This is a genomic window from Acidimicrobiales bacterium (genome assembly GCA_041394265.1).
Classification (GTDB): Bacteria; Actinomycetota; Acidimicrobiia; order Acidimicrobiales; family SZUA-35; genus JBBQUN01.
Genome location: JAWKIO010000005.1, coordinates 2005361 through 2061512, shown reverse-complemented (window position 1 = coordinate 2061512; position 56152 = coordinate 2005361). Strand labels below are relative to the sequence as shown.

60 protein-coding genes (2 of these 60 cut by a window edge) are annotated in these 56152 nt (G+C 66.2%); 22 read left to right on the top strand and 38 right to left on the bottom strand.

What is annotated here, in order from left to right; translation table 11 throughout:
• The 4 genes from R2733_10110 to R2733_10095 all read right to left on the bottom strand — a co-directional run.
• Positions 1-888, bottom strand: partial view of a glycoside hydrolase family 13 protein gene (locus R2733_10110; GenBank protein ID MEZ5376852.1) — the 5' portion only. Its footprint begins 771 nt before the window's first position; the window shows 888 of its 1659 coding nt (coding positions 1-888); its start codon is at positions 886-888; its stop codon lies beyond the left edge, outside the window.
• 5 nt (positions 889-893) lie between these two features.
• Entirely contained in the window at positions 894-1772 is an 879-nt protein-coding gene (locus R2733_10105; GenBank protein ID MEZ5376851.1) for a carbohydrate ABC transporter permease, read from the bottom strand.
• Positions 1769-2635, bottom strand: a complete 867-nt coding sequence (locus tag R2733_10100; GenBank protein ID MEZ5376850.1) for a sugar ABC transporter permease — start codon at positions 2633-2635, stop codon at positions 1769-1771. The genes R2733_10105 and R2733_10100 overlap by 4 nt, the downstream gene beginning before the upstream one ends.
• 104 nt (positions 2636-2739) lie before the next feature.
• Entirely contained in the window at positions 2740-4155 is a 1416-nt protein-coding gene (locus R2733_10095) for a hypothetical protein (GenBank protein ID MEZ5376849.1), read from the bottom strand.
• A 192-nt stretch (positions 4156-4347) separates the two neighbouring features.
• Here R2733_10095 and R2733_10090 point away from each other — a divergent pair, with 192 nt between their 5' ends.
• Positions 4348-5751, top strand: coding sequence for an IS1380 family transposase (locus R2733_10090; protein MEZ5376848.1), 1404 nt, complete (start codon positions 4348-4350; stop codon positions 5749-5751).
• Between the two features lie 43 nt (positions 5752-5794).
• Here R2733_10090 and R2733_10085 read toward each other — a convergent pair whose 3' ends face one another.
• The gene (locus R2733_10085; protein ID MEZ5376847.1) at positions 5795-6826 is read right to left on the bottom strand and encodes a LacI family DNA-binding transcriptional regulator; all 1032 of its coding nucleotides are present in this window, start codon (positions 6824-6826) and stop codon (positions 5795-5797) included.
• Between the two features lie 195 nt (positions 6827-7021).
• Here R2733_10085 and R2733_10080 point away from each other — a divergent pair, with 195 nt between their 5' ends.
• Positions 7022-7459, top strand: coding sequence for a VOC family protein (locus R2733_10080; protein ID MEZ5376846.1), 438 nt, complete (start codon positions 7022-7024; stop codon positions 7457-7459).
• A 51-nt stretch (positions 7460-7510) separates the two neighbouring features.
• Here the strand turns inward: R2733_10080 and R2733_10075 are convergent, their stop codons facing one another.
• The 5 genes from R2733_10075 to R2733_10055 form a co-directional block, all read right to left on the bottom strand.
• Entirely contained in the window at positions 7511-8032 is a 522-nt protein-coding gene (locus R2733_10075; protein ID MEZ5376845.1) for a TrmH family RNA methyltransferase, read from the bottom strand.
• A gap of 108 nt (positions 8033-8140) precedes the next feature.
• On the bottom strand, positions 8141-8368 hold the full coding sequence (locus R2733_10070; protein ID MEZ5376844.1) for a helix-turn-helix transcriptional regulator: 228 nt from the start codon (positions 8366-8368) through the stop codon (positions 8141-8143).
• Positions 8368-8802 carry a hypothetical protein gene (locus R2733_10065; protein ID MEZ5376843.1) on the bottom strand — a complete coding sequence of 145 codons (435 nt, stop codon included), beginning with the start codon at positions 8800-8802 and terminating at the stop codon, positions 8368-8370. Before R2733_10065 ends, R2733_10070 begins: the two co-directional genes overlap by 1 nt.
• Before the next feature lie 75 nt (positions 8803-8877).
• The gene (locus R2733_10060; GenBank protein MEZ5376842.1) at positions 8878-9414 is read right to left on the bottom strand and encodes an aromatic-ring-hydroxylating dioxygenase subunit beta; all 537 of its coding nucleotides are present in this window, start codon (positions 9412-9414) and stop codon (positions 8878-8880) included.
• Entirely contained in the window at positions 9411-10724 is a 1314-nt protein-coding gene (locus R2733_10055) for an aromatic ring-hydroxylating dioxygenase subunit alpha (protein ID MEZ5376841.1), read from the bottom strand. The genes R2733_10060 and R2733_10055 overlap by 4 nt, the downstream gene beginning before the upstream one ends.
• 122 nt (positions 10725-10846) lie before the next feature.
• Between R2733_10055 and R2733_10050 the strand changes: the two genes are divergently transcribed.
• The gene (locus tag R2733_10050; protein ID MEZ5376840.1) at positions 10847-11485 is read left to right on the top strand and encodes a TetR/AcrR family transcriptional regulator; all 639 of its coding nucleotides are present in this window, start codon (positions 10847-10849) and stop codon (positions 11483-11485) included.
• A gap of 19 nt (positions 11486-11504) precedes the next feature.
• Here R2733_10050 and R2733_10045 read toward each other — a convergent pair whose 3' ends face one another.
• The 3 genes from R2733_10045 to R2733_10035 form a co-directional block, all read right to left on the bottom strand.
• Complete coding sequence (locus R2733_10045; protein MEZ5376839.1) at positions 11505-12821, bottom strand: hemolysin family protein; 1317 nt, start codon at positions 12819-12821, stop codon at positions 11505-11507.
• Positions 12818-14176 (bottom strand): hemolysin family protein, encoded by a 1359-nt coding sequence (locus R2733_10040; protein ID MEZ5376838.1) that lies wholly within the window; start codon positions 14174-14176, stop codon positions 12818-12820. The genes R2733_10045 and R2733_10040 overlap by 4 nt, the downstream gene beginning before the upstream one ends.
• A gap of 69 nt (positions 14177-14245) precedes the next feature.
• Positions 14246-15709, bottom strand: a complete 1464-nt coding sequence (locus tag R2733_10035) for a catalase (protein MEZ5376837.1) — start codon at positions 15707-15709, stop codon at positions 14246-14248.
• Between the two features lie 119 nt (positions 15710-15828).
• Here R2733_10035 and R2733_10030 point away from each other — a divergent pair, with 119 nt between their 5' ends.
• Positions 15829-16479, top strand: coding sequence for an HAD-IA family hydrolase (locus R2733_10030; GenBank protein MEZ5376836.1), 651 nt, complete (start codon positions 15829-15831; stop codon positions 16477-16479).
• 48 nt (positions 16480-16527) lie between these two features.
• Here the strand turns inward: R2733_10030 and R2733_10025 are convergent, their stop codons facing one another.
• Positions 16528-16872, bottom strand: coding sequence for a thioesterase family protein (locus R2733_10025; GenBank protein MEZ5376835.1), 345 nt, complete (start codon positions 16870-16872; stop codon positions 16528-16530).
• Positions 16873-16966: 94 nt separating this feature from the next.
• Between R2733_10025 and R2733_10020 the strand changes: the two genes are divergently transcribed.
• Positions 16967-17212, top strand: coding sequence for a hypothetical protein (locus R2733_10020; protein ID MEZ5376834.1), 246 nt, complete (start codon positions 16967-16969; stop codon positions 17210-17212).
• On the top strand, positions 17209-17562 hold the full coding sequence (locus R2733_10015) for a hypothetical protein (GenBank protein MEZ5376833.1): 354 nt from the start codon (positions 17209-17211) through the stop codon (positions 17560-17562). Before R2733_10020 ends, R2733_10015 begins: the two co-directional genes overlap by 4 nt.
• A gap of 19 nt (positions 17563-17581) precedes the next feature.
• Here R2733_10015 and R2733_10010 read toward each other — a convergent pair whose 3' ends face one another.
• From R2733_10010 to R2733_09985, 6 genes are all read right to left on the bottom strand, one after another.
• The gene (locus R2733_10010) at positions 17582-18241 is read right to left on the bottom strand and encodes a hypothetical protein (GenBank protein MEZ5376832.1); all 660 of its coding nucleotides are present in this window, start codon (positions 18239-18241) and stop codon (positions 17582-17584) included.
• A complete protein-coding gene (locus R2733_10005) occupies positions 18238-18774 on the bottom strand; it encodes an SRPBCC family protein (GenBank protein MEZ5376831.1) in 537 nt (178 codons plus the stop codon). The genes R2733_10010 and R2733_10005 overlap by 4 nt, the downstream gene beginning before the upstream one ends.
• The gene (locus R2733_10000) at positions 18771-19115 is read right to left on the bottom strand and encodes a metalloregulator ArsR/SmtB family transcription factor (GenBank protein MEZ5376830.1); all 345 of its coding nucleotides are present in this window, start codon (positions 19113-19115) and stop codon (positions 18771-18773) included. The genes R2733_10005 and R2733_10000 overlap by 4 nt, the downstream gene beginning before the upstream one ends.
• A gap of 87 nt (positions 19116-19202) precedes the next feature.
• Positions 19203-20165 (bottom strand): sigma-70 family RNA polymerase sigma factor, encoded by a 963-nt coding sequence (locus tag R2733_09995; GenBank protein MEZ5376829.1) that lies wholly within the window; start codon positions 20163-20165, stop codon positions 19203-19205.
• A 5-nt stretch (positions 20166-20170) separates the two neighbouring features.
• On the bottom strand, positions 20171-20380 hold the full coding sequence (locus R2733_09990; GenBank protein MEZ5376828.1) for a hypothetical protein: 210 nt from the start codon (positions 20378-20380) through the stop codon (positions 20171-20173).
• A 20-nt stretch (positions 20381-20400) separates the two neighbouring features.
• On the bottom strand, positions 20401-20820 hold the full coding sequence (locus R2733_09985; protein ID MEZ5376827.1) for a VOC family protein: 420 nt from the start codon (positions 20818-20820) through the stop codon (positions 20401-20403).
• A 223-nt stretch (positions 20821-21043) separates the two neighbouring features.
• Between R2733_09985 and R2733_09980 the strand changes: the two genes are divergently transcribed.
• On the top strand, positions 21044-21379 hold the full coding sequence (locus tag R2733_09980; GenBank protein MEZ5376826.1) for a metalloregulator ArsR/SmtB family transcription factor: 336 nt from the start codon (positions 21044-21046) through the stop codon (positions 21377-21379).
• Between the two features lie 76 nt (positions 21380-21455).
• The gene (locus R2733_09975; protein MEZ5376825.1) at positions 21456-22001 is read left to right on the top strand and encodes a maleylpyruvate isomerase N-terminal domain-containing protein; all 546 of its coding nucleotides are present in this window, start codon (positions 21456-21458) and stop codon (positions 21999-22001) included.
• Positions 22002-22039: 38 nt separating this feature from the next.
• On the opposite strand, the gene R2733_09970 is transcribed toward R2733_09975, so the two are convergent.
• Positions 22040-23185: a glycoside hydrolase family 172 protein gene (locus R2733_09970; GenBank protein ID MEZ5376824.1), complete on the bottom strand. Its 1146-nt coding sequence runs from the start codon at positions 23183-23185 to the stop codon at positions 22040-22042.
• A gap of 143 nt (positions 23186-23328) precedes the next feature.
• On the opposite strand from R2733_09970, the gene R2733_09965 reads away from it, so the two are divergent.
• A complete protein-coding gene (locus R2733_09965) occupies positions 23329-25179 on the top strand; it encodes an NAD(P)/FAD-dependent oxidoreductase (protein MEZ5376823.1) in 1851 nt (616 codons plus the stop codon).
• Here R2733_09965 and R2733_09960 read toward each other — a convergent pair.
• A complete protein-coding gene (locus R2733_09960) occupies positions 25152-26033 on the bottom strand; it encodes a pirin family protein (protein MEZ5376822.1) in 882 nt (293 codons plus the stop codon). The two genes, R2733_09965 and R2733_09960, sit on opposite strands and share 28 nt — an antisense overlap.
• A gap of 159 nt (positions 26034-26192) precedes the next feature.
• On the opposite strand from R2733_09960, the gene R2733_09955 reads away from it, so the two are divergent.
• Entirely contained in the window at positions 26193-28310 is a 2118-nt protein-coding gene (locus tag R2733_09955) for a molybdopterin-dependent oxidoreductase (protein MEZ5376821.1), read from the top strand.
• 36 nt (positions 28311-28346) lie between these two features.
• On the opposite strand, the gene R2733_09950 is transcribed toward R2733_09955, so the two are convergent.
• The 5 genes from R2733_09950 to R2733_09930 form a co-directional block, all read right to left on the bottom strand.
• Positions 28347-29135, bottom strand: a complete 789-nt coding sequence (locus tag R2733_09950; GenBank protein MEZ5376820.1) for a cation transporter — start codon at positions 29133-29135, stop codon at positions 28347-28349.
• Positions 29136-29303: 168 nt separating this feature from the next.
• Positions 29304-30269: an NAD(P)H-quinone oxidoreductase gene (locus tag R2733_09945; GenBank protein ID MEZ5376819.1), complete on the bottom strand. Its 966-nt coding sequence runs from the start codon at positions 30267-30269 to the stop codon at positions 29304-29306.
• A gap of 209 nt (positions 30270-30478) precedes the next feature.
• The gene (locus R2733_09940) at positions 30479-30805 is read right to left on the bottom strand and encodes a 2TM domain-containing protein (GenBank protein MEZ5376818.1); all 327 of its coding nucleotides are present in this window, start codon (positions 30803-30805) and stop codon (positions 30479-30481) included.
• Between the two features lie 31 nt (positions 30806-30836).
• Positions 30837-31544 (bottom strand): DUF4386 family protein, encoded by a 708-nt coding sequence (locus tag R2733_09935; protein MEZ5376817.1) that lies wholly within the window; start codon positions 31542-31544, stop codon positions 30837-30839.
• Positions 31545-31572: 28 nt separating this feature from the next.
• Positions 31573-31797, bottom strand: a complete 225-nt coding sequence (locus R2733_09930; GenBank protein MEZ5376816.1) for a hypothetical protein — start codon at positions 31795-31797, stop codon at positions 31573-31575.
• Between the two features lie 116 nt (positions 31798-31913).
• Here R2733_09930 and R2733_09925 point away from each other — a divergent pair, with 116 nt between their 5' ends.
• Positions 31914-34085, top strand: coding sequence for a LuxR C-terminal-related transcriptional regulator (locus R2733_09925; GenBank protein MEZ5376815.1), 2172 nt, complete (start codon positions 31914-31916; stop codon positions 34083-34085).
• 94 nt (positions 34086-34179) lie between these two features.
• Here R2733_09925 and R2733_09920 read toward each other — a convergent pair whose 3' ends face one another.
• Positions 34180-34818, bottom strand: coding sequence for a response regulator transcription factor (locus R2733_09920; protein ID MEZ5376814.1), 639 nt, complete (start codon positions 34816-34818; stop codon positions 34180-34182).
• A gap of 8 nt (positions 34819-34826) precedes the next feature.
• A complete protein-coding gene (locus R2733_09915) occupies positions 34827-36056 on the bottom strand; it encodes a histidine kinase (GenBank protein ID MEZ5376813.1) in 1230 nt (409 codons plus the stop codon).
• Positions 36057-36217: 161 nt separating this feature from the next.
• On the opposite strand from R2733_09915, the gene R2733_09910 reads away from it, so the two are divergent.
• From R2733_09910 to R2733_09895, 4 genes are all read left to right on the top strand, one after another.
• Positions 36218-37135 (top strand): ATP-binding cassette domain-containing protein, encoded by a 918-nt coding sequence (locus R2733_09910; protein MEZ5376812.1) that lies wholly within the window; start codon positions 36218-36220, stop codon positions 37133-37135.
• Positions 37132-37908: a hypothetical protein gene (locus tag R2733_09905; protein MEZ5376811.1), complete on the top strand. Its 777-nt coding sequence runs from the start codon at positions 37132-37134 to the stop codon at positions 37906-37908. The genes R2733_09910 and R2733_09905 overlap by 4 nt, the downstream gene beginning before the upstream one ends.
• 91 nt (positions 37909-37999) lie before the next feature.
• On the top strand, positions 38000-39268 hold the full coding sequence (locus tag R2733_09900; protein MEZ5376810.1) for an alpha/beta fold hydrolase: 1269 nt from the start codon (positions 38000-38002) through the stop codon (positions 39266-39268).
• A 35-nt stretch (positions 39269-39303) separates the two neighbouring features.
• Positions 39304-40209, top strand: a complete 906-nt coding sequence (locus R2733_09895) for a hypothetical protein (protein MEZ5376809.1) — start codon at positions 39304-39306, stop codon at positions 40207-40209.
• A 222-nt stretch (positions 40210-40431) separates the two neighbouring features.
• On the opposite strand, the gene R2733_09890 is transcribed toward R2733_09895, so the two are convergent.
• The 4 genes from R2733_09890 to R2733_09875 are packed head-to-tail and all read right to left on the bottom strand — an operon-like array spanning position 40432 to position 42064.
• On the bottom strand, positions 40432-40848 hold the full coding sequence (locus tag R2733_09890; protein ID MEZ5376808.1) for a putative toxin-antitoxin system toxin component, PIN family: 417 nt from the start codon (positions 40846-40848) through the stop codon (positions 40432-40434).
• Between the two features lie 12 nt (positions 40849-40860).
• On the bottom strand, positions 40861-41175 hold the full coding sequence (locus R2733_09885) for a hypothetical protein (protein MEZ5376807.1): 315 nt from the start codon (positions 41173-41175) through the stop codon (positions 40861-40863).
• 36 nt (positions 41176-41211) lie between these two features.
• The gene (locus R2733_09880; GenBank protein MEZ5376806.1) at positions 41212-41718 is read right to left on the bottom strand and encodes a hypothetical protein; all 507 of its coding nucleotides are present in this window, start codon (positions 41716-41718) and stop codon (positions 41212-41214) included.
• A gap of 10 nt (positions 41719-41728) precedes the next feature.
• On the bottom strand, positions 41729-42064 hold the full coding sequence (locus tag R2733_09875) for a helix-turn-helix transcriptional regulator (protein MEZ5376805.1): 336 nt from the start codon (positions 42062-42064) through the stop codon (positions 41729-41731).
• A 120-nt stretch (positions 42065-42184) separates the two neighbouring features.
• Between R2733_09875 and R2733_09870 the strand changes: the two genes are divergently transcribed.
• The gene (locus tag R2733_09870) at positions 42185-42493 is read left to right on the top strand and encodes a hypothetical protein (protein MEZ5376804.1); all 309 of its coding nucleotides are present in this window, start codon (positions 42185-42187) and stop codon (positions 42491-42493) included.
• A gap of 37 nt (positions 42494-42530) precedes the next feature.
• On the opposite strand, the gene R2733_09865 is transcribed toward R2733_09870, so the two are convergent.
• The gene (locus tag R2733_09865; protein ID MEZ5376803.1) at positions 42531-42791 is read right to left on the bottom strand and encodes a hypothetical protein; all 261 of its coding nucleotides are present in this window, start codon (positions 42789-42791) and stop codon (positions 42531-42533) included.
• A 110-nt stretch (positions 42792-42901) separates the two neighbouring features.
• Between R2733_09865 and R2733_09860 the strand changes: the two genes are divergently transcribed.
• From R2733_09860 to R2733_09850, 3 genes are all read left to right on the top strand, one after another.
• Positions 42902-45994: a DUF3427 domain-containing protein gene (locus R2733_09860; GenBank protein ID MEZ5376802.1), complete on the top strand. Its 3093-nt coding sequence runs from the start codon at positions 42902-42904 to the stop codon at positions 45992-45994.
• A 137-nt stretch (positions 45995-46131) separates the two neighbouring features.
• Positions 46132-46359 (top strand): hypothetical protein, encoded by a 228-nt coding sequence (locus tag R2733_09855; protein MEZ5376801.1) that lies wholly within the window; start codon positions 46132-46134, stop codon positions 46357-46359.
• On the top strand, positions 46356-46730 hold the full coding sequence (locus R2733_09850; protein ID MEZ5376800.1) for a hypothetical protein: 375 nt from the start codon (positions 46356-46358) through the stop codon (positions 46728-46730). Before R2733_09855 ends, R2733_09850 begins: the two co-directional genes overlap by 4 nt.
• Positions 46731-46819: 89 nt before the next feature.
• Here the strand turns inward: R2733_09850 and R2733_09845 are convergent, their stop codons facing one another.
• Positions 46820-47983, bottom strand: a complete 1164-nt coding sequence (locus tag R2733_09845) for an SLC13 family permease (protein ID MEZ5376799.1) — start codon at positions 47981-47983, stop codon at positions 46820-46822.
• A gap of 105 nt (positions 47984-48088) precedes the next feature.
• Here R2733_09845 and R2733_09840 point away from each other — a divergent pair, with 105 nt between their 5' ends.
• The 3 genes from R2733_09840 (at position 48089) to R2733_09830 (ending at position 51594) form a co-directional block, all read left to right on the top strand.
• Positions 48089-48538 (top strand): MarR family transcriptional regulator, encoded by a 450-nt coding sequence (locus R2733_09840; GenBank protein MEZ5376798.1) that lies wholly within the window; start codon positions 48089-48091, stop codon positions 48536-48538.
• On the top strand, positions 48535-49803 hold the full coding sequence (locus tag R2733_09835) for an MFS transporter (GenBank protein MEZ5376797.1): 1269 nt from the start codon (positions 48535-48537) through the stop codon (positions 49801-49803). The genes R2733_09840 and R2733_09835 overlap by 4 nt, the downstream gene beginning before the upstream one ends.
• 105 nt (positions 49804-49908) lie before the next feature.
• Positions 49909-51594 carry an amidohydrolase family protein gene (locus tag R2733_09830; protein MEZ5376796.1) on the top strand — a complete coding sequence of 562 codons (1686 nt, stop codon included), beginning with the start codon at positions 49909-49911 and terminating at the stop codon, positions 51592-51594.
• A gap of 79 nt (positions 51595-51673) precedes the next feature.
• Here the strand turns inward: R2733_09830 and R2733_09825 are convergent, their stop codons facing one another.
• The 3 genes from R2733_09825 to R2733_09815 all read right to left on the bottom strand — a co-directional run.
• Positions 51674-52939, bottom strand: coding sequence for a hypothetical protein (locus R2733_09825; protein MEZ5376795.1), 1266 nt, complete (start codon positions 52937-52939; stop codon positions 51674-51676).
• A gap of 134 nt (positions 52940-53073) precedes the next feature.
• Entirely contained in the window at positions 53074-54699 is a 1626-nt protein-coding gene (locus R2733_09820) for an AMP-binding protein (GenBank protein MEZ5376794.1), read from the bottom strand.
• Between the two features lie 269 nt (positions 54700-54968).
• Positions 54969-56152 carry the 3' portion of an RNA polymerase sigma factor gene (locus tag R2733_09815; GenBank protein ID MEZ5376793.1) on the bottom strand. 67 nt of this gene lie beyond the right edge of the window, so the window shows 1184 of its 1251 coding nt (coding positions 68-1251); the start codon falls outside the window, past its right edge; the stop codon is at positions 54969-54971.

Here is a 56152-nt window from a genome sequence, read left to right as displayed (position 1 = left end):
CCGGGCGTCCCAGTCGGTCTCGAGGAGATCGAAGTTGAACGACTGGTGGTAGCCACCGGGCTGGAGGTAGCGGGCCACCCGGGCCGGGTGGACGACCGCCTCGGCGACCATGAGCCGGTCGCCGTACTCATCGACGATGCGCCGCCAACGGCGAACGATGTCGTGGATGCGGTCTCGGTCCCACATCGGGTGGTCGGCCGCCTCGGTGAGGCGGTGCAACGCAACGCCGGGCTCGAGCTCGAGTTCGAGATCGACGGTCGGATCGTCCTTGAACAGACCGTGGGCCACGTCGACGCGGAACCCATCGACACCAACATCGAGCCAGAAGCGAAGGATCTCATCGAAGGACGCGACCACCTCGGGGTTGTCCCAGTTCAGATCCGCCTGGGTCGGGGCGAAGCTGTGGAGATACCACTCGCCGTCGGCGGCGCGCTCCCACGCCGGTCCTCCGAAGATCGACTCCCAGTTGCTCGGCGGAAGCGACCCGTCGGGTCCCCGACCCGACCGGAAGAGGTAGCGGTCACGCTCGGCGGAACCTGGCGGGGAGGCCAGCGCTTCCCGAAACCAGCGGTGGTCCGTCGACGTATGGTTCGGCACCAGGTCGATGATGACCTTGAGATCGAGCGCGTGTGCATTCTGGATGAGGACCTTGGCGTGGTCGAGGGTGCCGAACCGGGGATCGATGTCGCAGTAATCGGCGACGTCGTAGCCGCCATCGTGGAACGGCGATGGGTACCAGGGCGTGATCCAGACGGCGTCGACACCCAAGTCCCGAAGGTAGGGAAGCCGCCCGATGAGGCCACAGATGTCGCCGACACCATCGCCATTCGAGTCAGCGAAGGATTGGAGATACACCTGGTAGACGACGGCATGTCGCCACCAGGGCATCGATGTCACTTCACCGCACCAGCGGAGATTCCGGCGATGATGCGCTTCTGCATCATGAAGTAGAAGACCACGATCGGAACGATCGATAACAACAGACCGGCCATGGCCAGGCCATAGTCGGAGGTGTACTGACCGAAGAACACGAAAGTCCTCAGCGGGATGGTCTTCTCGTCGTTCTCGACGAGCACCAGCGAGGGGAGCAGGTAGTCGTTCCAGATCCACAAGGTATTGATGATCGCCACGGTCGCCGTGACCGGTCCGAGCAACGGGAAGACGACCGTGCGGAACGTCATGATGGGCCCCGCACCATCGATCGCCGCGGCCTCGTCGAGCGAGATCGGGATGTTCGAGATGAAGCCGTGGTAGAGGAAGGTCGACAGGGCGACCCCGAACCCGACGTAGAAGAACGCGATCGTGTATTGGTTGGCGGGGAAGCTGAGATCCCTCAAGAAGAAACCGACGAACGGGATCATCAGGGCCTGGAAGGGCACCACCATCGACGCCACGAGCACGAGGAAGGTGGTGGTGGAGAACTTCGACTTCGTCCGGGCGAGGTAGTAGGCCAGCATCGACGACGTGACGATGATGGCCGACACGCTGATGACGGTGACGATGAACGTGTTCAGGAGGGCCTGCCAATAGCCCATCTTGTCGATGGCCTCGGTGAAGTTGTCCCACTTGAACGGTGAGGGGACGCCGAGCGGATCACTGATCACGGTGCGCCGTTCCTTGACCGAGTTCAGGATCACCATCGCGAACGGGAACGCATAGAGCGCAGCGAGCACGATGGCCATGAGGCCGAGAACTCGCCGGCCGGACTTCTTCCTCGGCGCTGCCACATGGGTTGCTTCGGTGGGTTCGATCTGGTCGATCATGTCGCTCATGCTTGAACCTCGAATCGCTTGGAGATGCCCACCTGGATGACGGCGGCGATGGCGATCACGATGAACATCGTGACGGCCTCTGCCTGCCCCTTGGCCCAGTTGCCGAGCTGGAACGCCTCGTTGAATACCTGCATCGAGACGAGTTCGGTGGTCCGGAACGGGCCGCCACCGGTCAGCGAGAGGTTGAGGTCGTAGACCATGAACGCGTTCCGGATGGTCAGGAACAACGAGATGGTGAAGGCGGGGACGATGAGCGGGATCTTAACGTACAACATCTGTTTGAATCCGGTGGCCCCATCGATGAGCGAGGCTTCCAGTAGCGACTCGTCGATGCTCATCAGCGCCGTCACGTAGACGATCATCAGGTAGCCCGACATCTGCCACACGGTCACGATGACCATGGCCCAGAACGCCCCGGTGGTCTCGATCAGCCAGTTGGACTGGAAGATCGGACTCGCGATCACGGGAAAGGCCTGGGCGAAGAGGAACTGCCACACCAGGCCGAGGATCACCCCGGCGAGGAGGTTGGGGACGAAGAACACGGTGCGCAGCACATGGGTGCCTCGCATCGGCAGCGTCACGAGCAGCGCCAGGCCGAAGGCCACGAGATTGACCAAGACCACGCTGGCGACGACGTACTTCGCCGTGAGCCACATCGAGGACCAGAACTTGTCGTCGGACCAGGCCGCGCTGTAGTTCTCGAAGCCGACCCACTTCGTGGTCTCGAACCCGTTCCAGTCTCGGAAGGTGAAGTAGATGCCTCTTGCGAACGGCACGATCAAGACCAGCGTGAAGATCGCGAGTGGCACGAAGGCGAAGAGCATGAACCGGCTGATCTCGGATCGCCGATTGGAAACTGCCATGGCTGGAACCCCCTTGGTTGCGCATGGGCTCCCGGAGTCTTTCGACTCCGGGAGCACACGCTGAGTTTGCTACAGGTCGAACGTCGAGCGCTCAACCAGCGGGATCAGGCCGTCCAGCAGGCTTCGAGCTCACCGGCGAAGGTCTCGCGATCGGACTGATCGGCGTAGTACTTCTGAGCGGCGGCGCCGTAGCAATCCTGCAGACCCGACGGGTAGGCGCTGTTCACCCACTGGAGGGCCTTGCCGGCGGCAACATAGTCGGCGATCTCGGAGGCCATGTAGGTGGAGGGGCTGACGGTGAAGCCGTCGTAGACGGGGATGAAGCCCATGCCGTTGTCCTCGAGCGGGCCGGCCCAGTAGGTCTGGCCCTCGGGGGTGGTGAGGAACCAGGTGACCACGGCGATGGCAGCCTCGCGCTGCTCGGGTGACGACTGCTCCTCATCGATCATGAGGTAGAAGGGCACGCCGACCGAGATGCCGTCGTTGCCGTAGGCGCCGGCGGTGTCGCTGATCGGCACGGGCATCACGCCGAACTCACCGTCGGGGGTGGCGCCGAGCAGGTTCGGCTCGGCCCAGTTGCCCATGAACCAGAAGCCGACCTCACCGGTAGCCAGGTTCTCGACGCCCACGTCGTAGTCGGTGTCGGCGATCGTGGCCGAGCCGATCGTGTTCGCCTTCAGCAGATCGAACGTGTCGAGCCAGTCGATGAAGACAGGGTCGGACATCAGGTCGTAGTTGCCGGCAGTGAGCTCATCGAGGATGGCGAGCCGCTCCTCGGAGGTCTCGGCGGCGTTGGTGTGATAAATGTTGGTGAAGTGAGCACCCAGTGACCACCACAGACCCGAGAAGTGCACCGCTGCGGGGGCCGTGCCGGCGACCGCCTCGAGCGCTGCAGCGAGTTCGCTGCGGGTGGTGACCGCAGTCGGATCGACACCGGCGGCGTCGAGGACCGACTTGTTGTAGAGGAGACCGAATGCCTCAGCGGTGATCGGGATACCGGCCTGCTTGCCGTCGATGTTGGCGACGTCGAGGGTGCCCTCGGCGGCAAGATCGACCAGTGGCTGACCGGTCCAGTCCATGACCCGCGGGGCCATGTCGGGGATCTCCTGGAGCGCGGTAATGATGGTCGGGGCGTTGCCCGACTCGTACAGCGGCGTGATGGTCTGGAGGAACGGCTGGCCCTGCGGAGCGTCGACGATCTCGACACTCACGCAATCGGTGTTGGTTGCGTTGTACTCGTCGATCGCGGCCCGGAACTGATCCTGGATCTCGATCTTGATCGTGCCGAGCCAGGTGATCTCGGTCGGCTCGGAGCACTCGCCCCCGGCGGCTGCGTCATCGGAGGAATCGTCGGCGCCGCCGTCACTCCCGCCGTCGGCCGTGGTGGCCGTGTCCTCTCCGTCCGAGGCATCACCTGCCGAGGCATCGCTGCTGCTGCTGCCACAACTTGCGGCGGTCAGCGCGAATGCTGCGCACAATGCGACGAGCAATCGCCACGACGCATGCGTCTTCTTCGTCATGTTGGGTCTCTCCCCTCTTTCTCGGCCGAGCGGCCGTGCATGTCGATTCATCGAATCGATTCGACAAACCGACCGTTGACGCTAACCCGGATCTTGCATAGCGATCGGTGAGCGGGTTCGCGAAAAGCCCTCCGACCTGGAACGATGAGTGTTGCGAAGCAAACATCGGATTCCAGGAAACGGAGGGCTCTCATGAGCCAAGGTAGCAGCCTTGTTCGACCACGCAAGGTGACCGGTGACGGGACGGGACTGGCCACCCACGCCGGTCTGGAATGGTTGGCCGAGACCGCCGATCTGACCGGGATGACCGCCGGGTTCTCCGAGGCGATGCGTGGCCTCGGGGGTCGTCGTCATGACCCGGGCCGGACTCTGACACAGGTGGTGTTGGCGTTGGCCGACGGAGCGACCTGTCTCGCTGATCTGGCGGTGTTACGGAACCAGCCGGCCATGTTCGGCCCGGTCGCGTCGGACCCGACCGTGTGGCGAACCTTCGATCGGGTCGGTCCGGCCGAGTTCCGCCGTCTCGACATCGCCCGTCGTGACGCCCGGGCTCGGGCATGGGCCGCCGGAGCGGGACCCGCCGGTGACGTGATCATCGATATCGACGGGACCCTGATCACCACCAAGACCGACAAGCAAGACGCAGCACCCAACTACAAACGAACCTACGGGCATCACCCGTTGCTGGCGATGATCGCCGAGACCGGCGAAATGCTGTGCGGGATCATGCGGCCCGGCAACGCGGGCGCGAACAACGCAGCCGACCACATCACCGTCCTGGACGCCGCGGTCGCTCAACTCCCCGACGCCTGGGCGGCCGGGCATGGCCTCGGCGATGATCCAACCCTCATCCAGCATCGGTTGGTGATCCGTGCCGATGCTGGCGGGGCGAACCATTGGCTCACCGAAGAAGCACGGCTACGTAACGCCGAGTTCTCCATCGGCTACTCGATCGATCAACGCGTACGCGACGCCATCATGTTGTGCCAAGACGACGCCTGGGTCCCGGCGATCAACACCGATGGCCGACCCCGGGCCGGGGCCGAGGTGATCGAACTCACCGGCCTGGTGAACCTCGATGCCTGGCCGGAACGGACACGGTTGATCGTTCGTCGTGAACGCCCCCATCCGGGCGCACAGCTCACCTTGTTCGACACGATCGAGGGCCGCCGCCATACCGCGTTCATCACCGACACCGCAGGCGGCGACATTGCCGGACTCGAGCTACGGCAACGGCAGCGTGCCCGGGCCGAGAACGTGATCCGCGATACCAAAGCCTGCGGACTGGCGAACCTGCCGTTCGACTGCATCGTCAGCAACGATCTGTGGATGCAGTTGTGTTTCGCCGCGAACGATCTGTTGTGTTGGGCACGGCGGATCGGCTGCGCCGGGACCGCCATGGCGAAGGCGGCACCGAAAACGGTACGGCACCGGTTCCTCACCGTCGCTGGCCGGGTCACCCCGACCGGGCGTGTTCTTCATCTCGATCAGCACTGGCCATGGACCACCCAACTCTTGGCCGCCATCGGGCGGATCCGCACCGCCTTCGCATCACTCACCGTGACCACACGGATCTCAACACCAACAGCCGTATGAAAGATCCGGGCTAACGCCAGGTTCCAGGGCGGTCAAGTGACTGTTACCGTTCCGTAAACCTCGGAACAGATAGCGAGGTCAGAGGGTACGCCGGTCGGATCGAGCTGCCGACGACCAGCGTCGTCCCGACCAATCGTTGCCCATCGATGGCCTGTCCGGCAAGTGCACCGATCATGACCTCGGACGCCATAGTGCCGAGTACTGCAGGGTCCGCAACCACCGAGGTCACGTCGGCCTCGCTCGGTGTCAACAGCCCGATGACCGAGAGGCTTGCCTGCGCGCCCGATTCCAGCTCGTCGAGACCATGGAACACCCCATCGAGCGCAGGCGGATTCATGACCACGTACGCGGTCGGCGGCTCGGTGTCATTGGCACGACGACGCACGATCTCGAGGCCCGCCGCAACGGTGAAGTCACACGGGCTCGTCCGCAGTTCCAGGCCCGCCGTCGTTGCGGCTGCACGAAGCGAGCTCTGCAATCGAACGACGATCCCCACCCGCCGATCGAAGTCCACCGCTGGAGGGCCGACGAACTCGACGCGTCGGTGGCCTTCGGCAACGAGCTGCTCGACCACCAGCGAGGCAGTCTGTCGATCGTCGGTGTCGACGAACAGGTGCGTTGCGCAATCGCCCGTGCGGCCGATGGTCACGAAGGGCACGCCGGCTTCGTCGAGCGCGTCGACGCGAGGGTCGTCCATCAGGATCGAGGTAAGCAGCACACCGTCGATCAGCCCGTCACTCGCGAGCTCACGAACACCGAGCGACTCTTGCCCGCTCTCGGTCCAAAGCAGCAAGTGGTACCCATCGGCGCGAGCGCGCTCTGCTGCTGCGAAGAGCATCTTGACCATGTACGCGTCGGTGGCGGTGACGTCGGTCGGAAGGAGGAAGGCCAGGATCCGGCTCCGCTGGGACTTCAGCGCCCGGCCAAACGCATTCGGCGTGTAGTCGAGGTCGGCCATTGCCGTTTCGATCCGCAGCCGTGTTGCGTCCGAGATCGGGCGCTTGCCACTCAGGGCATACGACACCGTGCTCACCGAAACGCCGGCCCGCTTCGCCACATCAGCCATTGTCGCCATGCAGAGACCAGCCCCTCGTCCAAACTTGCAGCGCGTGGCATCACGTGTCACCGACAGGCGATCCGCAACTTCCGCTCGCCACGCGTGCGACAGACGGTACCGGGAAGGAGACGAGGTCCTCAAAGACCATGCTCGGCCGCCACCAGCAGCGCGGACCAGGAGACCTCATCTGCCGCCGCGAGTAGCGTGCGCCGCATGCCGATCAAGATGGAGAACATTGGCATCGCCGTCCGCGATCTCGATGCTGCCGTTGCCTTCTTCACCGATCTCGGCCTGACCGTGATCGGTCAGGCCGAGGTCGGCGGCGGGTGGTCCGACACCGCCGTGGATCTCGACGACAACCACGCCAAGATCGCCATGCTCGAGACCCCGGACGGCAACGCTCGACTGGAGCTCTTCGAGTATCTCCACCCCGACGCGATCGAACGCGATCCGATTCGACCCAACGAGATCGGCATGCACCGCGTTGCGTTCTCCGTCGATGATCTCGACGAGGCCCTGGCGATCGCTGCTCGGCATGGCTGCCACCCGCTGCGCGGCGTCGCTCGCTACGAAGACCTCTACCGGCTGACCTATCTGCGTGGCCCCAGCGGCATCCTGGTCATGCTCGCCGAGGAACTCACCGGTCGCTGACACCCAGCCGCCTCAGCGAGGAGTAACCCCCATTCGCCGACAGCCCGACGGTCACGCGAGTCCCGCCAGGCGGTAGAGCACCAGCGATCCGGCCACCGCGACATTCAAGCTGGCGCCGCGGCCGGTCATCGGGATCTCGACCACATCGTCGAGCAGCGGCCACGCTTCGTCGGGGATCCCGTGGTGTTCGTGCCCCAGCAGCACCACCGTTCGACCCCGTGCCACGTCGAGCCGAGGCAGCGGAATGGCATCGTCGGCCAGTTCGACGGCCACGATTCGCCAACCGTTGCTGCGTTGCTCGTCGACCCAGCGGAGTTTGGATCGTCGCACCCAGTGGATGTGGGGACGGCGGGCGAGCGTGTCGCCCGTAGCCAGCGCGTCGCGGTAGTGAGCCGTGTCGGGCAGCGCCATGCACGCCCCCACGGCGTCACAGGTGCGCAAGAGCGTCCCGAGGTTCGCTCCGTAGGCCACCCAGAGCGGCGCAACGATCAAGTGATCCCAGCAACCATGTTGGCGAAGCCGACGTTGGCGACGCATCTGGCGGGACGTGCTCTTCGCTCCCGGCCCGGTCATCGAGCGGTGCGGATCAGCCTCCGGTGGTGCATGTGTTGGCGCTCTCCTCGGCGGCGCCGGGCCATCTCGTGCCCCCAGTGGAGGGCTCGGTCACTGTACTGCGATCATTCAGGCGAGCGAGGCAGCGGGCTCCCCGAGGTCTTCATGGTCGGGCGTAAAGAGGTCTTCGATGTTGGTCGAGAAGACTCGGGCGAGACGGAAGGCCAGCGGGAGGCTCGGGTCGTAGCGGCCCTTCTCGAGCGCATTCACGGTCTGACGACTGACGCCGAGCAGATCGGCGAGGTGGGCCTGGCTCCAACCGTTGACGGCGCGGAGCTCCTTCAGACGGTTTTCCATCAGGCCACACTCCGAACGAGCAGGGTGGTGCCCCAGGTCGTCATACCGGCACCAAAGATCAACCATCCGCCGAAGGTCCACGCCACCCCGATCATTCCGAGGAAGCCGAGCGCCAGCGCAGCGATCATCGAGACCCCGAACCCAAGCGCCATGGATTCGAGCATGACGATCCGGCCGTACTCATCGGCCCGCTGTGTTGCCCGGTACAGGGCGACGGCAACGCCGACCATGGGCAGAACGGGCAGCAGGACCCAGAGCCGGGCCCTCGAGGTGGTCGCATCGACGGAGCTCTGCACGATCGCCAGAAGGATCCAGAAGGTCACGATCGCCGGAACGAATTCACGGAGATAGCTGTTGCGCTGGCGCTTGTCTTCAGCGCTGAGGCGTGGGCTGCGTCGTGCCGCAGCGATGGTGGAGTCATTCGCGTGTGTCATGCGAATGACTGTAAAGGTGACTTGTCTTTGTGTCAAGTAGACTTTCCGACAACGTCGCTTTACATTTCGACCCGATCAAAACAGCAGCGAGAGACTCTTGGTCGGCAGAACGTTGGCGGCGAAGCGAATCTCACGTTGGGCCAGCTGCCAGCCATCGCCGGTGGCGCGCCACACGTCATGACGATGGCCCGAGAGGATCTCGACCTGCCGTTGACGACGATGCCGGTACAACAAGAAGGCGCTGCGAACCGGCACGTGTCCGGGTTCGAGTTCGGCGCCGACGGTGACCGTGCCAATGAGGCGGACCGTGCGCGACGGCGGATTCTCGGTTTGGGCCAGCCCCGTCCGGATCTTGGCGACACGCACCTGCAGCGTGCCCAAGTTGTCTCGAAAGTACGTCAGTGTCGGCGCCTCGTCTTCGCTCGACGCCGTGTCGCCCAGCTGGTCGTTGTGTATCGGCGCGGAGTAGGTGATGTCGGCGGCGAGCAGCGCCAGCCAGTCCTCGTAGCGGCCGTCGTCGAGCAACTGGGCCTCGTGGTTGAGCAGCTGCGTCAACTCGATCACCCGCTCGAGCGGAACGCCTGCTGGTGGAGTGGTCTTGGGTTCGATCATCGTTCAGCACGCCGATGCGTCGTGGCCGGCAGGTCTTCCCAGCGGTCGTGCAGGAGCAGGTCCTGCCATCGTCGGTAGAACGCACGGGCGTTGGACTCACTGATGAGCAGACCGAGCTCGCCTGGCAGGTCCGGGTCGGTAAATTCGTGACCGAGACCCATACCGATGTACGACCAGTCGTTGCGGGTCATGTAGCCGCGACCGGAGTTGGTGACCTCCTGCCACTGGTCGCCGTCATCTTGCTCGACGAGGCCAGAGACGCCGAACGACATCTGGAAGCTGGCCACCATCTGCGCCTTGACCGCTGGGTCGACGTCGGCGTCGACGATGCCCCACGTCCAGACCTCCATACGGCCCGGCCCTCGCGGCATCCACATCCGCAGGTTGGCGATGGTCGGCATGAAGTTGAACGACAGGTTCGGAAAGACCGTGCCGGCAATCGGGTCGATCGCTCCGGAACCTCGGAGCTCGCCCAGGCGGGCAACGGCCTCGGGACTGTTGGCCGACATGAAGTCCTGTGATCGCAGGGTGTTCGCTCGATCCTGCTGCGCCCGGAACAGGAAGAGTCCGTGACCGGGTGCCGGGTTGGCCTGCACGCCGTCTGTCACCCTCGCCGGGTCGCCGCTACCGACTGCTCGCAGCGCCGACGCGTGAGCGATTGATTGGGCATGCTGGAAGTCGGAGATGAAGTTCTCGGCGCCGGTCTTCCAGTTGGCGTCGACGACGAAACGCTGCGGTGGCCCGATCAGCTCGGTGCCTCCGGCGCAGCGGTCGAGGGCGATGTCGAGGTACCAACGCATGCCGCCGAGGTACTCGGCAAGCGAGGGTGCGTCGGGATCCCAGGTGGCGAAGATCAGGCCGCGGTGGGTATCGACGCGTGCCTGGCGAAGACCGAGCCGGGACTTGTCGAGCTCTCCGTAGTAGGCATCGGCGCTGTTCGGCACGCCGCCGAGTTCGCCCGTCGTGCGGAACGTCCACCCGTGGTATGGGCAGGTGAACCCGGTCGTGTTGCCCTCATCGTGATCGCACACCGTGCGCCCCTTGTGTGTGCACGCGTTCAGCAGCACCCGCACCGTTCCGTGCCGGTCCCGCACGACCAACACCGGGTCTTCACCCATGAGCGACGCCACGAAGTCTCCGGGATGGCGGATCTGCGACTCGTGACCGACGAAGAGCCAGCACCGGGCGAAGATCCGCTCCAGCTCCAACTCGTACACCTCGGGATCGGTGAAGATCCGACGATGCAGACGCCCGTCATCCGGCTCGACCAAGGCGGCTGCCCGCCCGATGTCCACCCTCACCTCACCCACGGGTCCCCCTCATGTCGACGCAGGGCGAACCCTACGCGCCCCGATCAAGAAAATCGACTGCAGTCGAAACGGGTGCCCAGCCGGAGTGGTCGCCGGCCAGCCGAAGCCGTACCGTCGCTGCGGTGGGCCGAGCCGAAGACAACAAACGGGACAAGCTCGAGCGCATCCTGCGCGCTGCTCGCATCCTCTTCGCCCGCAACGGCTACGCCGGTACCACCGTGGACGACATCGCCAGCCGAGCGGGCGTGAGCAAGGGCGCCGTCTACTTCCACGTCGGCTCCAAGGCAGCGCTGGTCAATCGCGTCTTTCACGACGATTTCAGCGCATGGATCGACCAGGCGTTCATGGCAACCGACAACGACGATCATCACGACATCATCGAGGCCCTCGTCACGGTCTACGCCCGACTGCTCCAACTCATGTGCAGCGCACCCGAGCTCACCCGCCAGTACATGACCACCGCCGGTGCCGGCGCCGGACGGGAGCAGGTGCAAGAGGCCATGGACAACCTCCTGGGCCGCACCGCCGACCGACTCGAGGAGGCGAAGCGGCGTCGGGTGCTCGAGGCGACCGTCGACAGCCGCCAACTCGCCTACAACCTCTGGGCCCTCTACTTCGTCGAACAGCACCGGTGGCTTCTCGATCACCCCGACGGGGATACCTCACGGCCCGCCGCCGACATCCGAGCCAGGCTCCGGCCGCCATTCACCACCCAGCTCGGCGGCTACCTTCGCGGCCCCGCCGACACGCACCGCACCTGACCCTCACTCGACCTCGGGCTCACGCGCTCTCGTGCGTGCCACCGTCGTCGGCTGGTCGGGCGCTGATCCGCACGCTGGTGATCCGGTGGCCCTCCGTCGCCTCGACGATGAGGTCGTACGAGCCGTAGCTCACCCTGGTCCCCTCAGGCGGAACCGTCCCGCTGGCAGCGAGGACGACACCGGCAACGGTCACGACGTCGGGATGATCGAGATCGAGATGATGCTCCGAACGCAGCTCGGCGAGGGTGGTCTCGCCGTCGATGGTGATCGACCCGTCGGCATTCGTCGTGACCGTGTCGGGCGGGTCATGCTCCATCACCTCGGCAATGACGTCGTCCAGGGCGACGAAGCCGAGCGTGCCGCCGTACTCGTCGATCACGAGCGCAGCGTGGGCGTTGCCGTGCTTGAACTGCTCGAGGAGGTCCTCGGCGGATGTCGTGGCCGCAACGGTCGGCAACGGTCGTATCAGCGCGGCGAGGTCAGGGGATTCGCCGCGCTGCTGTGCTCGGATGAAGTCCTTGATGTGCAGCATGCCGACAACGTGGTCGAGGTCGCCGTCGATGACGGGGTATCGGCTCCTGGCGGACGCCGTGATGGTGGCCTCGACCGCTTCGGGCGTTGCCGCCAGCTCGATGGCAGCGATGTTCGAACGCGTCACCATGATCTCTTCGGCCGTGCGATCGTCGAGATCGAAGATGCTGCGAATGAGATCTCGTTGCAGCAAGCCGAGCTGGCCACCCTCGGCTGCCTCATCGGCGACGATCGCCAGCTCGGCGCTGGTGTGCAGCGAGAGGCGCTTGTCGGGCTCGGGGATACGCAGGAGCCGCATCAACGCGAATGCGATCGTGTTGAGGAGAGAGACCACCGGTCGGAACGCAGCACCGAACGACCGCATCAACGGATTCACCTTGATGCTCACCGATTCCGGGGCCTGCAGGGCGAGCGCCTTGGGAATCATCTCACCGAACACGACGTGCAGGTAGGTGATAGCGGACAGGGCGATGATGAACCCGACGCTGTGCGCCGCGGCCTCGGTGAGACCGGCGTTCTCGAAGGGACCGTAAAGCCAGTGGGCAACGGCGGGCTCGCCATACATGCCGAGGCCGATGGAGGCGAGCGTGATGCCGAGCTGGGCGACGGCGATGTAACTGTCCTTGCCGGCGTGACGTTCGAACAGGGCGAGCAGCCATCGCGCCGCTCGGTTGCCGTCGGCGTCAAGGGGTCGAAGGCGGCTCGGCCGCGCCGCCACCAGTGCGAACTCGGCAGCGACGAAGACGCCATTGAGGGCGACGAGCGCCACGATCACGACGATGGGGACAATGACCTCTCCGATCACGACGCCATCCCAGGGATGTCGAAGCTGAGGCGGTCGATCGCATGCAGCTCCACGTCGTCGATCGTGACCGACAGATGGCCGTCGGCGAGCTCCACGCGTTCACCACGAACAGGTACCCGCCCGAGCTCGTGCCACACCAGTCCGCCGACCGTGTCGACCGTGTCGGTGGGGAGCGAGAGTCCGAAGCGGCGGTTGAGGTCTTCAAGGAGCACCTCGCCGTGCACCGAGGCTCGGCTGCCCTCGATCACGATCGGATCCGGCCCGGAGTCGAACTCGTCACGGACCTCTCCGAATATCTCCTCGATCGCATCCTCGAGGGTGACGATGCCGGCGACCGCACCGTACTCGTTCACCACCAAGGCGCAGTGTTCCTCGGCCTCGTCGAGCATTTGCCACAGGGCGGGGACAGTGAGGGTCTCGGCGACAGCGAGCACGGGTCGAGCAACGCTGGTGACGGCGACGTTGGGGTCGACCCGAGACTGGAGGTAGAGGTCGCGGAGATGCACCAGTCCCCGCACGTCGCGATCGGCACCCGACCACACCGGGAATCGTGAGTGAGGACGCTCGACGAGTTCCTGTAGCGCTGCGCCGACAGAGGCCGTCTCGTCGATCCCGACGATTCGCCGCCTCGGGGTCATGATCTCTCGCACATGGCGGTGCTCCACGTTGAGGACGCCTGCCACCATGTCGCGCTCGGCCACATCGATCAGGCCGCCGGCGGCACTCTCTTCGAACAGCCCAGCGAGTTCCTCGGGAGAGTGGACGTGCGCGTGGCTGTGATCGCCACGAAGCCCGAACCAGCCCATGACAGCGAACGCCGACCCGTTGAAGATCGCCACCAGCGGCCGGAACAGCCACTGGCTGATCTGCATCGGACGCACCGTGCCAATCGCCAACCGCTCGGGGTAGCGGAGCGCAGCCGTCTTCGGCAGCAGCTCGCCCAACACGACTTGCAGGGCGGTGATCAGCACCAGCGTGACCACGACCGCAACCGCTTGGCCGGCCGATCCGAAGACCGGCTCGAGCAATGGCGTCAGCTGCGCCTGCCCGTAGGCGCCAGCCACGAGACTCGACAGTGTGATGCCGATCTGGCAAGCGGCCACGTAGTTGTCGAGCGCCACCGGGTCGGCCACGATCTCGAGAAGCCGGGCGGCAGATCGGTTGCCACCTTGCGCTGCGGTCTGGATGCGCGATCGACGAGACCCAACCGTTGCGAACTCGGCGGCCACGAACAGAGCGTTCGCCGACACCATCAACAGGATCACGACGACCGTGACGACGACGTTCATCGGGACGCGTTGGGCAACGGACTCGAGCGCAGGGCAGGTGCGGGCATCCTCGGAGTGTATTGCCATTCCCCGATCCGGTTCGCCACCGGCGCCCGGGCGGCGCCGAGCCGCCGAGGCGAAGACATGCGTCGCGGGCTAACGATCGGCACTCCCGACCGCGTCGGCGATGCGGTCGCCCACCTCCTTGTCGATGTTGCGCCAGTACTCGAAGGCCCGGGCGAGCACGTCGTCGCTCACCCCGTCGAGCAGGTGGCCACTGACGTTGCTCACGAGACGATCGCGAGCAGCGTCGTCCATCACCTCCCGTACGAGGACGCCGGCCTGGACGAAGTCGTCGTCGTCAGCGTGTGCGGTGTAGGCAGACCGAACGAACTCGCCGTCAGCCTGCCACGTGGCGACCTCGGGGTATCGCTCCGCTGCTGCGGCCGGTCCACCGTAGGAGTTCGGGGCGTACACCGGATCGCTCGCCTGCTCGACGCGCATGGCCCCGCCCTTGGAGTAGCTGTGCATCGGGCACTGCGGCTTGTTCACGGGGATCTGCTGGTAGTTCACCCCGAGACGCGCTCGATGCGCGTCGGCGTAGGAGATCAGGCGGGCCAGCAGCATCTTGTCGGGGCTCGGTCCGATCCCCGGCACGAGGTTGTTGGGCTGGAACGCGAGCTGGTCGACTTCGGTGTGCCAGTCGGTCGGATTGCGGTCCAACGTCATCTTGCCGACCTCGTGCAGCGGGTAGTCGTCGTGTGGCCAGACCTTGGTGAGGTCGAAGGGGTTGAACCGATACGTCGCAGCGTCGTCGAACGGCATGATCTGGACCTTCAACGTCCACGACGGGTGGTCGCCGCTCTTGATCGAGTTGAACAGATCACGACGGTGATAGTCGGCGTCGTCCCCGGCCATCTGATCGGCCTCGTCCTGCGTCAGGTACTCGATGCCCTGATCGGTCTTGAAGTGGTACTTGACCCAGAACCGCTCGCCGTCCGCATTGACCCACATGTAGGTGTGGCTCGAGTAGCCGTTCATGTGGCGCCACGTCTTCGGGACACCCCGGTCGCCCATCAACCAGGCCACCTGGTGCGCTGTCTCGGGCGACAGCGTCCAGAAGTCCCACTGCATGTCGTGATCGCGTAGGCCGTTGTCGGCACGGCGCTTCTGGGAGTGGATGAAGTGCTGGAACTTCATCGGGTCGCGCACGAAGAACACCGGCGTGTTGTTGCCGACCATGTCGTAGTTGCCCTCGTCGGTGTAGAACTTCAACGCGAAGCCCCGCGGGTCACGCCAGGTGTCGGGCGAGCCGGACTCACCGGCCACCGTCGAGAACCGCGCCGCCATGGCCGTGACCTTGCCGGGCTGGAGGAAGTCGGCCTTGGTGTACGCCGACACGTCCTCGGTGACCTCGAAACGACCGAAGGCGCCGCTCCCCTTGGCGTGGGGCTGGCGGTCGGGGATCATCTCACGGTTGAAGGCCGCCATCTGCTCCATCAGGTAGTGGTCATGGAAGACGATCGGGCCCATCGGACCAACGGTGAGGGAGTACTCGTCGCTCGACACCGGGATACCGGCATCGGTCGTGGTGGGCGGGATGGCGGTCGTGTCGGACATACGAACTCCTCGAGTAGCGGGCGAGGAACCCGCCGTTCCCACAATGATGTGAGGCCAAACGTCCTCGTCGAGGCTGGTCGCCGCCACCCGAGGATCGGCCCCAGCTCTAGGTTGTTGGGATGATCATCGACGTTGATGCAATCCTCTTCGACAGCGACGGTGTGCTGGTCGACTCGCACGCTGCCGTCGAGGCCGCATGGCGACAGCTCGCGCAGGAATTCGACCTCGAGATCGACCTCCTCCTTGGCGAACTTGCGGGCGTTCGAGCGATCGACACGTTGCGCAACCATCTCCAGCCGGAGCGACTCACCGCCGCAGTCGATCGACTCGAACAGCTCGAGCTCGACCTGGCATCGCGGACAGGCGCGCTGCCGGGAGCCGTCGAGATCACCGCCTCACTCCCCCGCGGTTCGTGGACGATCGTCACGTCTGGCAGCAGGCGCCTCGCCAGCGCCAGATGGGCGGCCGCCGGTGTCACGGTCCCGGACGTGACCGTCACCGCCGAGTCCGTCACCCGCGGCAAGCCACACCCCGAGCCGTTCCTCGCCGCCGCCAACGCACTCGGCGTACATCCGAGTCGATGCCTCGTCTTCGAGGACTCGGCGTCCGGAGCGCAGGCGGCTGACGCCGCCGGAGCGCAAGTCGCCGCCGTCGGCAGCGCCCCATGGACAATTGAAGCGTGCGTCCGCATTCGAGACTTCGTCGACATCAGCGTCGAACCGACATCTGACCGAACGATTCGCCTCTCCTTTCCCGCCCCGGGCGCCTGATCCGAAAACGATCGGCCCGGGCACCATTGGCCCGTCGAGGCGCGGTGGTCAGCGACCGACGATGAACCGTTGGTGGGTGCCCTCCGAGACCACGGTGTCGCCCTTGGTGACCGACGTTCGGAACTCCAGCCGTCGCCGATCGACCTCGATGAGTTCACAATCGACCTTGACCTCTTCGCCGGAATGGGCGGCAGCGGCATGGGATACGCACACGTGAGTACCGACCGTGGTCTGATCGTCGGCGAGATGGTTCTGCGCCAGCATCAGGCAGGTGCCTTCGATGAGTTGGATCATGTGCGGCGTCGACAGCACCTTCATCGGAAGATGCGGAGGCGACATGTCATCGGTGACGGTGTAGGAGGCGGTGTTGGTCAAGCCGGCGGTGAGCGTCATACGCGCATCTTAGAAGTCCGGTCGAATCCTGACCCGAGCGTCACGCAGCGCGACGACCATTGCCATATCTGCCCATACCACCTACCATACAGGTATGGCTTCGAAGACGACCGTGAACTTCGATGACGAGATGGAGTCTGCCCTCGCCGAACTCGTCCAGGTCGACGGCACGAAGACGCTCGCCATCAAGCGAGCGCTGCAGGCGGAGGTGAAACGCCGCCGACGCAGCCGAGCACTTCTCGACCTGATCGAGTCCTGGGAGGCGGAGGAAGGCCCCATCGACCAGGCCCACCTCGACTGGGCCGACGACGTGCTCGACCGCCAGGGCGTCAGCCGGTGATCATCGATGCCGGCCCACTGATCATCGACGGCGAGAAGATCAACTCCCGACTGTGGGCGCTGATCAAACGGGCGGCCGAACGTGGCGATGACCTCCACACCACTCACCCCGTCCTGGCCCAGGTGTGGCGACACCCAGCGCGGCAGGCCAACCTGGCCCGAGCCACCCGTCATTTCGACGTCCACTCGCTCGACGACTCCGTCAGCGTCGGTCGGCGGCTCGCCTCCACCGGCACCTCAGATGTCGTCGATGCCCACCTGACCGTGACGGCCGAGAGCCTCGGCACGTTCATCCTCACCTCAGACCCCGACGACATGACCAAGCTCGGCGCGAGGTTCGAGACGTACTGACCGCCTCGCCTGCTAGGCCTCAGCGGTGCCAGAAGATGTGGTGGGTGACGCCGCTCGGGCTCGGGATCCGCTCGAGATGGAAGCGGTCGAGCAGCTCGTCGGGTGAGTCCCAGAGCTTGCTTCCCCGCCCGAGTTCCATGTCATCGACGACGGCGACGTGCATCGTGTCGATGAGGTCGGCGTCGAGGAACTCGCGCACGATCGCCACGCCGCCGCCGAGACGAACGTCTTTGCCGTCGGCTGCTGCCTTGGCGACCTGCAGGGCGTCGGCGGGCGACGCATCGATGAAGTGGAACGTGGTGTCGGCGAGCGAGAACGTGGGTCGCACGTGATGAGTCAATACGAAGACGGAAGTGCGGAACGGCGGCGTGTCGCCCCACCAGCCCAACCACTCGTGGTCGTCCCATGGACCGGTCTGGGGGCCGAACTTGCCCCGGCCCATGATCTCGGCCCCGATGTTGTGGGTGAAGTCGCGTGTGAAGTAGTCATCGAGTCCTCGCGTGCCGCCCGGATCGGCTCGGTTCGGCCAGCTGGCCGTTGCGCCGGCCCATGCGGCGAGCTTCGCCGGGTCGGCATGGCCGAAGGGCCGCTCGAAACTCTTGCCCTCGCCGGAGCCGAACCCGTCGGCCGAGAGCATGAAGTTTTGTACCCGCAGCAGTTGTTTCCGCGACTCGCTCATGACGGAGTCACCTCTGCGGCAAGACCGAGTCCGGCGTAGTGGGCCTGAGCGACGGCGAAGGCATCCCAATCCCAAGGTTGGGGTTGGCCGGCAAGGCACGGCTCGAGTCGAGCGAGCGACGTCTGCAGTCCGACGAGGTAGCAGTTGTCGATCGCTTCGGTCACGTCGGGCACCGTGTGACTGAGGCGCAGGATGCAGCCGGTGTCGTGGGCCTCGAGTTCCCAGCGCATGACCGAGCCGGGTGCGGGATGGGTGTGCTCCAACAAGGTGGTTGGTTCGAGACGCAGGATCGTGCAGACCATGACCGGGTCACCATCGGGCCGTCCGGTGAAGACGATCTCGCCACCCACCCGGAGGTCGACCGTGATGTCGGCGTCGAAGGGGAGCCACCAATCGGCCAGCCGCTCGGGTGCCGTGATGGCATCCCAGACGTCGGCCACGTCGTAGGCGAGATGCCGCTCGAAGCGGATGACGCCCCCGTCGGCGGTGCGTTCGAGCACACCGTCGTAGCGGGTCGTGAGATCGTCGGTCACAGAGCTTTCCCCTTCGTTGAGATCGGTTGCGCGGTTCGTTCGAGATGCCGTTCGAGCGCGTCGAGTCGGCCGGCCATCTCGGCTCGATACGGCTCCAACCATTCGTCGAGCGCTCGGAGTGGCTCGACTCGCAGGCGATAGAGCCGACGCTGCGCATCACGTCGCACCTCGACCAGACCGGCGTCTCGCAACACCTTGAGGTGTCGGGACACACCCGGTTGGTGCATGCCAACGACCTCGACGAGTTCCGACACCGATCGTTCGCCGTCGCGCACAGCGTCGAGGATCCGACGCCGGGTCGGTTCGGCGATCACATCGAGCACCGGGAGGTCGGAGGACATGCGATCAACATACACTTGCCCGTATATATGCGCAAGGATATATATCCGAGCGCGGAGTGCCGTGTTCACTCACTCGACGACCCCGACCTACGAGTCGATGTGGGCGGGGAACCCGAACCGAGGAAACGTCTCGTCGGTATCGAGGAAGAAGTGCAGCTCACCGATCAGGTGGTTGCTGGACTCGACGACGACGAGCGCCCACGGTGCGTAGCCACCCGAGGGGACCGGCTTGTACTGGGCGAAGGCCTGGCGACCATTCGCTCGGGTGGCGAGCAGCTTCGAGCCCTCGCACGCCGCGCCCGGTCCGACGAACCAGGCGAGCAGGTCATCTCGACCCTGGAGCCACATGGCGTAGGGCGGCATCGTTTGGAGTACATCGTTGTGGAACAGCTCGCCCAGCGCGTCCATGTCGTAGCGCTCGAAGGCACCGACGAATCGGCTGAGCAGTTCGGGATCGAGATCGGCGCCGTTCGGGTGCTGGTCGCGCACCGCAAGACTGGCTCGGGCTCGTTGCAGGGCGCTGTTCACCGACGCCGACGAGGTCTCGAGCAACTCGGCGACCTCGGCCGCCGACCAGTGCAACACCTCACACAACACGAGCGCCGCCCGCTGGCGGGCGGGGAGGAGTTGCAGCGCCGACACGAAGGCCAGTCGGACCGAGTCTCGGAGCGCAGCGACCTCGGCCGGATCGCCACCCGGGTCGAGAACCGAGGCGTCGGGGATCGGTGACAACCACGTCTCCGCCGGGCGCACATCGGCGAGCAGCGCCGGGTCGGGTGGAGACGCAGGACCGAGATCGACCGAGAGCGCCCGCCGTTGTGAGCTGCGGCTCATGTCGATGCAGACGTTGTGGGCGATCCGGAACAGCCAGCTCTTCACGCTGGCCCGCCCTTCGAACCGATCGGCGGCTTGCCACGCCCGGACCATGGTCTCCTGGACGGCGTCCTCCGCTTCGAACCCCGAGCCGAGCATCCGGTAGCAGTAGCCGGTCAGGGCGCGGCGGTGCGCCTCGAACTCGGCCGCGTCAGGCACCACCGCAGGGTTCGGCATGGCCGTCATCGTAGGTATCTCCGGACTCCGTGACCGCAAGCGTCGGCCCGAACGCAGCGGCGCCGCTCGACGAGGTCGCCAACGCCGGCGAGGTCAAGCAGTTCCGCGACCGCCGGGTCGGGGTCGACGATCACGAGGTGGCAACCGAGGCGACGAGCGGCCAGCACGGCCCGGCACAGCTCGCCGACCAACTCGAAGTCGACCAACTGCCTCATACGCCGACGACCAGGTGGCATCAGGGCTGCTCACCTTCGATGTTGACCATCCAGGACACACCGAAGCGGTCCTGGCACGACCCGAACAGCGGCGACCAGAACGTCTCGCCGAGCGGCATCTGGATCTCTCCGCCGTCGGCCAACGCCTCGAAGATCCGCCGGGCCTCGTCGTGATCGGTCAGCGTCAGGTTGACGGCGAATCCCTTCATGGCCCCGCCATCGCCCGTGGGATCATCGGACGCCATGATCAGGTCGCCGTCGCCGAACATCAGCGCGGCGTGCATCACGGTGCCGGCGGGGATCTCGAACGGCGGCATCTCCTCGCCTGGGGGCAACTCATCGAATCCCATGATCTGGAGATCGCCACCGAGGATCTCGTGATAGCGGGTCATCGCCTCCCGGGTGGTGTTCGTGAAGACGAGGTAGGGGTGAACGGACATCGTGAAGCCTCCGAATCGGTGGGTGTCTGATGTGTAGACGAGACCGACGACGCGAAATCATCGGTCAGGTTCGACGCCCTCGGTTCTCAGGCGACGAGAGCACGCTCGATCTTCCGAGGCGGCCCGGCAGGCACGCAACCGACACCGCCGCAGGACTCCAGGACGAGAGCCAATGTCAACCAACTGGGTGACATGACTGCATCACCTGTCTACCGTTCGCATCGTGACCGCAGCCGCAACGCTCGACCGGGTCTTCGCCGCCCTCTCCGATCCGGTCCGCCGAGACTCGGTCGCTCGATTGGCAGACGGTGACGAAACGGTGTCGGCGCTCGCGGCGCCCTACGACATCAGCGTCCAGGCCGTGTCGAAACACCTCAAGGTGCTCGAATCGGCCGGGCTCGTCAGCCGCACCACAGGGGCACACCGGAGTCCGGTGCATCTCGAGGCCGAGGTCTTCGACCTCATGACGGCCTGGATCGAGCGGTACCGCCAGCGAGCCGAGGACCGCTATCGACGTCTCGATGCCGTCCTCGAACAACTCAGCGAGGAGCCGTCGTGATCCGCTACCCCGAGGCCGTCATCGACGCCGTCACCAAACTCGACGCGCTGATCGCCGTCGGAGAGGACTGAAGATCATGGACGCTTCCGATTACCCGGCCATCGCCGACCGGTTTGGCGCCGTCGTCGACTCGGTGAACGACTGGGACGCCCCCACCCCGGTTCCCGAGTGGCGTGCCCGTGACATCGTTGACCACCTCACCACGTGGCTCCCCGGCCTGCTCGGCTCGTGCGGAGTGGAGATTCCGATGGGCACGCTCGACGACCCGGTCGGATCATGGCGGACACAAGATGCTGCCTTGCGATCCCTGCTCGCCGATCGGGGAGGCGAGACGATCACACACGAGTTCCTCGGCACCAAGTCGATCGCCGAGATCGTGGCGCAGGTCTACCTCGGCGACGTGTTCATGCACACGTGGGACCTCGCCCGGTCGGCCGGGGTCGATGACGGCCTCGATCCGGCCGTCTGCGAGGAGATGGTGACCGGCATGGAGCAGATGGAGGACATGCTCCGCAACTCCGGCCACTACGGACCGAGGTTTCCCGGCGATCCCGGCCCCGACCCGGTCCGTCGCCTCATGGCGTTCGTGGGACGCGACCCCAATTGGAGCAACCGCGCCTGAGGTCGTGACGCCCCAGCAGCGCCTGGCACTGTTGGAGATCAGCCTCGGCCGTGGATGTCCACATCAGGTCGTGGCAGCCGGTCGGCGAGCGGCGGCAATGGTGTGAGCGGCTGGCTCCGACTGCGCTGGTACCAGTAGGCGGTGCTCGAGTAGTCGTTGGCCAGCGCATTGTCGTGGCCGGTTTCGATGGTCACCCTGACCTCGGTTCGGAAGCGGATCGGATCCTCGACATGGAAGCGATACATCGAGTTCTTGCCGCCCCATGGCCACGACGGATCGCCGCTGTACACGGTGATCCCGTGGTACGGCGCCGAGAACTCCTGGGCCGGGCAGAAGGCCGTGTCGAAGTAATCCTCGGTGCCGGTGCCATGGAGACGCGGCGGCCACGGTTCGCCGTCGATGAAGATCATGTCGTCGCCCTCGCCGTACCAGTCGTTGACCTGGCGCTCGAAGACATCGACGTTCAGGTTGCATCCCACGTACTGGCCCTCACCCTCGACGTGCAGGATCACGTAGTTGTCGGCCCCGTCGAGGTTCGGCTCTCGCCACGGCCCCTTCGAAAGGTCCTTCAGGTCCAGCCCGAGGCCGGCACCCACGGGCCGATCGTCGCGGTAGTAGTCGGTGCGGCCGTAACCCTTCGTCCTCGCCGTACCGGCGCTCGGGTTCCGTCGGTTCCACCAGGCGTGGAACCTGGCCAGGTCCTCGTCGAGCTCCGGGTAGGCCTCGTAGTCGATGTAGTAGTAGAGGAAACGGTGATGCTCGCCTTGGTTCTCGATCTCGAATCGGGCACCGTCGGCAAAGGGCATGGGGAACCAGCAGCTCATGCCCTTGCCATTCTCGGGGCTCATCTGCAGCGGCAGCGAGGCGAAGTTGCGGCGCAGCCCGAAGCCCACGCCGAAGAAGTCACCGAGCGGCACCTCGACGCTTGGCGACGATTCGCCGTCCCAGTAGCACCGCAGGACCGTGCCGCACAGTTCGTGCGGCTCCGCCGGCATGCTCATCATCGTCATCCAGATGTGTTTGACGCATCCGGCGCCGTCGATCTCGCCGAGCACGACCCGTTCGCCCGGCGCGATTCGCACGTTGTCCATGTTGCCGCCGGTCCGATCCCACGACGACAGGCGATGCCGCTCGAAGTTCCGGAGCCGAGCCAGTCCGCTGAGCGAACCCTGTCCGATCTGCATGTTGTTACCCCCTGGTCTCGTCGATCCTCCCCGATTGGACGACCTGCTACATCATCCCGGTATCGAGTCGTGCGTTCGAGTGTTGCATCGCACTCCGAGCGACGGTTTCGACCGTGCCGGCCAGAGCTTCTAGCGTCCGATGTATGACTCGATCGGTGACCGACTTCGACTTCGACCCCGACGCCGTGCGCGAGCGGTACCGGCGCGAGCGCGACAAGCGTCTGCGGACGAATGGTGCCGATCAGTACCTCGAGATGGCGGGCGAGTACGCACACTTCGCCGAGGGTGACCCCTACGCCGACCCGACCTTCGATCGCGAACCCATCACCGATGAGACCGACATCGCCATCATCGGCGGCGGCTTCAGCGGTCTCCTCGCGGCGGCCCGTCTCAGCGAGCGAGGTCTGACGAATTTCCGAATCGTCGAAGCGGGAAGCGACTTCGGGGGCACGTGGTACTGGAACCGCTACCCCGGCGCCCAGTGCGACACCGACGCCTACTGCTACCTCCCGCTCCTGGAGGAGCTGGGCTATGTGCCGAAGGAGAAGTACGCCTACGTCAAGGAGATCTTCGGGCACTCGCAGCGAATCGGTCAGCACTACGGCCTGTACGAGCGGGCGATCTTCCAGACGCGCGTCCGATCGATCGACTGGGACGACGGGCTTGGGCGGTGGCACGTGTCGACCGATCGTGGCGATGACGTCAAGGCTCGCTTCGTCATCATGGCCATGGGCACCACCACTCGGGCGAAGCTGCCTGGCATCCCGGGTATCGAGTCGTTCGAGGGCCACTCGTTCCACACCAGCCGCTGGGACTACGCCTACACCGGAGGCGACACCGACGCGCCCATGACCAATCTGGCCGACAAGCGGGTCGCCGTGATCGGCACTGGTGCGACGGCGATCCAGTGCGTGCCACGCCTGGCGAGGGACGCCGGCCATCTGTATGTCTTCCAACGCACCCCATCCACGGTGGACTGGCGGCGGAACCGCCCGACCGACCCCGACTGGTTTGCCTCACTCGAGCCCGGCTGGCAGCGCCGCCGACGCGAGAACTTCACCCAGCAGGCCGCCGGCCGCCCGGTCGATGACGACCTGATCGACGACGGTTGGACCGACATCTTCCGGGCCATCAGCTCACCGAAGGGTGCCAACCAACCGAAGACCCGGGAGGAACGCAACCTCGTCGTCGAGCTGAGCGACATGGCAAAGATGGAGGAGCTCCGCCGCCGCGTCGACGAGGTGGTGGACGACCCCGCCACCGCCGAGGCGCTCAAGCCCTGGTACCGGGTGATGTGCAAGCGCCCGACGTTCAACGACGAGTACCTGCCGTGCTTCAACCGCGACAATGTCACCCTCGTCGACGTGAGCGACGCCAAGGGGGTGGAGCGGATCACCGAAAGGGGCGTGGTCGCCGGCGGTGAGGAGTACGAGGTCGATCTGATCGTGTACGCCACCGGCTTCGAGATCTCGTCGGAGTTCCGCCGTCGGCTGGGCATCGAGGTGAACGGGCGCGACGGCCTGTCGCTGTTCGATCACTGGAGCGACGGCCTCAAGACCCTGCACGGGTTCACGACACGAGGCTTCCCCAACTGGTTCTACATCGGGGTGTCCCAGAACGCCTTCGACCTGAACATGACTTCGATGTTCGACGAGCAGGCCCGCCACATCTCCTACATCATCGACGAGACCACTTCGCGCGACGCACGAACGGTCGAGCCGTCCGAGGACGGGGTCGAGGGCTGGCTCGAGCTCCTGCGTGGCTTTTACATCGGGGGCGGTGGGTTCCTCGCCGAATGCACGCCCGGCTACTACAACAACGAGGGTCAGCCGAAGGGCGGGAGCGGATTCGCCGGCGCCTACCCGGCCGGCCCGGCGAAGTTCAACCAGCTGCTCGAGGACTGGCGCTCGACCGGGACCCTTCCCGGACTCGAGCTCGACGGGCGCACGCTCGATGAGAGCGACGCTCAGCTCGGAAGAGGCACGAAGGACTGATGGTCACCCGGCACCAGCGGGAATCGCTGCGCTGCCCAGTCGGTCTTCGCCGCCTCGATCCGGTCTGGATCACTACTCACGAAGTTCCACCAGATGTGGCGCGGACCGACCGGATCGCCGCCCAGGAGCATGACCCGGGCCTGCCCGGCCAGCTCGGAGGCGACGTCCGGGCGAAGAACGGCGAGTTGGCCGGCGACCAGGGCCTCGTCGTTGACCGTCGCCTCGCCTTCGATGACCACCACAGCCACCTCGCGTAGGCTGCGGTCGACCGGGATCGGCGATCCGTCGACGAGTTCGAGGTCGGCCAGGACCATGGGGGAGGAACCGGCGATCGGAGAGTCGACACCCCAGGCAGAGCCAACGGCGACCCGAACCGTGGACGCCCCACGCTGTTCGGCGGAAAGGTCGCTCGCAGCGAGATGTTCGAACGATGCTGCACCATCCTCCAGCTCGGTCGGCAGCGCCACCCAGATCTGCATCCCGTGGAGAGGACGCGTGGTGGTCCGGTCCGCTTCGAGAGAACGCTCGGTATGGGTGACGCCGGCGCCTGCCGTCATCCAGTTCACGGCGCCAGGCTCGATCGTCTGCACGGCGCCGGTCGAGTCCCGATGGACCATCCTCCCTTGGAACAGATACGTCAGGGTCGAGAGCCCGATGTGCGGATGAGCGTCGATGTCGATACCGGCACCGGGCGTCAGTGTCTCCGGGCCGATCAGGTCGACGAAGATGAACGGCCCCACCATCCGCCGCTGGCGGAATGGCAACAACCGCTGGACCTGTCCGGTACCCACGGGTCGAGAACGTGGGTCGATCCGGAGTTCGATGGCAGTCGAGGACGACGTATCGGCGGTCATGACACTCCCTTCTCGTGAGGTCGGCGGTCGGCAAGCTCGACCGCCGGACGTGGTTGCGGAACCGTAGACCCCACCGCCCGTCGAACCCCGATCAGGCGATCGCTCCTTCGCCCCCTCCGCCGATGGGCTCGACGCCGGGGGGCTTGCTAGCTTCCGGCCATGAGCGACTCCCGCGATGTTCGTACCTTCTGCCGAGTCTGCGAGCCGTCGTGCGGGCTCGTGGCTCGCATCGAGGATGGGAAGCTGACCAAACTCACGCCGGATCGCGACCATCCGGTATCGGAAGGCTTCGCCTGCCACAAGGGCTTGGCCATGGTCGACCTGCACAACGACCCCGATCGTCTCGACCAACCCGGCGTTCGCTCCGCCGATGGGACATGGCACGACGTGTCGTGGGACGAAGCGATGGCCACCATCGTCGGTCGGCTCGATGACATCCGTGGCCGACACGGAGCTTCGAGCGTCGCGGCCTACATCGGCAATCCGACAGCATTCAACGCTCTCGGGCAACAGCACATCGGCCAGTTTCTGGCCGCGGCCGGCATCCGGCGGACGTTCAGCTCCGGCACCCAGGACTGTGCCAACAAGTTCGTGGCCAGTGAGGCCGTCTTCGGCTCGAGCCTCGTCCATCCGATCCCCGACCTGGACCGGACCGACCTCTGCCTCGTGATCGGCGAGAACCCACGGGCCTCACAGGCGTCGTTCTACTCGGTGCCCAATGTGCTCGGGAAGATGAAACGAGCGGCGTCGAGCGGCGCCCGTTTCGTCTTCGTCAATCCTCGTCGGATCGAGACACCCGAAGGGGGTATCGGCGACACAGTCCAGCTCCGGCCTGACACCGATGTCTGGTTCCTGGCGTCGTTACTGCACGAGATCGACAGCCTCGACGGGTTCGATCGACAGGTCATCGAACGACACGGCTCCCACGTCGCCGAGCTGCGCGACTTCATCAGTCGCTATCCGGCCGAGCGCACCGAAGCCGTGACCGGGGTCGCGGCTGCGACGGTGCGCGAACTGGCGCGGGCGTGGGTGTCGACCCCACGGGCCTCGGTGCACGCCTCGACGGGGATCAACATGGGTCGTCAGGGCACGCTCGCCTACTGGCTGGTCCACATGCTCTCGTTCGTGACCGGCCGGCTCGACGTCGACGGCGGCAACCTCAAGAGTGATGGCTTCTTCCCCAACGCGGTGTCCGGCCGAGGGGTGACCGAGCAGCGCTACGTCGAGACCGAATTCGGTCGGCTCCGCGCCGGCAATCTTCCCGGCACGTTGATGGCCGACGCCATCCTCGACGCCGACGAACCCGTGCGAGCGATGTTCGTGTGGGCCGGCAATCCGCTGCTGTCGATCGCGGGGCAGGAGCGGTTGGCCAAGGCCTTCGAGCAGCTGGAGCTGCTGGTCGTGGTCGACATCTACCCGAGCGCAACGTCCGAGCTCGCCCACGTTCGACTCCCCGGTACCGACATGTACGAGCGAGAAGACCTCAACATCGTCAACATCGGGACCAGCTACCAACCCTTCGCTCAGTTCACCCCGGCCGTGGTCGAGCCCCGGGCGGAACGCCGACCTGAGTGGTGGATCGCCCACCGGCTGATCCAGGAGCTGGGCGGGGAGTCCCTGCTCGACACCGAGACACCGGACCCGTGGGGCAAATGGGCCCATCTGCTGCGCAAAGGTGCCGACGTCGAACTCGAGACGCTGCGGGCGACGAGTGAGGTGGTCGTGCTCGATCGGCCGGCCCCGGGATCGTTCTACGACCAGCAGGTCCAGACCGAGGACGGTCGCGTCGACTGCTGCCCGCCGGCCTTCGCCGAGGCGATCGACCGGTGCGAGGACTTCTTCTCGGCTGCCGAGACAGCGGCGAGCGATGGCACGCTGCACCTGATCCACAAGCGCGATGTGTGGATGCACAACACGTGGATGTCGAACCTCGACCGGATGCACCGTTCGGGCCGCACCAACAATCCACTCGGGATCGACCCGGCCGATGCTGCGCGGTTGGCGCTCGCCGATGGCGACGAGGTCATCGTCACCAGTGACCACGGATCGGTCACGGCGACGATCGAGATCGATGACTCGTTGATGTCGGGCGTAGTGTCGATGGTGCACGGATGGGGCCACTCAGCGAGCCCCTCGCTCAGCGTCGCCAGCACCTACCCGGGCACGAATCCGAACGCCCTGTTGCCGAGTGGGCCGGGCGCCTTCGAGCCGCTGTCGAGCCAGGCTCATATGACGGGGATCCCGGTGCGTGTGTCGGCTGGAGCGTCCGCCCACTGACGATGGTCCGCGTCTCCGACGTCGGTCGGTAGGCGGTCAGCGAGTGAGGCCGATGATGCGCCGAGCGCCGTTGGCCACGATGGCGAAGATGATCGCGCCGGCGGCGAGGTCAGGGACGTCGGAGCTGGCAATCGCCACGGCGATGGCCGCGACAATGACGAGGGCGTTGACCTTGATGTCGTTGGCGGTGAAGATCCAGCTGGCCTGGAGATGAGCGTCGTCGCTCTTGATCCGCTGGAGCACGACGATGGTGGCGATGTTGCCGACGAGCGCCAGCGCCGAGAGCACGATCATGGCGGTCGTGTCGGGCGGTTCGCGGTCGACGACGAAGCGACGCACCACCTCGATCAGGCCGACGAAGGCGAGAGCGAGCTGGAGGTAGCCGCTGGCGCGGGCCAGGCGATTCTTGCGGGCGGTGCTCGTGCCAACAGCGGCGAGACTGAGCGCGTAGACCGAGGCGTCGGCGCCCATGTCGAGGCCGTCGGCGATCAATCCCATTGAGCGGCTGACGAGCCCGAAGGCCAGCTCGGCGACGAAGAAGGCAGCGTTGATCCCGAACGCAACGCCCAGACCCGCACGCTCACGGGCTGGATCGGTTCGACGGCTCGAAGGCCCGCCGTCACCGAGATGCCGGACACCGAGGTCGAGCGATGCCAGGGCTGCCGTCACAGCGGCTGTCTCGCTGGTGTGTTCGACGGTCACCTCACGGCGTTGGAGGTCGACACCGACATGCTCGATGTTGTCGAGCTGATCCAGGCGCATCCGAACGAGCTGCTCCTCGGCCGAGCAGTCCATGCCCTCGACGCGAAACCGGCTGACTGTCACCGCTGCACCCTTGCCCCGGTCGACCTCTCACCCACCGAACCGACGATACGGCCGTCGATGGCGTCGGAGACGTGAGGTTCAGCTCGAGCAGTGGAGGGCGTTGCGTCCCGCACGCGGGTGGAGCGCACCTGCATCTCGCTGATCGGAGCCGCCCGGAATTGCAGCCCGCTAGCGAGTGAGGACGATCTTGCCGATGTGGCCGCCGGCGGCCAGGCGTTCGTGCGCCTGCTCGGCTTGATCCATCGGGAAGGTCGTGTCGAGCACCGGGCGTATCGTGCCGTTGGCGACGTCGTCCCAGAACTTGTCTCGCACTGCGTCGCGGATGGCTCGCTTCTCGGCGGCGGTGCGGGCTCGGAGTGTGGTTGCGGTCAGGACGAGACGTTTCATCAACACGGAGCCGAAGTTGACCATCGCCTCGAAGCCGTTCTGATAGGCGATGTTGCAGATACGTCCGTTGAGGTTGGCGACCTCGATGTTGCGCTGGACATAGTCGCCGCCGACCATGTCGAGGATCACATCGGCTCCACCGTTGGTCTTGACGATCTCGACGAAGTCTCTGGTGCGGTAGTTGATGGCGTGGGTGGCACCGAGTTCGAGGCACACCGTCGTCTTGTCGTCGGATCCCGCGGTGGCGAAGATCGTGCCCGCACCCGCAACACGGGCCATCTGGATCGCCATCACACCGATGCCGCTGGTTCCGCCGTGGATCAGCACCGATTCGCCAGGCGAGAACGCACTGCGCATGAACACGTTGGCCCAGACCGTCATCATCGCCTCCGGCAGGCACGCAGCATCGGGGAAGTCCATGTGGTCGGGCATCGGGAACACCGAGCCCGCGTCGGCCACGCCCTGCTCGGCGTAGCCGCCACCGCCGAGCAGGGCGCACACACGATCGCCCGGTGCCCACTCGTCTACCTGTGGGCCGACTGCGGCAACAACCCCCGCCACCTCGAGCCCGAGGATCTCGGTGACTCCCCGTGGCGGTGGATACGAACCGGCGCGCTGCATCAGGTCGGCGCGGTTGAGCCCGGCGGCCTTCACTTCGATCAGGACGTCCGTTTCGCCGATCTCGGGATCGGGCACGTCGCCAATGACGAGCGGTGTCTCCGGTCCGCCTACGACGACTGCCTCCATGGTTTTGGCTCCTTGTTCACTTCGGTTCGGCTGCGAGGCCCGGCGACCTCCCTTGGCCCCGCTGCACCCACGCCTCACCGCTGACCCTGACCGCTCTACCGTCGCCCAGACAGACCACTCGACGCAAGCGCTGGGCGCGTGCCTTGAAGCGTCGGAATGCGTAGATGCAATCTCGGCCGGTCGAGCAGCCTCGGTGTTCCGTAGCGAGTTCACCCGAGTAGCCGGTCGATTTGTCGTTGCTCCCACGTTGATGAGGCAGGCGACGGTCGATGCAACCGGACGACGAGCCCGTGGACCGCGATCCCGGCGCCCCATCCGATGAGCGCCCATAGCGACCACCATGCCGACCATTCGCTTGCGGTGCCGGCGGAGAGGTTCACGAGGAGATTGACGGCGAGGTTGACCGCCATGCTGCCAGCGAAGACGGCGGTGTGGACATAGAACACACGCAACTGCTGGACGTAGCGTCGGGCCGCTTCCTCCCGTTCGTCCGTCGCTTGATCGATGTTCCTCGAGGTTTTGGTTGGGGTGGTCATCGTTTCGTTCCCTTCAATCAGCTGCGGAGGCTCAGCGGGCGACGTCTGCAGCGGGAGCGGTGACCTCGGGGCTGCGGAGAAGGACGATGCCGGTCCAGGCGAACCAGGCGATGGATCCGAGACCGAAGATCATCCCGACGTCGGACAGGCCCGGGACGAGCGTGATGAGCCCGGAGGCGGCGCTGATGATGCCGAGCACGTTGAGTCCGGTCGGGAGTCGTCCGCTGCCCCATGCTGCGAGGCTGACCAGAAGGATCCACATCCCTCCGACGAGTTCGTTTCCGCCGCCCAGCCCGTCGGTGACGGCGTCGATGCTCGACCAGAGTGCTTCGGCCGCGCCGGGGTCGGTTGCGTCGAGGTCGGCGACGGCGGTGATGCCGATGTTGGAGATCATGCCGGTGGCGAACATCAGGCCAGCCCAGATGTAGGCGAAGATGGCGCCGAGGTCGGCGAGCTGTGGGTTGATGTCGGCGAGACGTCGATGCAGCGCTCGAGCGAGCGGAATGATCGCGACGCCGAAGACCAGGAAGATGACGAGATACCAGGCGAACAACGTCGACTGATGGCCGACCAGGAACTCGACGGACTCGGCGGGTGTGGCATCGACGTAGTCACTGAGACTGGTGACGAACAGGGCGATGCCGAACACGAAGGTGGCCGCCGCCGTGAGGGCACCGACGGCGCCGGCGCGAGCTGGACCGAGGCGATCGGTCGTCGGGGTGGGGGTGGTGATGGTCATGGTTGCCTTTCCGTTGGTTTGGGTTGAGCTAGGGAAGATTGCGGTCAGCCGGAGTGAGGCTGACGATGTCGATCGCGAGCGAGGTGAGTTGGTTGATCACGCCGTGAAGATGCGCTGGGTCGCGGATCTTGCCGACCAGTCGGGTGTGGCGACCAGCGATGGTCTCGATCGAGAAGTCGTCGCGAAGCCGGGCGAGGATCCGCTCGCTGGCCTGGCCGCGTATGACGATCTCGTAGGTGGTCGGCTGGTTCATGGCATCACGATCGGGGATGACCGTGTGGTTCGTCGTCGCCTCCCACGCCATCTCACCCGGGTGAGATCGCCGGGTCCGGGCCGACCTCGTCCGATCGTCACGCCTAGAGTCCCGGGATGGGAAGCGACGGCGTGACAAGCCTGGTGGCGACGAAGCTGACGCCGCCGACACCTCCCGGCGGCCTTGTCGACCGCACCCGCCTCAGCGACACGCTCGACGCCGCTGCGGCCGAACCTGCCGTTCGCGTCGTCCTCGTGAGCGCACCAGCGGGATCGGGAAAGTCGACACTGCTTGCTTCGTGGCACCGTCGGCGTCGCAACGGCGCATGGGTACAGGCCGACTCGGCCGACCATGATCCCGCCCGCTTCTGGAGCTACGTCGTCGGTGCACTCGACGACGCGGTTCCGGGCCTCGAGGCGGCGGTGCGACCGGCCATTTCGGCGGCAGGGTCCGATGCCAGCCGGCTCGTGGAACGGATTGCGAACGAACTCACGGACTCGGCACCCGTGGTGCTCGTCATCGACGACTACCACCTGATCGACAACCCGAACGTCGACGAGTCGCTCGAGCGGCTCATCGAACTGGCCCCGGAGACCTTCCTCCTCGTCCTCAGCACGCGCATCGATCCGGGCTTGCGACTCTCCCGCCTGCGAGTGCGGTCACACCTCGTCGAGATACGAGCCGACAACTTGAGGTTCGATCCCGCCGAAGCTCATCGGTTGCTCGAGGATCGCCACCTCACGGGCGAGCAAGCTGCGTCACTGTGCGAACGCACCGAAGGCTGGGCCGCGGGTCTGGTCCTCGCCGGCCTCTCACTCGACCGCAGCGCCGACCACGACGGTTTCGTCGAAGCCTTCCAAGGCGACGACCGCCTCGTTGTCGACTACCTCACCGAGGAGTACCTCGCAGGCGTCGACGAAGCCGACCGCCAGCGCATGCTCGAGAGCGCCGTTCTCGACCAGATGACCGGCCCCATGATCGACGCCGTCTGCGGCGGCGAGGACGGGTCCCGCTGGCTTCGCACCCTGGCCTCGGCCAACCAGCTCGTGATCGGCCTCGACAACACCGACACCGCCTTTCGGTACCACCATCTCCTTCGAGACCTGCTGCTACTCCAAGCGGAGCGTGACATCCCGCATCGCCTCGCCGATCTCCACCTCGCCGCCGCCCACTGGCATCAAGAGCACGGTGACACCTACCGAGCCATCGACCACTTCATCGCCGGCGGCGACCTCGTCACCGCCGGTGACTTCATCGCCGTCCACGCCACCAAGCTTCTCAACGACGGCCAGATCTTCACCGTGCTGGACCTGCTCGCACGATTGGGCGACCTTCCCGAACACCATGCGCGAAGCGCCGCCACCAAGGGCTGGCTCGACTTCAGCACGGGCCGCTTCACTGCAGCGCGCCACTACTACGACATCGCCGCCGCCCACGCCGACGGAGCCGACGCGAACCTGATCGCCGCTCTCGGCATCATGGTCAACCTTGCGGAAGGCGACCTCAACACTGCGTTGTCGCTCGCCGCCACCATGAGCGAACCGACCGAGTCGACCCAGGCGATCGGCCTCGCAGCCGTGCACACGTGGGCCGGGCAGTTCGACCAGGCCCGGCGCTACATCGCCATCGCGCGCGAGCTGGGAGCCAGTGAACCCTCCGACTACGCCATCGCGGTTGCACCGGGCTTCGCCGCTGTGCTCGGCATCGAATCCGCCGACCCGCAGCAGGCAGCCGCCGACGCCGAGGCCGCCCTGAGCCACGCAACCGACCGCGGTATCGCCGACGCGCCACAGCTGTCCATCTCCCACGCCGTCATCGCTCGAACCACGACAGAACCGCACCGCCGACAGGCAGCGTCGGCTCGAGCCGTCGACCTCATCCGCCGTGCCCCCGAACCGTTCACCAATGCGTACGTGCACGCACTCGTGGCTGACTCGGCATTCGAGCACGGCGATCCCAACGGGGTCATGTGGTTGGCCGAAGCCCAGCGCGCCGTCGACGGCTGCGCGGACCCCGGCATTGCCGGACGATTGGTCGCCAGAGTCGCGGGCCGGCACGGACACACCAATCGCCCATCAAGCCAGGCCGGGCTTGCCGAAGAACTGACCGACCGAGAGATCGCCGTTCTGCGCTACCTCCCGTCACCGATGTCGCAACGCGACATCGCCGGCGAGCTGTTCGTCTCGCTCAACACGGTGAAAACCCACTGCCGTGCGATCTACCGCAAACTCGCCGTGACCGACCGCAAAGCGGCGGTCCAGGCCGCCCGCGACGCTGGTCTCCTCTGAGCAGCAGCCCCTCGCTCCCTCGCTGAGCCAGCCTCGTACTGGGATCGTCCTGGGCCCACAGGTCGACGGGAGAACGCCAGGGGATGCAGTCCCGTCATGGTTGCGCGTCGTGCACGAGAATTGCGATCTGGACCCTGTTCGCGATCTCGAGCTTGGTGAGCATCCGTGAGACGTGCGCTTTGACGGTGGCCTCGCTCATGAACAGGGCTGCGGCGATCTCGGCATTGGATGCGCCTGACGCAACCGCAGTTGCGACTTCCCGCTCACGGTCGGAGAGCGAAGTCAGGCGCTGGGCGGCGAGGCGACGGCGATCCGTCCTTTCGTCTTTGCCGAGAAGAGAGAGGAGCGTGCGGGTGACCGACGGTGACAACATCGCTTCCCCGGCAGCCACAAGGCGCACGGCGCTGACGATCTCGGTGGGGGCTGTGTCCTTCAGCAGGAATCCGTCGGCTCCAGCGCGGATCGCGCTCATCACGTGCTCGTCGGCCTGAAATGTGGTGAGGACGATCACGCGCGGCGGACTGCTCAATTGGCGGATGGCCGACGTGGCGGCGATGCCGTCCATCCGCGGCATCCGGATGTCCATCAAGACGACATCGGGTCGATGCGCCTGCACGGCGGCGATGGCGTCCGCCCCGTCGCCGGCTTCGCCCACCACCTCGATCTGTTCCGAAGACGACAGGATCATGCTGAGACCGGCACGGACCAGCGCGTCGTCGTCGACGAGCAGCACCCGGGTCTTCACCACGGCAGGTCGGCCTCGACAACGAAGTCACCCGAGGCGTCGGGTCCGTGCACGAGGACGCCGTCGGCCAGCGTGACTCGCTCCTGCAGACCTAGCAGGCCGCTGCCGGAACCGGGCAGTGCCGGACGGTCGTGACCGCTCACCGGGGCCGGGTTCCGGACGCTGACGCGCAGACCGCGGCTCGGCGCTCCTTCCAGTCGGACCTGGGCGAGGGTGCCACGGGCGTGTTTGTTGATGTTGGTCAGAGCTTCTTGCACGATGCGGTAGGCGTCGCGACCCAAGGGGCCGGGTGCGGCAGCGGCACTGTCCACTTGCATCTCGAAGTCGATTCGTGCCCCGGTTCGGCGCGTCTCCTCGACCAAGCGCGGGATGTCCGCCAGCGTCGGCTGAGGGACCGTCGACGCTCGCTCTGGCCCCGGCTCCTCCCGCAGCACACCGATGACGTCTCGCAACTCTTCCAGCGCTTGGTGGGCCGTGCGGCGCAACAGCGCTGCACTCTCGCGCACCTGAGCGGGGGGCAGGTCGAGCGCGACCTCGAGCGCCCCAGCGTGCAGCGCCACCAGAGAGATGCGGTGAGCGAGCACATCGTGCATCTCTCGGGCAATGCGGGTCCGCTCGGCCAGCCTCGCTCGTTCGGCGCGCATCACTTGATCAGCCTCGGCATGCTGGGCGCGGTCGCGCAGGCTGGAGAGGAGCTGACGCCGGGCACGGACGAACATGCCCCACGCGGTTGCGGCGGCCGCGAGCGCAAAGGTCGGCAGTATCACCGACCACGTGTTGGCCCGTCCGAGCCAGATCGAGCAGACCACGGCGGACGGAACGAACAATACGGACACGAACAGGGCGGGCCGGACATGGCGGTGCACTGCCAGCGAGAACAGTGCGAACAGGCCAGCGGCTGAACCGAAGGTCGAGAACGTGCCCAACGAGACACAGGCGAGCGCCACGCCCAGCGGCCGACGCCGCCTCCACCACAACGCGGTGCAGCACAGCACTCCGAGCAGGGCGTCGGTGGCGACCTGTCCCGAGGTCATCTGATAGGCACTGTCATCCACGGTCACGTGCAAGACGACGATGCCCAGAGCAACAGCGATGACGAAGGCACTGGTGTCGACTGACCAGTCGCGTGCAGTCCTTGGCGCCGCGTCGCCGGGACGAGTCGAGTCGCTCGATACCGGCAGTTCCGCTGGAGAGGTCTGAGCCCACAGTCTGCGCAGCCAGGACATCGGCCAAGCCTACGACTCGGGACACCCGCAGGTCATCGACGAAAGTCGATTCCGGGACCTACGAACGGCCAAGAGATGGTCAGCCATCAACCGCCCTTCGGGCATCGGATCGTGGCCGGCCGCCCGATGCGGCAAAGCGGCGACCGGCTCAGGCTGGCCACATGATCACGACGACCGCTCTCACGAAGAGCTACGACAACACGCAGGTCGTGCGCGACGTCTCGTTGCGCTGCGAACCCGGGACCATCACCGGATTCCTCGGGGCCAACGGCGCCGGGAAGTCGACCACACTGAAGATGATCGTCGGCCTGGTTCGACCCGATCGCGGGACGGCGGTCATCGACGGGCATCCCTTCGTCGAGTTGCCCAACCCGACGCGGGTGCTCGGAATGTTGCTCGACGCGTCTGCGATGCATCCCGGGCGAAGTGGCCGAGCGACGCTCACGATCGCGGCGCGGATGGTGGGCGTCGATCCCAAACGAGTCGGCCACCTGTTGGACCTCGTCGGGCTCACCGAGGCAGCGGACAAGAGGGTCGGGACCTACTCCCTCGGCATGCGTCAGCGCCTCGGCATCGCCCAGGCGCTCGTCGGAGATCCGACGGCCCTGATTCTCGATGAGCCGGCCAACGGACTCGACCCCGAGGGCATCGCCTGGATGCGAAGGCTCTTGCGCGACTTCGCCGACCAGGGCGGCACGGTGCTGCTGTCGAGCCACCTGCTCCACGAGGTGCAGGCCACCGCAGATCACCTCGTCGTCATCTCCGATGGCGCCGTCGCCGCCGCCGGTCGACTGGATGATCTACTCGCCAGCTCCACGATCCTCGTCCGCACCCCCGACGTCCAGGCACTGGCCGCAGCGCTCCGAGCTGCTCGGATCGACTACGTCGCCGGGCCGGGAGACGCGCTCAGCGTGGATGTCTGCGGAGGTCGGATCACGACCGAGGTGCTGGCAGGAATCGCCCGCGACCATCAGGTGCTGCTCACCGAGTTGCGTCATTCCGAGACGAACGAACTGGAGCAACTCTTCTTCTCTCTCACCGCCGCCAAGCCGGCTCCGGCGCGGGAGACGGCGGCATGACCACGACACGCTCTCCACGCGCAGTCGACATCGACCAGACATCGTCGAGCCCAGATCGCATCCCCATGTCCCGGCTGGTGCGTGTCGAGTGGGCCAAGGCCACCGACACCCGCGCTGCCCGCTGGCTCCTCGCTCTCGTCGCGCTGTCGACCGCGGCACTGATGTCCGTACCGCTCCTCGTCTCGACGAGCTTCGACCAGACCTACGCTGGCTACCTCCGGGTTGGCGCTCTCGGGGTGACAATCTTGCTTCCCGTGGTGGCGATCCTGCTGTTCACCGGCGAATGGAGCCAGCGCAGCGTCATCACCACCTTCACCCAGGAGCCGCGACGCCTCCGGGTGCTTCAGGCGAAGCTGGCGGTATCACTGCTCCTCGCTGGTGGCGGAGCGGTCTTCGCCGGGGTGGTCGCAGCGACCGGCGTCGCGCTTGCGGCTGCCTCAGGCCGCTCCCTGGACTCGGACCTGACCGTCGGGGCAATCGCCAGCTGTTTGCTGTTCGTGCTCCTCAACGTCCTCGCAGGCGTCGCACTCGGAGCGCTGCTGCAGAACTCCGCGGCTGCCGTTGTCGCCGCCTTCGCTCTTCCCGCCGGCTTGGAGCTGCTCGGAGCGGCATCGACGCTGGTGTCGGACTGGATCGACATGTCCGTCTGGAACTGGGTGATCGAAAACGACTGGTCCGGCCATGTGCCACAGGTCTCGGTCTCGGTCCTCATCTGGGTGGCGATCCCGCTCGCCGCCGGCTTCGCCCGGACGATGCGTCGCGACGTCGCCTGACCGGATCGACCGGATCTGGTCGATCGAGACGCTCGGCCGCTGACCCACGCACCAACACATCCCTTCTACGAAGTGTCCCGAAAGGACGATCATGAACCACCTCTTCCGCGGCCGACGCGTCGCCACCCTCGCCGTCCTCACCGTTGGCGGGTTGCTGACCAACGGGTGCGCGTCGCCGCAATCATCGGCCACCGCACCAACACCAGGAGCAGGCTCGCCTGCACTCACCTACGCGGAGCAAGGCACGCACGGCGTCGGCTATCAGGTCTTCACCAGCACCGGCGCGCAGGACCAAGCGCTCACGCTGCGTGCCTGGTACCCGGCGACTCGAGCCGACGACCAGCGCCCTACGACGATCACCTACGTCGCGCCCAACAAGTTCAACGAACAGATCACCCCTGGCGCCGAGATCACCGCAGTCGGCAGCGCAATCGATGGCGGCGAACCCGAGCGGACCGGTGGCCCGTATCCGCTCGTCGTCTTCTCCCATGGCTATGCGCTCAGCCCGATCGTGTACAGCACCCTGATCGAGCACTACGCATCGCAGGGCTACCTCGTGCTCGCTCCCGAACACAACGAGAGCTTCGACGGCTCGCTCACCGGGTTCTGGCAGGAGTTGATCGATCGACCCGTCGACATCGGTCGAACCATCGACGAGGCGGAACGACTCAACGAGCCCGGAGCAGCGTTGGACGGAATGATCGACCTGGACAACATCGCCGTCGTCGGCCACTCATACGGCGGGTACACCGCACTGGCCGCTGGGGGTGCACAGTTCGACTTCGCCGCCTACAAGACCCGCTGTGCGGCACTCACTGCAGAAGATCCGCTCAATTTCTTCTGCGCTCCCCTCGCCAACGAGTCGGACATGGCCACGCGAGCCGGACTCGACGAGGTCCCCGACGGTCTGTGGCCGTCCATGCGAGACCCGCGAGTCAAGGCCGTGATCTCGATGGCCGGCGACGCCTACCTCTTCGACCAGCGCGGCCTCGAGCAGCTCGAGATCCCGGTCATGGTGATGGGCGGAACCGTCGACAACGGCACCCCCTACACCTGGGGAGCGAAACTCACCTTCGACCACGCAGCAAGCGACAACAAGACACTCGTCAGCTTTCCCGGCGCCGGGCACATGCTCTTCCTCGACCCGTGCGAGAACCTTCCCTGGGTTCAAGCCTCGGCCTACCGCGACGGGATCTGCACCGACGCCGTCTGGGACGAACGACCTCTCGACATCGTCACCCACTACACCACTGCGTTCCTACGCGACACGCTCGACGCCGACCCCGGAGCTCGGGCCGCTCTCACCGGCCAGCAGCCCGACCTCGACTACGTCGAGTACCGCAACACCAATCAACCCTGACGGACAGTCGCCCAACCGCAACGAAGGACGGAGAGATGGGATCACCGAAGAAGACCCAGGGCGCGGTGGAGCCGCTCCACGAGCCCGATGATGCCGCAGCGGCAACCATGGGGGCTGCCCCGGCTGGCGCGCTGCGCGAGCGCGTCCTTGGAGCGACCGCCATCGCCCTGGCAGCGTCGATCGTGATCCAGAACGCGATGTTCGGCTGGGCCGATGCGCCCGGCTACGGAGACCCGATCGACGACGTCCTCGCCTGGCACCAGCAGCAACGGGGTGTCGTCGCTATCGCAGTCGGCCAGGAGGCGCTGTATCTGCTGCTGCTACTCGTGTTCGTCACGGGACTCCACGGGCTCGTCCAGCAGCGCCGAGGAGCCGGCGCCGACTGGTCACGCCTCACCATGGCCGCTGCCACGGCTCTTTCAGCGATCCTCGGCCTCTACTCAGTGCTGTGGATCGGAGCCGTACTCTCCGCCGACGGGATCGCCGTGCCGAGCCCGGCGTTCGAGCTCGCCTGGCGGATGCATGCAGCAGCGTTCGCTGTGGCGCTGCCGGCGCTCGGGACCACCTTCATCGGCGCTGCGCTGGCAGCACACAGGAGCCGGCTGACACCGCGCTGGCAGTGTCTGCTCGGCGTGATCGCAGGCGGACTGCTTCTTGCGGCCGGGGCCGCCAGCCTTCCGATTGCCGAGGGTTCAGCGATCCTCTTCGTTGGGATGCCCGGCTATGCCGCCTGGCCCGTCTGGCTCTTTGCCACCGGCGCACGGCTGATGCGCGCTCGAGCAGTCAACAGTGTCCCGACGACGCTTCGGCCGCCGGGGAGGAGGCCCACCGGTCTCGCTGACAGGGAGCGCCCATGCACTCGGTTCCGCAGGTTGCGCATGCCGCCGAGCGCACAACGCTCTGACCAGGGTTTCGAAAAACGTGTCGGAGGGGGGACTTGAACCCCTCATCGGCGGTTCCGATGCGTGTCGAGAACTCGCTGTTTCTCCAGCTCATAGATCTTTGGACGGCTCGACAGCTTCGGTCCAACGCGTCGATCCGGGCCCATTTCCGAGGATTCTGATGACACGGTGATGACAAGCGACACAAGCCTCGTCGACGCCCCGGAGCCGCTCGCCGCCTCGGCTCCGACGGGCGTTCCGCCCGCCAAGCGATACCCAGCCCTACTCCCCCACCAGCTCGGCGAACGCGGCGGGCGTCAGCACCGCCGGGCGCTGGTCGGGCCACTCGAGCAGATCCTTATCACCGGTCACGATGTAGTCGGCGCCGTGCTCGCGGGCGAGGGCCACGAGGTAGTCGTCGTCGACGTCGCGAGTGATCGCCCCGATCTCGATCGGGTCTGGGACGACGTCGGCCACAACCTGGAGTGCTTCGACAAACCGCTCGGCGACGTCGAGCGGAATCCACTTGCGCATCATCGGTCGCTGCGTGAGGACGTCCTCGACCTCTGCGATGAGTTCCGGGCAGATTACGACGTCGAAGGCTGCAGCTCCGGCAAGCCACGACTGCACGATCCGATGGGCCGGCCCGCTGCGGATCGCAGCCGACACCCAGACATTGGCATCGAGCACCACCCTCATGCCGTTGCCGGATCAGCGAGAACGTCGACGACGCCGCACCGCTCGAACCTCTTCGACTGCGAGATCCGTGGCGTCATCGTCGGACAGATCGGCGTTGGCGGCAACATTCGCCGCGATCTCAGCTCGCGCCCGTGCTGAGTAGTACTCCCAGGCCGACTGGCGACTCATCCCGAGCGCCTCACCGACCTGTTCCCAGGTCGCTCCGGCATCACGCGCTGCAGCAACTTGCTTGCGGCGGAGCTCATCGAGCTTGGCTTCGGTGCGCGCCAGCGCCCGCAACGCATCCAGCGGATCCGCTGGCAGCTCATCGGTGACGATCACACCCATACCTGTCAGGATAACCTGACGACCGACTCTAGGCAATCACTGGCTGCGACCGAGCACCTCATCAACAACGGCCGCCACCTCGAGGTCGGGGAAGCCGGTGCTCTTGCGAAGCGGCCCGCACGGGGTGCCTGCCATCCGTAGCGAAAGAGCGAGCAGGTCGTGGGGGAAGCCGTCGGCGAGGTAGTGCTCGGCGAGGAAGACGAAGTCGTTCATCGATCCGACGACGCTCCGGTTCGCCGTCTTAGCGAAGTTGGCCGTCTCCATCGCAGCGGTCTCCTGCAGCGTGAACTCGAGCGGGATCTCCAACGCGTCGAGCAGCCGACCCAGCTGATCGGGGAGGCGCGAGGCGACCTTGGCCGCCGGGGCGAGCGGAACGAATACGGGCAACAAGGTTCTCTCGTTCACGAACAGCGCCGCCTGCGGTCGCCAGAACAACGCGGTTGCGTACCAGTTGCCAAGCGCGGTGCTCGGTTCGGCGACCGGCTCCTCGACGGGCTGCTTCACCCGATCGAGGAGCTTCTTCGTGGCGTGGATCGTGAACACGAAGACCGCCTCAGCCGAAGCGACGGACCACTGCGTGCCCCTCGCTCACCAGCTTGGCGATCGAGGGGTTCTCGGTCAGATCCCTTCCGATGCTGACGACCAGGTCCTGACCGACCGACATGGCGAGCTTCTCGAGCGTCTCCAAGGTCGGGCGCGTTCCTCCGCCCTCGATCTGAGCGATCGCCGACTGGGTCGTTCCCATCCGCTCGGCCAGTTCCGCCTGGGTCAGACCTGCCTCGGTGCGCAGCCGGTACCCCAGCTCTCGGAACCCGGTGATCCAAGCCTCGTCCCGATTGGCGGCGCTCGACGAGGCGGAGCTCGTTCGCTTCACGCTGTTCCAGTTCACCCGACCCGCTCACTGATCGACCTCCGCCCACGCCATCGGCTCCACGCTAACAACCCGACGCCACTCGATCGGCACGTCCACCTCTGCAGTGTGGTCGCCCCAGTCGTTCGCATCAGCAGCATGCACCCAGCTGACCGGATCGGCAGCGTTCGCCAGCTCGACCGGCTCACCGCACAGCCCGCAACGACGACGATCGTCATCCTCTCCATCGAAGTGCTCGTGGCCCTCGATCTCAACGAGATCCAGCACAAGGCGCTCGGCGACGCCAGGTGCCTCGTTGTAGCGCTCGATCGCATCGTCAACAGCCGACGGAGGCTCGTCCGGCAACGACCAACGATCCCTCACGTATGCCGCAGCCGCGGCTTCAGCCGCTGCCTTCCGCCAGAACAGCGCAAAGTCGTCGCCGTCACCACGACGCTCGACCAGTAGGACCCACACGCTCCCATGGCTCGATCATGGCCCGCGCCTACGACAGCGACTGTGCCGCCTTCCGCAGCACCTCCTGGAGCCGGCGGCAGGCCTCGATCTCCTCCACGACCTGCACCTCATCGGCGGTCAACTTTGGCGGCTCGGCCAATGGGTCGAGCACATCGCTCGGGAGCCGCACGTCGCCGCTGTGCCGCCACGACGGGTCGCTGAGTTGCCAGTACTCGTGACTGTCGAGCCCTTCGATGAGCCGTTCGATGTCCGCACGGCTGAGCGACAGCGCCACGATGTCTTCTGACATGGCTGCAGACTCTCGAGAATCGACGAGAGCGTCAACCGGTCAGACCCAGGGGCTGACGGCGCCAGTTCAGTCCCTGCGGCTTCGGAGGCGAGCTTCTAGGATCGGCAGCCGTGGAGGAGTTGGCGGCGGGCCTGTACGAGGTCCTTCTCACCGAGGGACTGCAGCGGCGGCTGGAGGAAATCAGCGACGCTGGCCGAACCAAGGACCGCCGGCTTCACGCTGCCGAGACACCCGATCGGATCGCATGGCATCTCGGGCGGCAGATCGAGCGAGCACTGAACGATGTGCCCGACAAAGACCGCGCTCGGGTCGGCATCGAGGTGGCGCGCGCCCTCATCAGCCGACTCGGCGAGATGGTCGACGTCGACGCCGACACGCTCCCCATCGACCCGGGCACGGTGCTCGAAGCCATCCTCGGGCGACGTCTCGACGGCAGCCCGGCGACGATCTCCCCGCCGCTCATCCCACTGCTCGACACGACGCTGCTGACCAACGCGCCCGGCGAACCGAACCTGTGGAACCAGCTCCGCTCCGAGATCGAATCCTCCGACCGGATCGACGTCATCATGGCGTTCATCCGGCGCAGCGGGATCTCACCGCTCACCGAGACGCTGCGGCGCCACTGCGCAGATGGCCGCCAGCTCCGGGTGCTCACCACCACCTACACGGGCTCGACCGAGAAGGCAGCCCTGGAACAGCTCGCCGACCTCGGAGCCGCCATCAAGGTCTCGTACGACGTGAGCACCACACGCCTTCACGCCAAGGCCTGGGTCTTCCACCGGGAATCCGGCTTCTCGACCGCCTACGTCGGCTCCTCCAACCTCACCCACTCCGCTCAGGTCACCGGCATCGAGTGGAACGTCCGAGCCTCTGCCGCCCGCAACCCCGACGTGATCAACAAGTTCGGAGCGGTGTTCGAGAGCTACTGGCAGAACGGCGACTACCGGCCCTTCGACTCCGTGCAGTTCACCGAAGAACAGGAACGGGCCGGCCGAACCGACTCCGGGCCTCGGGTCATCCTCAGCCCGATCGAGCTGCGTCCACTCCCCTTCCAGGAGCGACTCCTCGAGCTGCTGGAGGTGTCCCGGCAGAAGGGCCACCGACGGAATCTGTTGGTGTCGGCGACCGGTACCGGCAAAACCGTGATGGCCGCGCTCGACTACGCCGCGCTCGCCGAGCGCCTCGACCGAGCTCGCCTGCTCTTCATCGCTCATCGTGAAGAGATCCTCGACCAGTCGCTCGCCACGTTCCGCTACGCGCTCCGCGACCCGTCCTTCGGCGAGAAGTGGGTGGGTGGCGCGCGGCCGACGAGCTTCGAACACGTCTTCGCGTCGATTCAGAGCCTGACCCGAGCCGATTTCGACGGCCTACGCGATCACTTCGACGTCGTGGTCGTCGACGAGTTCCACCACGCCGCCGCCGACTCCTACACGAGGGTGCTTGGACACCTCGAGCCCGCCGAACTACTCGGCCTCACCGCCACCCCCGAACGTAGCGACGGCCTACCGATCCTGAACTGGTTCGACGACCGCATCGCCGCCGAACTCCGCCTCTGGGACGCCATCGACCAGCAGTACCTCACCCCGTTCCTCTACTACGGCATTCACGACGGCCTCGATCTGCGAGACATCCCGTGGAAGCGGGGGCGAGGCTACGACACCCAGGCGCTCACCAACCTCTACACCAGCGCCGACGCATGGGCTCGCCTGGTCATCAAACAGCTCGACCTCCACACCGACGCCGGGTCGATGCGCTGCCTCGGATTCTGCGTCAGCGTCGACCACGCCCGCTTCATGGCCCGCCACTTCAACGAGGCCGGCATCCCTTCGGTCGCCATTTGGGGCGACAGCCCGAGAGCCGAGCGGGAATCGGCGCTGCGAGATCTCGCCAAGGGCAAGGTGAAGGCCGTCTTCTCGGTCGACTTGTTCAATGAGGGTGTCGACGTCCCAGACGTCGACACGGTCCTCATGCTCCGGCCGACCGAGAGCCCCGTGCTGTTCCTCCAGCAGCTCGGACGCGGCCTACGCAAAGCCAAGGACAAGCCCTTCTGCACCGTCCTCGACTTCGTGGGCATGCACCGTAAGGAGTTTCGCTTCGACCGCCGCTACCGCGCCCTCCTCGGCGGGACCCGACGCGACGTCGAGCGGGCCGTCGAGCAGCAGTTCCCGTTCCTTCCCGCCGGCTGCAACATGCAGCTCGACGAGAAGTCGTCCGAGATCGTCCTCCGCAGCATCCGCCAAGCCATCCCGTCCCAGTGGAAGGCGAGGGTGGACGAGCTTCGATCCCTCCGAGCGGTTCGGCCCGACATCGACCTCGCCGGCTTCCTCGAAGAATCCGGCCTCGACCTCGACGACCTCTACGCCGGCAGCCGCAGCTGGTCCGATCTCCTCGAAGCTGCAGGAGCGCCCACCAGCCCTTCGGGAGCGAACGAGACGCCTCTTCGGCGCGCCGTCGGTCGACTGCTCCACGTCGACGACGCCGAGCGCAACGCCGCCTACCGCCGGCTCCTCTCGTCCAGCGCAGTCCCAAGAGTCGAGGACCTCTCTTTGCGTAGCCGGCGTCTGCTCCACATGCTCGTCGCCTCAGCCACCGATCAGGCGATCACGAAGGACGACTCGCTCCAGGACGCCGTCGACATGCTTTGGTCACATCCGCAGGTCGTGGCCGAACTCGGAGACCTGTTCGGGGTGCTGGACGGGCGAATCGAGCACCTGCACGAGCCGCTGCCGACCCACGCCGACGCACCATTGCAGATCCACGCCCGGTACACCCGCATCGAGATCCTCGCAGCCATGGGTCTCGGAGGCGACCAGGCGAAGATCGCCTCGTGGCAGAGCGGCGTCTACGACGCGAAGGACGCCGGCGCCGACCTGCTCGCCTTCACCCTCGACAAGACCAGCGGCGGGTTCTCCCCCACCACCCGCTACCGCGACTACGCCATCAGCCGCTCGCTCATCCACTGGGAGAGCCAGTCCAAGACTCGCGCCGACAGCGACACGGGGCTTCGGTACCAGCACCACGAACGCGACGGCCGCACGATCCTGCTCTTCACCAGGGAGCGCACCGACGACCGAGCGTTCTGGTTCCTCGGCCCCGCCCGATACGTCAGCCACACCGGCGAGAAGCCCATGGCCATCACCTGGCAACTCGACGTCCCGCTCCCCGGCGACCTCTACGCCGCCTTCGCCGCCGCCGTCGCATAGCCGCCACCGTAGGCCGATCGATGGGCTCGACGACCATCGCCGAGCGAAGACCTCACACGCACCCGAGGCTCCAGGTCGCAGCCGAGCCGACGTCGCCCTTTCCCTGTGTAGCACATGCGTGCTACACTTCGGGAGGTATGAGCACCACGACCGTTCGGCTGGACGACGAAGACGAAGCACTCCTCGACATGCTCGCACCGGAGTACGGCGGACGCTCGAGCGCGATCCGCCAAGCTGTCCGACTCCTCGCAGCCGAACGTCAGCGCCAGAACGCGCTGCGCTCGTTCATCGCCGACTGGGACACCGACGAAGGCCCAGTCGGCGAAGAGGACGTCGCCGCCATGGCCAAACGCTACGACCTGTGATCCTCGACGCTGGCTTCTTGATCTCCGTCGATCGCAGCGAGCGAGCCGCCCACACGTTCCTGACCGCCGCCAGCAGGTCCGGAACCACCCTCCACACCACCCAACCCGTCGTGGCTCAAGTCTGGCGAAGCGGACCACGCCAAGCCCGGCTCGCAGCCTTTCTCAAGACGATCGAAATCCACCCACTCGACGATGGCCGCCCAATCGGCCAACTCCTTGCCCGCACATCGACCTCGGATGTCGTCGATGCTCATGTCGTCCTCACCGCCGTTCGCCTCGGACACGACATCCTCACCGGCGACCCGAACGACCTCGAGAGGCTTAGTGCCGTCCTCGGCGCGGCCGCCCCCACCATCCACACCTGGCCCTGAATCAGGAGTTGTCCGGCACAGATCAATGTCTCGGAGGGGGGACTTGAACCCCCACGCCCAAGTCATTGCGTTTCGCTGAGCGCTGTCGCTCAGGTGGCGAGCAGCAGTTGCGTGATCGTGGCGCCAATGAGTGCCGGCGCTCCCACTCGAGCCGCAACTGAGCTCCATCGTTGCGGGGTGACGGTGACGCCGTTTCGGGCGGCAGTGTCTCGCCAGAGCAGCGTCGAGAGCGACGCGGTGAGCACGAAGATCGAGCCGATGTTCGTACCAATCAGAATCGGCCACGACGCGTCGGCGTGGTCGACTGCTTCTGATGCGGCAAGTGCTGTTGGCAGGTTGTTCGCCAGGTTCGACATGACGGTCGCTGCGCCCACAGCGCGGAGCTGATCGGTCGGCGTCGTCCCGTCGAACCAGCCCTCGAGGCCGAGATGGGGCACCGCGGTTGCGACCACGACGACGAGCCCGGCGGCGATGGCGATCGCTTCGACCGGTACCGCCCGCCATCTCGCCGCTCGCGTGATCGCCGTTGCCCACGCCAGGGCGGCGAACGCCACGATCCACGCCTCGATGTCGGCCGCGTCGCCGATGGTGAAGCCCAACAGCACGAACCCAACGATCGGAAGGCCGCGCCGCAACGCTCGGGGATCCACCGGGTCGTCGGCCCGATCGCGGACCGCGTGGAGGTGGAAGACGCGTCGGTACATGGCGAACCCGATCGCGGTCGCCAACAACGACGGGGCGGCAAGATGGGTGAGGAAGTCACCGACGCCGAGGTCGAAGCGGGCCGCAACGATCAGGTTCGTGAGGTTCGACACCGGCAGCACACCGGAGGCCAAGCACGCCAGGAGCGCCGGTTGGAAGGCCAGCGCCTCTGCATCGAGCCCGTGTCGTCGGGCGATGCGGATGTACAACGGCGTCAACAACACCACGGCGGCGTCGAGGTTGAACACGATCACGACTCCGGCCGCGAGACACCACAGCCAGGCGGCGAGATGGCGGCCACCGTCCATCGACGCTGCCAACGCGGCGAAGACACCGATGTCGTCGAGCGTTACGGCGAGGGGCACGGCGCACACGAGGAAGAGCAGCGGCGCCCGCAGATCGCCGAGTGCCGAGCCCGCATCAGAGAAGGAGATCAACCCTCCGCCAGCAGCGAGCAGGGCCGCAACGACCGGGCCCGCCCACATCGGGACAGCCGCTGGACGCCACCACAGCGACACGCTCGCAGCCAGCACCAACGCGACCTCGACCAAGATCCGTACGTTACGGCCCGGACACGACGGCGCAACGCGGCTGCCGCACGAGAGGATTGCCTTCGGTTGGAATTGGTTGTCATTGCTAATTAGCATGCGCAACCAATGCCGACCTCACACATCGATCCCGAGACCGTCGCCCGGCTCCGCATGGCGATGGCACGCCTCGCCCGCCGCCAACGCCAAGCGGCATCGACCGGGCTGACGCCGAGCCAGCAATCAGCGCTGGCGATGATCGACCGCCACGGACCACTTCCGCTCAGCGAACTGGCCACCCTGGAGCAGGTCGCCAAGCCGACGATCACCCGCATCGTCGCCAAGCTCGAAGAGCAGGGGCTCGTCGAGCGTTTGGTCGACACCGTGGATCGTCGCTTTGCCCGGGTCGTCGTCACCGCTGTCGGCCACGAACGCATCGAGGAGACCCGCCAGCGCCGCAACCAGTGGCTCACCGAACGCATCGAAGGACTGTCGCCCGACGACATCGCCGCCATCTTCGCCGTCGTCGAACCGCTCGAACGATTGCTCGAGGTCGAACTGACGGGGAGCCGAGTATGACCCGGTTCCGAGGTGCGGTCGGCGACACGTTCCGCTCGCTCAAGGTCCGGAACTACCGGCTGTTCTTCTTCGGTCAACTCACCAGCCAGGCCGGGACTTGGATGCAGTCGGTCGCCCTCATCTGGGTCGTCCTCCGCCTGACCGACAGTGGCGTCGCCCTCGGTCTCGTCACCGCGGCCCAATTCCTCCCGGTGCTGGTGCTCGGCGCATGGGGTGGCGTGCTCGCCGATCGAGTCGATCGCCACCGGTTCATGATCACCACGCAGGTGGCGTTCACGGTCGTCGCCGGGACCATCGCCACGCTGATGGTGCTCGACCGGCTCACGATGCCGTTCATCTACGGCCTGTCGATGCTGTACGGCATCTTCACCGCCGTCGACAATCCGACGCGCAAGTCGATGGTGGTCGACCTGGTCGAGATGGACGACATTCCGAACGCCGTGGCGCTCAACTCGGCCATGATGACCGGCTCCCGGGTCGTCGGGCCGTCCATCGCCGGCCTCCTCATCACCACCGTCGGCGTCGAGTGGTGCTTCATCGTCAACACCATCAGTTACTTCGCCGTCATCGGTGCGTTGTTGCTCATGCGGCGCAGCGAGATGCGGGAGGCACCGCGCACCCCACGCGGGAAGGGCCAGCTGGTCGAGGGACTGCGCTACGTCGGGTCCGAACCCGAACTGCGCAACGCAATCATCCTGCTCACCGTCGTCGGCACATTGGCCTTCGAATACCAGGTCACCCTCCCGCTGCTCGCCGAGCGTACGCTCGACGCCGGGGCAGGCGGCTTCACCTTGCTGTACTCCGCCATGAGCCTGGGTTCGGTGGTCGGCGCACTCACGATGGCCCGGAGACGCAGCGTCGACATCTCGTTCCTCGTCAAGGGTGCGTGGGGGCTTGCCGCAGCGATGACCGTCCTCTCGATCGCCCCGACACTGTGGCTCGCCGCCATCGCCGTGATGCCCGTCGGCGCCTGCACCATCTACATGGTCTCGGGTGCCAACTCGCTCATCCAGCTCAAGGCCAACCCCCGCATGCGAGGCCGAGCGCTCGCGCTCACGACGGTCGTCTTCATCGGCTCGACCCCGATCGGCGGCCCCATTGCCGGGTACGTGTCCGAACATCTCGGCGCACCCGCCGGCCTCATGATGGGTGCGATCTCGACCGCAGCCGTTGCGTTCTGGGTCGGCCGCCACCGCTATGACGAGCAACCGCTCCCAGCGGAATCCCCGGTCGACAGCGCCACAGTCGAGCTCACCAAGGCGTGACTCGATCCTGTCTGCCCGCCACGGCGAATGGGCAGACAATCCGCTCACTTTGATCCCCAATCGATGCACTGAGTAACTTCTCAGATACTTCGAAAGGGAAAACAAATGGCCCATGATCTGATCATCCGCAACGGCACGGTGGTCGACGGCACCGGCGCACCCGGTTTCGTCGCCGACATCGCGATCGACGGTGAGCGCATCACCGCCATCGGTCAACTCGCAGGCGAAACCGCCAACCGCGAGATCGACGCCACCGGCCTCATCGTGAGCCCCGGCTTCATCGACCTCCACACCCACCTCGACGCCCAGGTCGCCTGGGATCCGCTGATGACCTCGAGCTCGTGGCACGGCGTCACCACCGTGTTGATGGGCAACTGCGGTGTCACCTTCGCTCCGGTCGCCAAGGCCGACCGCACCTTCCTGGCCGAGATGATGGAGAGCGTCGAGGACGTGCCCCGCGACGCGATCCTCGATGGCTTGGACTGGGACTGGGAGACTTATCCCGAGTACCTCGACTCGGTGCAGCGCATGCAGCCGGCGCTCAACATCGTCGGCATGGTCGGCCACTGCGCCGTTCGCTACAACGTGATGGGCGAACGCTCACTCGGCGACGAACCGGCCACACCCGAAGAACTGAATCGCATGCGCGACATCGCCGAGGAGTCGGTCGCCGGTGGCGCCGTTGGCTTCTCGACCTCACGCATTCTTCTGCACGTGATCCCCGACGGCCGCTACGTGCCCGGCACACTCGCACCGATCGACGAGTACCTCGCCGTTGCCGACGGCATGAACGCCGCCGGCGGTGGCCTGTTCCAGTCGGTCAACGACTTCGCCAACAAGTACGACCACGAGATGACCCTGCTGCGTGAGATGGCTCGCTCCTGTGGCGACGTCCTCTTCTCCGGCGGCGCCGGCAACGGCACGGGCACCTCAGGTGTCGAAGCCTTCGGCCGGTTCCTCAACGACGTCAACGCCAACGACGGCCGCATGACGCTGGCTGCTCAGTCCCGACCCAGCGGATCCCTGTGCGGCCTGGCCCAGATCGCTCCGGTCAAGGGCAAGAAGTGGAAGGCCCTGCTCGAGCTCCCCACGCTCGAAGCCCGCGTCGCCGCCCTGAAGGATCCCGCCACCCGTGCCGGCCTCGAAGAGGAAGGCAAGACCAAGGGCATGTGGTACGACCCGAACCACATCTACCCGCTCGGCACCGGCGAATCGCCCGACTACTCCGAGCAGGGTGGTGTCTCGGTGGCCGAACACGCCGCCCGTCTCGGGGTGCACCCGGTCGAGTTCATGATCGACCGACTCATCGCCTCCGACGGTCGTGAGCTGTTCAACACCTGGTTCTTCAACCGCAACACCGAGGGACTCGCCGAGCTGCTCACCTACGACCACGTCTACCCGGGCCTCGCCGACACCGGCGCTCACGCCGGACAGATCTGCGACGCCGACATGAGCACCCACTTCCTCACGTATTGGCACCGCTCGCAGCACATGAACGATCTGGCCACCGCGGTGTCTCGCCTCAGCCAGCAACCGGCCAAGACGCTCGGCCTGATCGATCGAGGCACGCTCGCCGTCGGCAACTTCGCCGACATCAACGTGTTCGACATCGATCGGCTCGCCTCCGATCACCCGATCTATGCCAACGACTTCCCGAACGGCGCCGGCCGTCTGAAGATCGGTGGTCGGGGTTACGCCGCCACGATCGTGAACGGCTCGGTGGTCACCGAGCAGGGCAACAACACCGGCGAGCGGCCCGGACGAGTCATCCGCGAGTTCGCTCGCAGCTGAGGTTCACTCGACGTCGGCTGCGGCCGGTCGACCGTGCGGGGCCTTCCGGGCCCGGGCGGTCGGCCGGTCGCTGTCGCGTTCAGTCGTCGCGACCGCCCCAACGGTTGCGGTTGTCACGGTCGTCGTCACGGTCGTCGTTGCGATTGTTCCGGCCGCTTCGGTCGTCGTCATCACGATCATCGTCATCGCGATCGTTGCGGCGGTCGCGCCGTTCCTGTTCGGCCTTGGCCTTCTGCTCTCGCTCGGCCTGCTCGCGCGCCGCCTGTTCGGCTTTGGCTGCCTCGCGCGCGGCGCGTTTGCGTTCCTCCTCCGCCTTGGCTGCTTGACGTGCCGCCTCGCGCTCCTGGCGCTGGCGCTCCCGCTCGAGCCGAGCCGCTTCACGAGCCGCTGCTCGCTCCTCGGCCCGCCGCTGACGTTCGAGACGTGCCGCCTCGCGAGGCGACAGCTCGACCGCTGGTCCAGAAGGCGCCTGTGTGACCGGCGGAGCGGTCGTCGGGGCTTGCGTCGTGGGGGCCTGGGTGGTCGGTGCAGGAGCGGCAGAGGTCGGCGGCTGCGTCGGCGCCGGAGCCGGAGCCGGCAGTGGAGTGGTGGGGACGGGTGTGGTGGGGGCGAATGTGGTTGGCGCTTGGGTGGTGGGAGCCGGGGGCACCGTGGGTGCCGGCGGCGGGGTCTCGCTGTTGCCGGCGACGGTGTTCTGCTCGAAGGCGATCTCGTCGTCGTTGGCGGCAGTGGTGGAAGGAAGGGTCGTCGTCGGCCTCGTCGTGGTGGTGGCGGCGCTCGCTTCCTCGTCGCGGGCCGAAGTATCCCCGTCGGCGACCGATCCCGTCTGGGTGCCGGAGCCGGTGCGAGCCGACGAATCGGCGTCGTGAGCGGGACTGGTCACCGCAGAGCCGTCGCTCGTTCCGTTCACGACCTCGGAGGGCACGAGTACGAGGGCGGCTGCGGCGGCGGCGAGCGTCAGCCCAGCCGCAATCATCGGGCGACGCCAGGTGCCGATCTCGACCGTGCCCGCCATGGGCGCAGGGCCTGCCGCCACCTCGCCGGCGGCCGCGACGCCCGCTGCGCCACGGGGACGCAGCCGCTCGGTCCAGCGCGCGGCCATGGCCCGGGTGCCGCCCTTGGCGTCGATCACTGCTCGCAGCGCATCGTCGCATGCCGTGCGGATCTTGACCGTCTCGGCGTCGAGCAGCCCTGCTGCTGCCACCGATGGGAGGTGGGCCATCACGGCTGCCGCCGCTTCGAAGCGACGATCGGCATCGCTCTGGGCGAGCACGTACAGCACGTCGGCCCGCAACGTATCGACGTCACGCCGAGCCTTGACTTCTTCCTCCGCAGGATCAACCACGACCGCGCCTCCAACTCCGCTCTGCGAGCGCGAACGCTCGCCACGGCTCCACACCGCAAGGGCACACCATGCCATAAGACTCACTCGGAGCGACAAAAGTAGGGAAAATTACACGCTGAGTGGTCGTTTGGTGTTCACACGGCCAACCGCTCGACCGCAAGGCGGCGGGCGGACGCGGGGTCGGCCTTGCCATTCGGCGCCCGGGGCACCTCGTCGACGAAGACCACATGCTTCGGTGCCTTGTAGGCCGCCAGCTCGGCCTTCACCGACACCACGACCGCATCGGCCGTCACCTCGGCACCCGCCTCCGTCGAGACGACCGCCGTGACCGCCTGGCCGAACCGCTCGTCGTCGACCCCCACCACGAGACAGTCCACGACACCGGGGACACGCTTCACTGCCTCCTCGACTTCTTCGCAGAACACCTTCTCGCCACCCGTGTTGATGACCTGGCTGCCTCGCCCGAGCAAGACGATCGTGCCGTCGACCTCGATGCGGGCCATGTCGCCAGGGAACGAGTAGCGGACGCCATCGATCTCGCGGAACGTGCGCCCGGTCTTCTCGGCGTCCTTGAAGTAGCCGACCGGGATACTCCCGCCGGCGGCGAGCATGCCAACTTCGCCCGAACCCGGCACGACCTCGCGATCGTCGTCGGTGAAGACCTTTGTCGTCGGGTTGAGGACGAACCGGGCGGTGCCGGCTGACGACTCCCGGGTCGTGACCTGGGTGGCCATCGCTCCCTCGCTCGAGTTCATGATGTCGTTCAGCGCGACTTGCGGGATCCGCTCGATCAGCGACTGCTTGACCTCCGCCGACCACATCGCCCCGGAGGAGTAGATGCGACGAAGGCTCGACACGTCGTAGGGGCGACCGTCATTGGCGGCTTCGTCGATGGCGGCGATGATCGGCTTGGAGAACACGTCGCCGACGATGGCGAGGTTCGTCACGCGATGCCGCTGGATGAGTGACAGCAACTCATGCGGGTCGAACGAGCGGCTCTGCGTGGTGACAACCGTGCCGCCGACACACTGCGGGATCATCGCTCCAAGCGTGAGCCCGGTGCCGTGCATCAGCGGAGCGCACGGAACGGTCACGAGGCGTTCGGCTTCAGGTAGATCGGCCACGATGGCGGGAACCTGATCGAGCGGCGTCATCGGGTCGACCCCCAATTGCATCAGCGCACCGGCGGTGAACGACTGCGCCCACGGGCCCAGCTCGAACATCACGCCCTTCGGCATGCCGGTGGTTCCTCCGGTGTAGAGCAGCAGGAGGTCGTCGGGCTGGCGTTCGATCCGATCCGCCGGCTCGTTGGTCGCAATCAGCTGCTCGTAGTCATGAGCGCCGTCGATGAGCGGTGTGTCGTCGTCGGGCACCTGCACGAGGAGACGTACGAGAGGAAGGTCGGCCACCACACGGGCCACCCGGTCGGCCAGTGACGAATGAAAGACCACCACCTCGGCGTCGGAGTTCTCGAGGAGGTAGGCGAGTTCCTGGTCGCGATAGCGGTAGTTGATGTTGACCGGCACCCCTCGGACCTTCATGGCTCCGAGCTGCGCCTCAAGGTACTCGGGCCCGTTGAACAGATAGAGCCCGACCTTCGAATTCGCTGTTGCGCCCGCTGCCATGAACGCCGCCGCCAACCGGGCCGCCCGATTGTCGAACTCGGACCACGACCGCACGAGGTCACCGTGGATCAGCGCGGGGCGGTCGCCGACCACATCGGCCATCGCCTCGTAGACGTCGGCAAGATGGGCTCTCATCGGCGGCCCGCCCGTTGTTCAGCGTGAGTGGCGATCGTCCCTGGTCGGAGGCATCGGTGCATGGCTCACCCTGTCTCGGATCGAGCGGCACCAACAAGTCGAGACGGCGCGAGCAGCCACCAATGACACGTTCTGTGCGCCAAAGTCACCGCCCACCACCGTTCTGTGCGTCACAGTTCCCGGGAACGGGAAGTTTGACGCACGGATCGGGGATCGCGAGGTGTTTGACGCACAGAACGAATGGGGCAGCGAGTCAGTGAGGCGGTGGGTCAGTGGGCGGCTGTGGCGAATGCGCGTTGGCGGCGGAGGAACGACTGCTCGGCCGAGTTGTTGGTGAGCTCGATCGCTCGGTCGTAGGCCACGACGGCGTCAGCGGATCGACCGGCCCGCATGAGGAGGTCGGCAAGCGTGGCGTGGAACGGGGCGTAGTGATCGAGCGACTCGCCGAGCTCGTCGAGGGTGAACAGACCCGCCGCGGGCCCTTCGAGTTCGGCGAGCGCGATCGCACGATTGAGCGCCACGATCGGGGTCGGTTGGTGGTGCAGTAGCAGGTCGTAGAGCGTGACGATCTGGTGCCAGTCGGTGTCGGCAGCCGCGGCAGCGTCGGTGTGAACTGCCGCGATGGCCGCCTGGATCTGGAATGGGCCCGGCTGGTTCCGGCGCAGGCACTGGCGCACCAGTTCGTGACCCCCGTTGATCAGCGATCGATCCCAACGGCTCCGATCTTGGTCCGACAACCGGATGAGTTCGCCGCCCTCACCGATGCGGGCCGGGCGACGAGCATCAGTTAGCAGCATGAGCGCCAGCAGACCCACGGCCTCGGGCTCGTCGGGCATCAGCTCACTCACCATGCGCCCGAGTCGGATGGCTTCAGCGGTCAACGCCGGCCGGTTGACGTCGTCACCGGCCGTGGCGGTGTGGCCTTCGTTGAAGATGAGGTAGATCGCCGTGAGCACCACACCGAGGCGCTCGGGGAGCTCGGCGGATCGAGGGATCCGGTACGGCGCTCGATTGTCACGGAGCTTGCGCTTGGCCCGGCCGATGCGCTTGTTCATCGTCGCGTCGGTGGTGAGAAAGGCTCGAGCGATCTCGGGCACCTCGAGCCCACCGAGCAGGCGGAGTGTGAGGGCGGTCTGCGCATCGGGATGCAGCGCCGGGTGGCAGCAGAGGAAGAGGAGCCGCAGCTGGTCGTCGGGCACTGCATCGACGAGAGCGTCGAGCTCAGCGGCATCAGGATCGTGGGTCATGGGTTCGGTCTCGGCCGTCCGGTACGCAGCGACGTAGCGATCGGTGCGCGTGGCTTCACGCCGCAGCCGATCGATCGCCTTGCGTCGGGCAGTGGTGGTGATCCAACCGCCGGGGTTCGGCGGGAGTCCCTGGGTGGGCCACTGCTCGGCGGCGATCAGGAAGGCCTCCGCCACCGCATCCTCGGCGAGGTCGATGTCGCCGAGGA

What these genes read in the sequence shown, in the direction of transcription:
- R2733_10105 (MEZ5376851.1), bottom strand. Translation starts at nt 1,772, where the DNA reads ATGAGCGACATGATCGACCAGATCGAACCCACCGAAGCAACCCATGTG.
- R2733_10100 (MEZ5376850.1), bottom strand. Translation starts at nt 2,635, where the DNA reads ATGGCAGTTTCCAATCGGCGATCCGAGATCAGCCGGTTCATGCTCTTC.
- R2733_10095 (MEZ5376849.1), bottom strand. Translation starts at nt 4,155, where the DNA reads ATGACGAAGAAGACGCATGCGTCGTGGCGATTGCTCGTCGCATTGTGC.
- R2733_10090 (MEZ5376848.1), top strand. Translation starts at nt 4,348, where the DNA reads ATGAGCCAAGGTAGCAGCCTTGTTCGACCACGCAAGGTGACCGGTGAC.
- R2733_10085 (MEZ5376847.1), bottom strand. Translation starts at nt 6,826, where the DNA reads ATGGCGACAATGGCTGATGTGGCGAAGCGGGCCGGCGTTTCGGTGAGC.
- R2733_10080 (MEZ5376846.1), top strand. Translation starts at nt 7,022, where the DNA reads ATGCCGATCAAGATGGAGAACATTGGCATCGCCGTCCGCGATCTCGAT.
- R2733_10075 (MEZ5376845.1), bottom strand. Translation starts at nt 8,032, where the DNA reads ATGACCGGGCCGGGAGCGAAGAGCACGTCCCGCCAGATGCGTCGCCAA.
- R2733_10070 (MEZ5376844.1), bottom strand. Translation starts at nt 8,368, where the DNA reads ATGGAAAACCGTCTGAAGGAGCTCCGCGCCGTCAACGGTTGGAGCCAG.
- R2733_10065 (MEZ5376843.1), bottom strand. Translation starts at nt 8,802, where the DNA reads ATGACACACGCGAATGACTCCACCATCGCTGCGGCACGACGCAGCCCA.
- R2733_10060 (MEZ5376842.1), bottom strand. Translation starts at nt 9,414, where the DNA reads ATGATCGAACCCAAGACCACTCCACCAGCAGGCGTTCCGCTCGAGCGG.
- R2733_10040 (MEZ5376838.1), bottom strand. Translation starts at nt 14,176, where the DNA reads ATGGCAATACACTCCGAGGATGCCCGCACCTGCCCTGCGCTCGAGTCC.
- R2733_10035 (MEZ5376837.1), bottom strand. Translation starts at nt 15,709, where the DNA reads ATGTCCGACACGACCGCCATCCCGCCCACCACGACCGATGCCGGTATC.
- R2733_10030 (MEZ5376836.1), top strand. Translation starts at nt 15,829, where the DNA reads ATGATCATCGACGTTGATGCAATCCTCTTCGACAGCGACGGTGTGCTG.
- R2733_10025 (MEZ5376835.1), bottom strand. Translation starts at nt 16,872, where the DNA reads ATGACGCTCACCGCCGGCTTGACCAACACCGCCTCCTACACCGTCACC.
- R2733_10020 (MEZ5376834.1), top strand. Translation starts at nt 16,967, where the DNA reads ATGGCTTCGAAGACGACCGTGAACTTCGATGACGAGATGGAGTCTGCC.
- R2733_10010 (MEZ5376832.1), bottom strand. Translation starts at nt 18,241, where the DNA reads ATGAGCGAGTCGCGGAAACAACTGCTGCGGGTACAAAACTTCATGCTC.
- R2733_10000 (MEZ5376830.1), bottom strand. Translation starts at nt 19,115, where the DNA reads ATGTCCTCCGACCTCCCGGTGCTCGATGTGATCGCCGAACCGACCCGG.
- R2733_09995 (MEZ5376829.1), bottom strand. Translation starts at nt 20,165, where the DNA reads ATGCCGAACCCTGCGGTGGTGCCTGACGCGGCCGAGTTCGAGGCGCAC.
- R2733_09990 (MEZ5376828.1), bottom strand. Translation starts at nt 20,380, where the DNA reads ATGAGGCAGTTGGTCGACTTCGAGTTGGTCGGCGAGCTGTGCCGGGCC.
- R2733_09985 (MEZ5376827.1), bottom strand. Translation starts at nt 20,820, where the DNA reads ATGTCCGTTCACCCCTACCTCGTCTTCACGAACACCACCCGGGAGGCG.
- R2733_09975 (MEZ5376825.1), top strand. Translation starts at nt 21,456, where the DNA reads ATGGACGCTTCCGATTACCCGGCCATCGCCGACCGGTTTGGCGCCGTC.
- R2733_09970 (MEZ5376824.1), bottom strand. Translation starts at nt 23,185, where the DNA reads ATGCAGATCGGACAGGGTTCGCTCAGCGGACTGGCTCGGCTCCGGAAC.
- R2733_09965 (MEZ5376823.1), top strand. Translation starts at nt 23,329, where the DNA reads ATGACTCGATCGGTGACCGACTTCGACTTCGACCCCGACGCCGTGCGC.
- R2733_09960 (MEZ5376822.1), bottom strand. Translation starts at nt 26,033, where the DNA reads ATGACCGCCGATACGTCGTCCTCGACTGCCATCGAACTCCGGATCGAC.
- R2733_09955 (MEZ5376821.1), top strand. Translation starts at nt 26,193, where the DNA reads ATGAGCGACTCCCGCGATGTTCGTACCTTCTGCCGAGTCTGCGAGCCG.
- R2733_09945 (MEZ5376819.1), bottom strand. Translation starts at nt 30,269, where the DNA reads ATGGAGGCAGTCGTCGTAGGCGGACCGGAGACACCGCTCGTCATTGGC.
- R2733_09940 (MEZ5376818.1), bottom strand. Translation starts at nt 30,805, where the DNA reads ATGACCACCCCAACCAAAACCTCGAGGAACATCGATCAAGCGACGGAC.
- R2733_09935 (MEZ5376817.1), bottom strand. Translation starts at nt 31,544, where the DNA reads ATGACCATCACCACCCCCACCCCGACGACCGATCGCCTCGGTCCAGCT.
- R2733_09930 (MEZ5376816.1), bottom strand. Translation starts at nt 31,797, where the DNA reads ATGAACCAGCCGACCACCTACGAGATCGTCATACGCGGCCAGGCCAGC.
- R2733_09925 (MEZ5376815.1), top strand. Translation starts at nt 31,914, where the DNA reads ATGGGAAGCGACGGCGTGACAAGCCTGGTGGCGACGAAGCTGACGCCG.
- R2733_09915 (MEZ5376813.1), bottom strand. Translation starts at nt 36,056, where the DNA reads ATGTCCTGGCTGCGCAGACTGTGGGCTCAGACCTCTCCAGCGGAACTG.
- R2733_09910 (MEZ5376812.1), top strand. Translation starts at nt 36,218, where the DNA reads ATGATCACGACGACCGCTCTCACGAAGAGCTACGACAACACGCAGGTC.
- R2733_09905 (MEZ5376811.1), top strand. Translation starts at nt 37,132, where the DNA reads ATGACCACGACACGCTCTCCACGCGCAGTCGACATCGACCAGACATCG.
- R2733_09900 (MEZ5376810.1), top strand. Translation starts at nt 38,000, where the DNA reads ATGAACCACCTCTTCCGCGGCCGACGCGTCGCCACCCTCGCCGTCCTC.
- R2733_09895 (MEZ5376809.1), top strand. Translation starts at nt 39,304, where the DNA reads ATGGGATCACCGAAGAAGACCCAGGGCGCGGTGGAGCCGCTCCACGAG.
- R2733_09890 (MEZ5376808.1), bottom strand. Translation starts at nt 40,848, where the DNA reads ATGAGGGTGGTGCTCGATGCCAATGTCTGGGTGTCGGCTGCGATCCGC.
- R2733_09885 (MEZ5376807.1), bottom strand. Translation starts at nt 41,175, where the DNA reads ATGGGTGTGATCGTCACCGATGAGCTGCCAGCGGATCCGCTGGATGCG.
- R2733_09870 (MEZ5376804.1), top strand. Translation starts at nt 42,185, where the DNA reads ATGCACCCAGCTGACCGGATCGGCAGCGTTCGCCAGCTCGACCGGCTC.
- R2733_09865 (MEZ5376803.1), bottom strand. Translation starts at nt 42,791, where the DNA reads ATGTCAGAAGACATCGTGGCGCTGTCGCTCAGCCGTGCGGACATCGAA.
- R2733_09855 (MEZ5376801.1), top strand. Translation starts at nt 46,132, where the DNA reads ATGAGCACCACGACCGTTCGGCTGGACGACGAAGACGAAGCACTCCTC.
- R2733_09840 (MEZ5376798.1), top strand. Translation starts at nt 48,089, where the DNA reads ATGCCGACCTCACACATCGATCCCGAGACCGTCGCCCGGCTCCGCATG.
- R2733_09835 (MEZ5376797.1), top strand. Translation starts at nt 48,535, where the DNA reads ATGACCCGGTTCCGAGGTGCGGTCGGCGACACGTTCCGCTCGCTCAAG.
- R2733_09830 (MEZ5376796.1), top strand. Translation starts at nt 49,909, where the DNA reads ATGGCCCATGATCTGATCATCCGCAACGGCACGGTGGTCGACGGCACC.
- R2733_09820 (MEZ5376794.1), bottom strand. Translation starts at nt 54,699, where the DNA reads ATGAGAGCCCATCTTGCCGACGTCTACGAGGCGATGGCCGATGTGGTC.